The sequence below is a fragment of the Streptomyces sp. NPDC026500 genome, assembly GCF_055567635.1.
Map to the genome: position 1 here is coordinate 1 of NZ_JBVHQB010000040.1, position 50,569 is coordinate 50,569.

Below are 50,569 nucleotides of genomic sequence, written 5' to 3' on the forward strand. Positions count from 1 at the left end.
ACACCGTCGTCAAGGACACCGGCCGTATGCACCACCGCCGTCAGCGGCCACTCCACGGGCACGGCGGCCAGGACGGCGGCCAGCGCATCACGGTCGGCCACGTCGCACGCGACCAGCTCGACCTCCGCACCCAACTCACCCAGCTCGGCGAGCAGTTCCGCAGCACCGGCGGCATCGGCGCCACGACGGCTGAGCAGCAACAGCCTGCGGGCACCATGCTCAACAACCAGGTGACGGGCGAAAAGCCGGCCGAGCATGCCCGTCGCACCCGTCACCAGCACCGTCCCGGAGGTCTCACCCAACAGCGCCGGCACCTCGTCCCCACGCCCACCCGCCAGGACACGGGCCAGCCTCGGAACACTCACCACCCCCTGCCGCACAGCGAGTTCGGGCTCACCGACAGCCAGGGCGGCAGGAAACACCGACAGCGACTCGGCCCGACCATCCAGGTCGACCATCACCAACTGACCCGGATTCTCGGACTGCGCCGAACGCAACAAACCACGCACCGCACCACCGACGGGGTCGGACGTCACGGCGTCGCTGGTGAGCCACACCAGCCTTACCCCGGTGAGGAGTTCGTCGGCAAACCACGCCTGGAGAGTGCCCAGCGCGACAGTCGCCGCCGCATGCACAGCAGCCGGCACGTCGGAGTCGTCCGACACCACCGGGGAGACGAACACGGCATCCGGCAGCGGCTCGCCCGCCCCCACCGCGGCGGAGAGCGCGGCGACATCCGGGTACTCGGTCACCCGAGCCCTGCAGGCCGCCAGCCCGTACACATCCCGACCCAGAACGGCCCAAAGCTGCCCCTCAGCACCCGCCGCACTCGCCGCACCCGCGGCAACCTCGGCAACCGGCACCCACTCCACCCGGAACAACGAATCCAGATGACCACCGTCAGCCGCCCGGACCTGCTCGGCCGAGGCCGCGCGCAGAGTGAGTGCGTCGACCGTGGCGACCGGGTGACCGGTCTCGTCCGCCACCAGCAGTGCGAAGGTGTGCGGGTCTCCGAGGGCGTGCGGAGTGAGCCGCATCCGCAGCCCGGTGGCACCCGCCGCGTGCAGCGTGACGCCCGACCAGGCGAACGGAAGCAGAGCACCGGCGGAGGTGTCCTCGGACTCGCCGTACCCGATGGCGTGCAGACCGGCGTCCAGCAGTGCGGGATGCACCCCGAACCGAGATGCCTCACGCCGCCCGGCCTCAGGCAGCAGCACCTCGGTGAACAGCTCGCCGCCACGCCGCCACGCGGCCGTCAAGCCCTGGAACAACGGACCGTACGCAAGCCCCTCGGCGACCAGGTCGGCGTACAGATCGCGCACGTCCACCGGTACGGCACCGGCCGGGGGCCACTCCGTCAGTTCCGGGACCTCGGTACGGGCCCCACCGGCGAGCAGCGCACCGGAGGCGTGCCGGGTCCACGGCTCCTCCGCGAGCGCGTCCTGCCGACGCGAGTGCACACTGAACGGACGCCGACCCGCGCCGTCCGGAGCCTCCACGACAAGCTGGAGCTGCACGCCACCACGCTCGGGCAGCACCAGCGGAGCCTCCAGCATCAACTCCTCGACCGTGTCGCACCCCACCTGGTCACCCGCCCGCACCGCCAGGTCCACGAACGCCGTTCCCGGCAACAAAACGCTGCCGTGGATTACGTGGTCGCCGATCCAGTGGTGCGAGTCCAGGGCCAGCCGGCCGGTCAGGAGCACACCCTCGGAGTCGGCGAGCGCGACGGCCGCTCCGAGCAGCGGGTGTCCGGCCGCGCCGAGCCCGATCGCCGCCGGGTCCCCGGCCGCGAGCCCGGCCCCGCTGGGCCAGTAACGCGTGCGCTGGAAGGCGTACGTCGGGAGGTCGACCCGGCGCGCGCCCGTACCGGCGAAGTACGCGGCCCAGTCGACGAGCACGCCGTGGGCGTGGGCCCGAGCGAGGGCGGTGGTGAGGGCGTCCGCCTCCTCGCGCCCGGCGCGGAGGACGGGAACGAAGACGGCGTCGGCGTTCTCGACGCAGTCCTGGGCCATGGCGGAGAGAACCCCGTCCGGACCCAACTCGACGAACATGGTGACGCCCGCGGCTTCCAGAGCGCGGACACCGTCGGCGAAGCGGACCGCCTCACGAACATGACGCACCCAGAACTCCGGCCGCGTCAACTGCTCCGAAGCGAGAGCACCGCTCACATTCGAGATCACCGATATCTTCGGCAGCTCGTACGTCAGGGACTCCGCCACGGCGCGGAATTCGTCGAGCATGCCGTCCATGTGCGGCGAATGGAACGCGTGACTGACGGTCAGCCGCTTCGACTTGCGGTCGCCGAACGATCCGGCGATCCGCTCGGCCTCGTCCGCATCACCCGCGATGACCACCGACCGCGGCCCGTTGATCGCCGCAATACTCACCCGCTCCGACAGCAGCGGAGCGACCTCGTCCTCGGTGGCCTGCAGCGCGATCATCACGCCGCCTTCGGGCAGCGCCTGCATCAGCCGACCCCGGGCCGACACCAGCTTGCAGGCGTCCTCCAGCGAGAACACCCCCGCCACATGCGCGGCAGCGATCTCACCGATCGAATGCCCGGACACGAAGTCCGGCCGCACACCCCACGACTCGAACAGCCGGAAGACGGCGACCTCCACCGCGAACAGGGCAGGCTGCGCGAACTCCGTACGGTTCAACAGCTCCGCATCGTCCCCGAACAGCACGTCCTTCAGCGGGAGTTCCAGCTCGGTGTCCAGGTGGGCGCACACCGCGTCGAAGGCATCGGCGAACACCGGGTACCCGGCGTACAACTCACGCCCCATCCCCAGCCGCTGACTGCCCTGCCCCGTGAACAGGAAGGCGAGACCACCCTCACCGACCGTGTCCTGGACCAGGCCGGGAGCCTGCTCCCCGGCGGCAAGCGCGCGCAGCCCCGCCACGAGCCCGTCGAGGTCCGAGGAGCCGGCCACCAGTACGGCCCGCGCCTCCAGCTCCGCGCGCCCGGCCGTCAGGGAGTAAGCGACATCGCCTGGGCGCGCGGCCGGGTCCTGCGCCAACCGGTCCGCCAGGCGACCGGCCTGGGCGCGCAGCCCTGCCGGGGTACGGGCGGCCAGCACGAACGGCAGCACCGGCGGGAGCCCGTTCACGGCAGAGTTGCCCGCCTCGGTCTCAGTCTCGGTAGCGATCTCTGTCCCGACCCCGGCATCGATCTCCGTCCCGGTCCCGATCCCGGCATCGATCTCCGTCCCGGTCCCGGCCTGCTCACCGGACTTGACGAAGAGCGCCCCCGCATCCGCGGTCGGCGCCTGCTCCAGGATCGTGTGCGCGTTCGTGCCGCTCAGGCCGAAGGAGGAGACGCCGGCGCGGCGCGGACGCCCAGTCTCCGGCCAGGCCACAGCCTCGGTCAGCAGGGAGATGTCCCCGGCCGACCAGTCGACGTGCGGGGTGGGCTCGTCCACGTGCAGGGTGCGCGGCAGCATGCCGTGGCGCATGGCCAGCACCATCTTGATGACGCCCGCGACGCCGGCGGCGGCCTGGGTGTGGCCGATGTTCGACTTGACGGAGCCCAGGTGCAGCGGGTGGCCCTCGGACCGGTCCTGGCCGTATGTCGCCAGCAGGGCCTGGGCCTCGATCGGGTCGCCCAGTCGCGTCCCCGTGCCGTGCGCCTCGACGGCGTCGACGTCCGTCGCCGAGAGACCGGCGCTCGCCAGCGCCTGGCGGATGACGCGCTGTTGGGAGGGGCCGTTGGGGGCGGTCAGTCCGTTGGAGGCGCCGTCCTGGTTGATGGCGGAGCCGCGCACGAGGGCGAGAACCTGGTGGCCCTTGGCCCGGGCGTCGGAGAGGCGCTCGACGAGCAGCATGCCGACGCCCTCGCCCCAGCCGGTGCCGTCGGCGGCCGCCGCGAAGGCCTTGATGCGGCCGTCCTCGGCGAGGCCGCGCTGGCGGCTGAAGTCCACGAAGGCGTCCGGCGTGGACATCACGGTGACGCCGCCGGCGAGCGCCATGTCGCACTCGCCGTTGCGCAGCGCCTGCACGGCGAGGTGCAGCGCAACCAGGGCGGAGGAGCATGCGGTGTCGACGGTGACGGCCGGCCCCTCCAGACCGAAGACGTACGAGAGCCGCCCGGAGACGACGCTGGCGGCGTTGCCGGTGCCGATGTGGCCCTCCAGGCCCTCGGCCTCACGGGCGACGAGCGACAGGTAGTCCTGACCGTTGGTGCCGACGAAGACACCGGCCCGGCTGCCGCGCAACGAGGTCGGGTCGATGCCGGCACGCTCGAAGACCTCCCAGGAGGTCTCCAGCAGCAGCCGCTGCTGCGGATCCATCGCCAGGGCTTCGCGCGGGGAGATGCCGAAGAGGTCGGCGTCGAACTCGGGTGCGTCGTAGAGGAATCCGCCCCGGCGGGTGTACGAGCCGCCCGGCCGGTCGGGGCCGGCGTCGAGGAGTCCGGCCAAGTCCCAACCGCGGTCGGTCGGGAAGTCGGCGACGGCGTCGGTGCCGTCGCCGAGCAGTCCCCACAGTTCCTCTGGGGTGGTGACGCCGCCGGGGAAACGGCAGCCCATCGCGACGATGGCGACCGGGTCGTCGTCGACCGCCGTCGTGACGGTCGCCGCGGTCTCCGACTCCTGCGGGGTAGCGCCGAGTTCGTCGAGCAGGTACGCGGTCAGGGCGGCCGAGGTCGGGTAGTCGTAGACGAGGGTGGCGGGCAGGCGCACGCCGGTCGCGGCACCGAGCCGGTTGCGCAGCTCGACGGCGGTGAGGGAGTCGAAGCCGAGCTCCTTGAAGGCGCGTTCGGCCGAGACGGCCTCCGTGCCGCCGTGTCCGAGCACCGCGGCCACATGCGTACGGACCAGAGCCAGCAGTGCCTTCTCCTGCTCGGCCCGGGTCAGTCCGGCGAGCGGGCCCAGGGTGGCGGCGACGTCGGCGCCGGTGACCACCGAGCCGCGGTCGGAGGCGGCGGGGGTGTCCTGCGTGTTCGCGACGAGGTCACTGATCAGCCGGTTGGCCCGGATCCCCGCCAGGACGGCCGTGAGCCGCTCCCAGTCGATGTCCGCGACGGTGACCGCGACGTCGGCGGTGCCCACGGCGTGTGCCAGGGCGGCCAGGGCGGTGGCGGGTGCCATCGGGGGCATGCCCTCGCGCCGCATCCGGGCCTCCAGGGCGCCGTCGGCGGCCATGCCGCCGTCGGCCCACGGGCCCCAGGCCAGCGAGGTCGCAGCCAGGCCGTCCGCGCGGCGCTGCTCGGCCAACGCGTCCAAGTAGGCATTGGCGGCAGCATAGTTGGCCTGACCCGCCGCACCGAGCGAGCCGCTCACGGACGAGAACAACACGAACGCATCGAGCCCGATGCCGAGTTCGCCCGTCAGCTCGTGCAGATTGCGGGCCGAGTCCGCCTTGGCCCGCAGCACCGACGCGAAACGCTCGGCGGTCAGGGAGTCCAGCACACCGTCGTCCAGGACACCGGCCGTATGCACGACGGCCGTCAAACCCTCCACCTCGGCCGCCAGCAGCTCCCGCAGCGCGTCCCGGTCCGCGGCATCACACGCCACCACGGACACATCCACACCCAAACCGGCCAGCTCAGCGGCGAGTTCGGCAGCACCCGGAGCGTCCATGCCCCGACGACTGGTCAGCACCAGCCGCTGGGCACCCGCACCCGCCAGCCAACGAGCCACCCGGCCACCCAGCGCACCCGTACCACCGGTGACCAACACCGTCCCGGACGGAGCCCACGCCACCGCACCCTCACCCTGCGGGGCCCGGACCAGACGACGCCCGAAGACACCCGAGCCGCGCACCGCGACCTGATCCTCGTCGAGTCCGGACTCCTTGCCGGCCAGCACGCCGACGAACCGCGCAACGGCCCGCCCGTCCAGCTCCGCCGGAATGTCGATCAGACCACCCCAACGGTCCGGGTCCTCCAGGGCCACGACCCGCCCCAGCCCCCACACCTCGGCGGCAACCGGGTCGACCAGCCGCTCGGACCGGCCCACCGAAACCGCGCCCCGCGTCACCGCCCACAACGCGGCCGCCACGCCGACATCACCCACCGCCTGCACCAGGGCCGCGGTGTCCACCACACCCAACAACGAGACGACGCCGGCCAATTCACCGGCATCCGCGAGCAGTCCGGCGATCGCAGCACGGTCCACGGCACGGTCCACGCCCAACGGGACGACGACGGTACGCACCTGTGCGCCCGCCCCCGACAACGCGGCCACCACGTCCGCGTCACCCGCACCCTCTGCGGCCGACACCACCAACCACGTCCCACTCAGGCCGCCGACAGCACCGGAGGGGACGCCCGTCAGAGGTTTCCAAGTGATGCGATAGCGCCAGGAGTCGACGGCCGACTGGAGTTTGCGGCGGCGGCGCCAGGCCGAGAGGGCGGGGACGAGTTCGCCGAGGGACTGCTCGTCGGACGGGTTCAGGGCGAGGGCGGCGGTGAGACCGGCGACGTCCTCGTTCTCGACGGCGTCCCAGAAGTCGTGGTCGGCCGGGTCGGCGCCGGCGCCGGCGGCGGCGAGGGTCCGGGCCACCGGACCGGTCGCGTCCATCCAGTAGCGCTGCCGCTGGAAGGCGTACGTGGGCAGGTCGACGCGGCGGGCGCCGGTGCCGTCGAAGAGGGCGGACCAGTCCGTCTCGGCGCCCCGGACGTGGGCGCGGGCGACGGCGGTCAGCAGGCCCTCGGCCTCGGGGCGGCCTGCGCGCAGGGCGGGTGCGAAGGCGCTGCCCTCGGGGTCGACGCATTCCTGGGCGAGGGCGGTGAGGACCGGGTCGGGGCCGAGCTCGAGGAAGGTGCGGGCACCGCCCTCGTGGAGGGCGCGCACACCATCGAGGAAGCGGACGGCCTCGCGGACGTGGCGGACCCAGTGTTCGGGGTCGGTCAGCTCGGCGCCGGCGACGGCGCCGGTGAGGAGGGAGACGACGGGCAGGGTGGGGCGCGCGTAGTCGACGACCTGGGCGATCCGCCGGAACTCGGCGAGCATGCCGTCCATGTGCGGCGAGTGGAAGGCGTGACTGACTGTGAGCCGCTTGGACTTGCGATCGGGGAACGACCCCGCGAGTATCTCGGCCTCGTCCGCGTCACCCGCGACGACGACCGACTGCGGCCCGTTGACGGCCGCGATCCCGATGCCCTCGGTCAGCAGCGGAGCGACCTCGTCCTCCGTCGCCTGGAGCGCGATCATCACCCCGCCCTCGGGCAGTGCCTGCATCAGCCGGCCGCGCGCCGCGACGAGCGTGCAGGCGTCCTCCAGCGAGAACACCCCGGCCACGTGCGCCGCCGCGATCTCACCGATCGAGTGGCCGGCCACGACGTCGGGGCGCACGCCCCACGACTCCAGCAGGCGGAACAGTGCCACCTCGACGGCGAACAGCGCGGGCTGGGTGTACGCGGTGCGGTCGAGCAGGGCGGCCTCGGGGGTACCGGCCTCGGCGAACAGTACGTCCAGCAGGGGCACGTCGAGTTGCTCGTCCAGGTGCCAGCAGGCGTCGTCCAGGGCGTCGGCGAACACCGCGTAGGTGTCGTACAACTCCCTTCCCATTCCCAGACGTTGGCTGCCCTGGCCGGTGAAGAGGAAGGCGAGTCGGCCGGTGGCGGGCAGGTCCTGGACGAGGCCGGGGGCCTCGGCGCCGGCGGCGAGGGCGTGCAGTCCGGCGAGCAGTCGCTCGCGGTCCGCACCGAGGACGACGGCGCGTCGCTCGAAGCGGCCCCGGGTGGTGACGAGGGAGTGGCCGATGTCGGCGGCGTCCGCCTCCGGGTCGGCGGCGAGGCGGGCGGCGAGGGTGCGGGCCTGGCCGCGCAGCGCTTCGGGGGTCTTGGCGGACAGCACCCAGGCCTGCGGTCCTGCCTGCTTCCCGTCGATGGTTTCGGCGTCGGGACCGCTCGGCTCGTCGGCGCGGACCCCGGTACGGTCCTCGGCGGCCGGCTCCTCGATGACGGCGTGCGCGTTGGTGCCGCTCATGCCGAAGGAGGAGACGGCGGCGCGGCGCGGGCGGCCGGTCTCCGGCCAGGGCACGTCCTCGGTGAGCAGGCTGACGGCGCCGGCGCTCCAGTCGACGTGCGAGGTGGGCGCGTCGACGTGCAGGGTGCGGGGCAGTACGCCGTGGCGCATCGCCATGACCATCTTGATGATGCCCGCGACACCGGCGGCCGACTGGGCGTGGCCGATGTTCGACTTCAGGGAGCCGAGGTAGAGGGGCAGTTCGTCGGTGTGCTCGCGGCCGTACGTGGCGAGCAGGGCCTGGGCCTCGATCGGGTCGCCGAGCCTGGTGCCGGTGCCGTGGGCCTCGACGACGTCCACGTCGGCGGCCGCGAGGCCGGCGTTGGCGAGGGCCTGTCGGATGACGCGCTGCTGGGCGGCGCCGCTGGGGGCGGTCAGGCCGTTGGAGGCGCCGTCCTGGTTCAGCGCGGTGCCGCGCACGACGGCGAGGACCTGGTGGCCGTTGCGGCGGGCGTCGGAGAGGCGCTCGACGAGCAGCATGCCGACACCCTCGCCCCAGCCCGTGCCGTCGGCGGCGTCGGCGAACGGCTTGCAGCGCCCGTCGGGTGCGAGGCCGCGCTGCCGGCTGAAGGAGACGAAGGAGCCGGGGCTCGCCATGACCGCGACGCCGCCCGCGAGGGCGAGGGAGCACTCTCCGGTGCGCAGCGCCTGCGCGGCGAGGTGGAGGGCGGCCAGCGAGGAGGAGCAGGCGGTGTCGACGGTGACGGTGGGGCCCTCGAAGCCGAAGGTGTAGGCGATGCGGCCGGAGGCGACGCTGGCGGCGTTGCCGGTGACGAGGTAGCCCTCGAATCCGTCGGTGGCGTCGAGGAGTCGAGGGCCGTACTCCTGGGTCTCGGCGCCGACGAAAACGCCGACCTGGCCGCCGCGCAGTGTGGCGGGGTCGACGCCGACGCGTTCGAAGGCCTCCCAGGACGTCTCCAGCAGAAGCCGCTGCTGGGGGTCCATGGCGAGGGCCTCGCGCGGGTTGATGCCGAAGAAGTCGGCGTCGAACTCATCGGCGTCGTGCAGGAAGCCGCCCTCGCGGGCGTAGCTGGTGCCGGGGTTGTCCGGGTCGGGGTCGTAGAGCGCGTCGAGGTCCCAGCCGCGGCCGGTGGGGAAGGGGGTGATGGCGTCGGTGCCGGCGGCGACGAGGTCCCACAGCGCCTCGGGCGAGTGGACGCCGCCGGGGAAGCGGCAGCCGATGCCGACGATGGCGATGGGTTCGTCGCTGCTCGTCGCGGCGGCCACGGGCGCGATGTCCTCGGTGAGGCCCAGGAGTCGGGCGCGCAGGTGGCGGGCGAGGTGGGCGGGGGTGGGGTGGTCGAAGGCGAGGGTGACCGGCAGGCGCAGACCGGTGCCGACGACGAGCCGGGAGTGCAGGTCGACGGCGGCCAGGGAGTCGAACCCGAGGTCCATGAAGGGCCGCTCGGGGTCGAGTGCGTCGGGGGCCTGGTCCTTGAGGGCGGCGGAGGCCATGGCGGCGACCCACTCCAGCAGCAGGGCGTGCTGCTCGTCGGGGGTCAGGCCGGCCAGGCGCTGCGCCCAGGGGGTGTCCTCGGGGCTTTCCGCCGGCGTCGCGCCGGTTTCGGAGGTGCCGTTGATTTCGAGCGTGAAATCTTGGGACTCATTCCACATGACGCGCTCCATTACCCCCGAATAAAAAATGCAAGACCGGGGTCACTCTGGCATGTGGAAGAAGGTCGAGAAACCCCTAACAAGCCCCTATCGACCCCTATTGCGGGCCGCTGAGCAGCGCCTTGACTCGGAATGCGCGACTGCATCAGGATGCGCCGATAAGGCTGGTAATTGCAAGGCGGATGGTAATCCAATTCCATCGCCGAATCGCCAGACCGGCACATACTTCGTCCATGCGGGAGGAGCCCGTTTTCATGCGCGTGCTGTTCGTCACGTATCCGGCCCTTGGCCATGTGTTTCCGACTGTTCCGCTGGCCTGGGCGCTGCGCTCGGCCGGGCACGAGGTGCTGGTGGCCAGCGCGGGCGACGCGCTGAAGGCCGCCGACGCCGGTCTGCATGTCGCCGACGTCCACCCCGGGTTCGAGCTGGAGAGTTTCCTGCAGTCCACGGTCCCGGACCTGATGGCCCGGCTGCGCGGCCCGGACGGGGTGGACCCGATGGACGGGCTGCGCCTGTTCCAGCACCTCAACGAGTCGCTGGCGGACGGGATCGTCGACGTCGCCGACCGCTTCAGGCCGGACCTGGTGGTCTTCGAGCAGATCTTCGTCGCGGGTCTGATAGCCGCCGAGCGGCTGGGTGTTCCGGCGGTGCAGCACAACTTCGGGTTCGCGCGCGGCACCGAGCTGCGCGAGCTGACCCTGTCGATGCTGGGCGGGACGACGGCCCGGCACGGAGTGGCGAAGGTGGCCGAGCGGGTGCCGGTCATCGACATCGCGCCGCCGACCATGGCGGAGCCGGAGCGGGACGGCTGGTCGATGCGTCCGGTGCCGTACAACAGCGGTGCGGTGCTGCCGGACTGGCTGCTGGACGAGCCGGGGCGGCGCCGGATCGGGGTGACGCTGGGCACCGCTTCGGTGCACGTCAACGGGCTGGGTCCGGTACAGCGGCTGGTGGCCGCCGCCTCCGGGGTGGACGCGGAGTTCGTGCTGGCCCTCGGCGACGTGGACACCACCGCCCTGGGCGAACTCCCGGACAACGTGAGGGTGGTGGGCTGGGTTCCGCTGACGCAGCTGCTTCGGACCTGTGACGCGGCCGTCCACCACGGCGGCGCCGGCACCACACTGGCGGCGCTGAACGCGGGCGTCCCGCAACTGGTGCTGCCCGACGGCGCGGACCGGCAGATCAACGCCGAGGCGGTACGCGACCGGGGCGCGGGTCTGCTGGGCACGGCCGCCGACCTGGAGGTGGAGGTGCTGCGCCGCCTGCTGTCGGACGAGAAGATGGCGACGGTGGCGCGCGAGGTGCGCGAGGAGATCGCCACCATGCCGTCGCCGGTGTCGCTGGTGCCGCGTCTGGAGGAGCTGGCCGGCTGAACGACCGTACGCCGCAGGGGCCGTACCCGATGTTCACGGGTACGGCCCCTGCCTTGTGCGGGGGGAACCGGGGCGAGGTGGAGGGGCGGCCCGGGGGAGGTCGCCGCCCCTCCACCTCTCGGGGGTTCGCCAGTTGGTCCGGTGGGGTCAGCCGCGCGGCCCGTGTTCGATGAACGGGGCGAGCAGCCCGGGCACGGTCTCCTCGGCGAGGGTGAGACCGTCCCGTACGCGGACGTCGCGGACCTTGTAGGAGCCGTGGCCCGCGGCGGCGGTGGCGCCGATGGTGAGCAGTCCGTTGCGCCGCTGGAAGTAGGAGCGGGTGACGTTCCAGCCGATGATGCCGTCGCGCTCCAGGGCGGCGGTGCGGCGGGTGAAGGTGCCGGCGCGGACGACCAGGTAGTGGTCGTGCAGCGCGTGGCCGAGGGACTGATGGGCGTCCCTGGCCAGCAGGTACACCACGGGCAGCCCGACCAGGGCGGTGATCCAGGCGGTGTGCACCAGGACCTGGGTGAGCCACAGGCCCAGGCCCAGCGGGACGGCGACGATCAGTGCGAGCACGATCAGGCCGCGGTTGACACGGCGTCGCAGCGCCACCCGGGGGTGCAGCACGAGCCGGGCCGCCTCGTTGGGCGAGCGCTCCTCGGCGAGGACGTCCGCGGCGACGCGCAGCGCCTCGGCGCGCGGCACCGGCGGGGTGAGGATGCTCCGGCTGCGGTTCTCGTCGCTGTCGCCGAGGCCGCTGGCGATGGCGTTGAGGCGGGCGCCGCCGGCCCAGCGCAGCAGCATCGGCTCGGCGAGCTCCACGCCGCGCAGCCGGCGCTCCTCCATGGTGACGGAGCGGGAGACGAGCAGACCGCGGCGGACCCGCAGGACGCCGTCCTGCTCGCGCTCCAGGCGGAAGTTGGCCCAGGACTCGACGAAGGTGGCGAAGGAGACGGCGATGCCTGCCAGCAGGACGACCACGACGGTGACGAGGATGCCGAACCACAGCGGCACGGTGCCGAAGCGGTGCTCGATGTCCTTCACGACGCCGAGCTCCAGTGGGTCGATCTTCATCTCGTGCAGGATGCGGTAGGCGGTGCCGACGCCGATGAAGACGGTGCCGACGCCCCATACGGTCAGCGGCGCGTAGCGCAGCCAGGCCCAGTCCATCTCGATGAGGGTGCGGTTCTCGTCGGTACCGGTGGCGCCGCCGGTGCCGCGGCGGTCCAGCAGCAGCCGGCGCAGCTCCTCGGCCTGCTGGACGGTGATGCCGTCGAGGGAGAGCCGGCGTGCGGAGGACGAGGTCTGCTCGCCGGTGCCGATGCGCAGCGTGGTGAGGCCGAAGAGCCGGTGCACCGGCTTGGCGTCGCGGTCGACGCTGCGGATGCGGTCGTTGGGGATCGAGCGGCGGCTGCGGAACAACAGTCCGGAGCGCAGCTCCACGCGGTCGGCGGTGATCCGGTAGCGGGTGGTGATCAGGCGCATCGTGCTGATCCCGGTGATCACCAGGAAGGTGGTCAGCAGGGAGCCGAGCGAGATCAGCGCCTGGAGGTTGGCACCGGTCAGGACGAGGGTGGCGACGAAGAGGGCGAGCGGTCCGGCCAGCATGCTGAGGTTGACCAGCAGCAGCCGGGGGCTGAGCCGTCCCCACTCGGCCTCGTCGTCGGCGGCCCGGGACGCGGCCGTGCCGGCCCGCTGCTCGGTGTGGTGGCTCATGTGGCGTCTCCCGGCGTGGCCTGGGTGGTCCGCGTCAGGTGCTCGACGACCTCCTGGGCGGTGCGGTGGTCGATGCCCTTGATCTTCACGGCGCCGGAGGAGGAGGCGGTCGTGACGGTGATGCCGGACAGGCCGAACATCTGCTGGATCGGGCCGCGCAGGGTGTCCACGGTCTGCACCCGGGAGAGGGGGACGACCCGCCAGCGCTGCCACAGCCAGCCGGAGGCGGCGTACACGGCCTCGTCGGTGGTCTCCCAGCGGTGCACCCGGTAGCGCCACAGCGGCATGACCAGCATGTAGGCGAGTCCGGGCACCAGCGAGATCAGGGTCGCCCAGCCGAAGAACTGCCTGGTGGGCGGGATGCTGAGACAGAGGATGCCGAAGGTGAGCGGCAGAGGGAGCGCGAACACCGCCGCCTGGAGCATCCACCAGCCGATCGCGCGGCTTTCCACCCGGTTGCGCGGGGGCCGGAGCCTGACATCTTCCAAGCGTTCCACTGCTGTTCACCCTACTACTGGGACGGGGAGTCGTGATCAGTCGGCATGTGACGTGGCCTCAGCGAGCGGCGGAACTCTCCTGCCGATCGGCGGCGTCGGCCACCGGCGCCGCGCTGTCGCGCAGTCGGCGGCGCTTGCCGACCAGGACCGCGGTGCGGGTGAGGACCATGGCCAGGGCCATGAAGACGAAGGCGTTCGAGTAGACGTCCTGGCCACTCAGCTTGTAGTCGATGCTGAACTTGATGATGCCCTGGGCGAACCAGTGTTCGGAGCCGTAGGCGAACAGCACGCGGGAGGCGGACAGCATCGTCCAGACGATCGCGTAGGCGATGCCGCCCTTGGTGTAGATCTCGCCGTCGGCGCCCGAGTGGGCGGGGAGCAGCGCCGCGGCGACCAGGCCGCAGATGACGCCCGCACCGATGCCGGCGAGCTGGAGCGAGGGGTCGTTGCCGTCCAGGGGCAGGGAGTGGACGAAGAGCGCGATCACGATCGCGACCGCGAGGATCGAGCGCAGCAGCCGCATGTTGGTGATCTTGCGGGTGCCGAGGTCGGTCGCGAGAATGATGGTCAGGATGGTCCCGCTGGCGATCAGGGCGGTCATGAACGGGCTCATGGGGCGGAGCCTCCTCCTTCTGTGCGTGGGTGCTCGTGAGCCTGCGTCGTGCCGCTCGGCGGCAGTCCGTGGCTCTCACCTGCAACGCTAGGGTTCGGGAGGGGGGTGTACGGACAACCGGCCGGTTGAACCGGCTGTCCACCGACCGGTGGACACCGCAGGACGGCGGAGGATGACCTGCGCCGTCGGCCGCACTCGTGCCGTCCCCCACCAGGCTGATAGGACTGATCCGGTGAGCACTGAAAACGTGGCGGCGGCAGAGACCCCGGACCATGCGCCCGAGGCGGGAACCCGGTGGTTCGGCCTGTGGGACGCCTTCTTCGCGGTGTCGTACGCCGTCACCACCGTACTGCTGTTCACCTCCGCCGGTGAGCAGGTCCATCGGGCCGTGGCGATGGCCGCGTTGACCCTCGCGGTCCCCTGGTACGCGGCCATGGGGCGGGACGCGATGCTGCGGCAGGTCGGGGACGACCACGGACGGCGCAGCGTCGTCTTCTCGGTGGGCCTGTTCTTGTTGTTCTCGGTGGCCGTCGTCTTCGACCTGGCGTCGTCCTTCGCGCTGTTCGCCGTGGTGCCGATGCTGATGATGAGCCTGGCGACCTCCCCGGCGATCGCCGTGGTGACGCTGGCGAACCTGATGCCGGTGATCGTGGTGTGGCTGCGCGGGGGCACCCTGAGCCGGGACATCGCGGCCGTGCTGCCGACCTCGCTGCTGGGCATCGCGTTGTCGGTGATGCTGGGGTTGTGGATCACCCGGGTGACCCGGCAGAGCCGGGAGCGCGGGACCCTGATCGACGAACTGCGGCGCAACCGCGAGCGGGTGGCGCGGCTGTCGCGGGAGGCAGGCGTCGCGGCCGAGCGCGAGCGGCTGGCCCGCGAGATCCACGACACTCTCGCCCAGGGTCTGACCAGCATCATCAGCCTCGTCCAAGCGGCCGAGGCGGGCTTCGCCACCGACCCGGAGGTGGCCCGCTCGCACCTGGGTCTGGCCGGGGAGGTGGCCCGCGAATCCCTGGCGGAGGCACGGGAGTTCGTCACCGCGTTGACCCCGCCGGTACTCAAGGAGTCCTCGCTGGTGCAGGCCGCGCGCCGACAGGCCGAGGGGCTCGTCGCACAGACAGGGATGCGCGCCGAGGTGGTCGTGAAGGGCAACGAGCGCGAACTGCCCATGGCGGTCAGCGTGGTGCTGCTGCGCTCGCTGCAGGAGGCGGTGGCCAACATCCGCAAGCACGCCCCCAAGGCCTGTTCCGCAGAGGTGCGACTGCTGTACGGGACGGACACGGTACGGCTGTACGTACGCGACGACGGGCCGGGGTTCGTACCCGGCGAGCGGGCGTCGGGCGAGAAGGGCGGCTTCGGGCTGCCCGGCATGCGCACCCGCGCCCAGGAGATCGGTGGGGACTCCACAGTGGACAGCGCCCCGGGCAGGGGCACGACCGTCGAAGTGAGCGTCCCGGTGCCCATGGAGGACGCCCGGGCAGGCCGGACCGAGGACGTCGAGGAAGCAGGGGAAGCCGATGAGCTCTGACGGGACGATCGGCGTGATGCTGGTCGACGACCATCCGATGGTGCGCGAGGGCCTGAGCTCGATGCTGCGCTCCGCCGAGGGCATCGACGTGGTGGGGCAGGCCGGTTCGGGCGAGGAGGCGGTGGCCATGGTCGCCGTCTCCCCGCCGGACATCGTGCTGCTCGACCTGCAGATGGGCGGCATGGACGGGGTGGAGACCACCGGCCACATTCTGCGCGTCGCCCCCGCCACCAAGGTGGTGATCGTCACGACGTACGAGACGGACACGGATATCCTGCGCGCGGTGGAGGCGGGCGCGGCGGGCTATCTCCTCAAGGGCAGTTCGCGCGAGGACCTGGTGCAGGCGGTGAAGGCGGCGGCGCGCGGCGAGACGGTGCTGACACCGTCGCTGGCGCCCAAGCTGTTCCGCGCCCGGCTGCCGGAGCCGCCCCCGCTGCTGTCGGATCGCGAGCGCGAGGTGCTCCACCTGGTCAGCCAGGGGCTGACGAACGCCGACATCGGCAAGCGGCTGTTCATCAGCGAGGCGACGGTGAAGACGCACCTGCTGCGCTCCTTCAAGAAGCTGGGGGTCTCCGACCGGACGTCGGCGGTGATCACGGCGCTGGAGCGTGGGTTGCTGCCCTGAGGTCCCCGCCCCCACGGGAGAAGGGCCCGGCACCGACCTCCTCGGGTCGCCCCGCCGCCGCGCGGCGGGGCGAAGTGCTGCCAGGCGGACCGCCCGTACGGTCAGGCGACGCCCGGCAGGCACACGTCCGAGAGGCGGTCGGGCAGGTCCCGGCGCCGCTTCACCTTCAACTTGCGGTATATCCGCGTCAGATGCTGCTCGACCGTGGAGATGGTCACGTACAGCTTGGTGGCGATCTCGCGGTTGGTGTGGCCCCGGGCGGCCAGCAGGGCCACGCGCGCCTCGGCCTCGGAGAGGACCTCGACCTCGTTGGGCTGCTCCGCCTCGCCGCTTGCCGGCCCGGCGGGCACCGGGACCTCGCCGTCGCCGTGGCCCGGCATGTACTGCCGGCACAGCGGCTCGGCGCCGCAGGACTTGGCGACGTGCCAGGCCTTGCGCACCAGCATCCGGGCCCGGTTGAAGTCGCCGAGCGCGCGGTATCCACCGCCCAACTCGCCCAGTGCGACCGCGAGATGGAGCCTGCTGCCGCCTTCCTCCAGGGTCTCGACCGCTTCGGTGAGGCGCTTGAGCCGGGCGGAGAGGTCGGTGCCGGTGCGGGCCGCGGCGAGCAGGAGCAGCCCACGGGTGCGGCTGCCCTGGGTGCCGGTCTCGCGGCGCCGCTGCTGCTCGGTGTACTCCTTGGCGTGGGCCGGCTTGCCCAGGGCGAGCCAGGCCTCGGCGGCGTCCAGCCGCCACGGCACCAGTTCGGCCGCGTCCACCTGCCAGGACTGCATCAGCTCGCCGCAGTTGAGGAAGTCGCGCAGGGCGGCGTGGTAGCGGCCGGTGGCGAGGTGGCTGCGGCCCCGGGCACGCAGGTAGTGCAGGCCGAGCAGAGTGTCGAACATGGCCTCGGGAACGGGCTGTTCGAGCAGGCTCCGGGCGTCCTCGTGGTTGCCCATGTGGGTCTCCGCCTCGACGAGGGTCGCCAGCGGCAGGGCAACGCTGACGCCCCAACTCTGCGGGGAGATCAGCGACATGGCGTGCCGAGCCTGGGCGGCGGCGCCCGGCAGGTCGCCCTGGCGCAGCGAGATCTCGGCGCGCACCGCGCTGAGCGCGGCCTGCCAGGTGGGGGCGTTGCGGGCGGAGCACTCCCCCAGCAGCCGCTCGCACCAGGCAAGGGCGAGGTCGGGGCGACCTGCGTAGACCAGGGCGAGCAGCGCGAAGACGAGGGGCTGGAGGGTGCGGTCGCCGAGCGGGTAGCGCTGGAGCACCCGGGTGGCCTCGGCGGCGGTCGCCTCGGCGTGCTGGGTGCCGCGCAGCGCGGTGCGCATGGCGTCGGCGGCCTGGACGTAGGCGTTGTCCGGCATGTCGTACGGGGTCGCGTCGGCGGCGCGGGCGCCCAACATCGTTGTCGGAGCGTCCTGTTCGGTGTCGGTGTCGCCGAGCGGGGGGCTGATCATGGAGAGCCAGTTGCCGGCGGCGGCGAGGGTGCCCGGGTCGTACACCGGGCGACGTCCGGCGGCCACAGCCTCCCGGCCCGAGGTCTGCAGGTGTCGCACGGCCTCGCCGGCGCGTCGCGCCTCGCCCATCCACACCAGGCAGGAGACGGTCTGGACGAGGTCGCGGTCGGTGAGCAATCCGTCGGCCAACTCGCGTGCGAGCCGCCGCAGATGGCTCTCGGCCGCCGCCGGGCTGCTGCGCCAGACGATGCTCACCAGCCGGGAATTCAGGGCCGTGTGGCGAGGGCCGTCGGGGCAGGAGGAGACAGCCAATTCGCCGCACTGGAGGGCCAGTTGGTGCTCGTCGCCGACGAGGGCGTACTCGGCGGCCTCCTGCAGCACGGGGATCGCCCACTCCTCGGCGGTGCGACGGGCGGCGAGCAGGTGGCGGGCCACGTCGAGGGCGGCGGCGCCCTCCTGGTGCAGCAGCCGGGCGGCGCGCTGATGCAGGGCGGACAGGGCGGCGGGCGGCAGGGCTTCGAGCACCGCGTCCCGCGCGGCCGGGTCCCGGAAGGTGGCGCCGCGCACCAGCCCGCACCCGCTCAGGTCCCGCAGCGCCTGCTCGGTGGCCTTCACGTGCAGGTCGGCGACCTGGCTGAGCAGGCGCGCGGATCCGGAGTCGCCGAGGACGGCGACGGCGCGGGCGACGGCCAGGAGTTCGGGGTCGCCTCGGTACAGGCAGTCCATGACGGCCCGCTCGAACGTCTCGGCGGGGGCCAGCCGCTGGAAGGGCTCGCTGGTCTCCCGCGCCCGCAGTCCGTCCTCGATGAGCGCTCCGACCAGCAACGGGTTGCCGCCCGTGGTCTCCTGGCACTCGGCGGCCAGCCGCTGGGCGGCGGCGGGCGAGAAGTGGTCGGCCAGCACCCGCGCGGTGCCCTCGGCGGTGAGCAGCGGCAGTCGCAGGCTGGTGCAGTTGGGCTGACGCTGGAGCTCCGCGTGGAAGGCGAGTTGGGCGGGCCGCAGCCGGACGGCGGCGGTCAGCACGATGAGGACCCCGGCCTGGCGCACCCGGCGGGCGAGGCAGAGCAGGAAGGCGAGGGAGACGTCGTCGCCGTGGTGCACATCGTCGACGGCGATGACCACGGTGCGGTCCCGGGCGATCTGCAGCAGCGCGGTGGACAGGTGCGGCAGTACGGCCATGCCGGCGTCCATGGCGCTGTCGCCGTCGACGGTGCCGGAGAGGACCTGGTCCAGCAGGGAGAGTGCGTAGGCGTGGACGTCGGGCGCGTGAGGGGCGGCGGCGTCGAGGATCCGGCGCAGGATGCCGAACGGCAAATAGCGTTCGGCGCGGGATCCGGCAGCCTCCAGGACCAGCGCGCCGGCGGTGATGGCCTCCTGGGTGAAGCCCTCCAGCAGACTTGTCTTTCCGCCGGCGACCACGCCGCTGATGACGGCGACACGCCCGCGCCCTCTGTCGGCGCTGCCGAGCAATTCCCTCAATGTCTCCAGTTGCTTGTCCCGCTCGACGAGCCTAGCGGCCACTGGCTTTCCTTCCCCCGATACGCATGACTTTCCTGAGGCCTGCGCGACCGGCACGGCGGACGCCTGGTCAGGGCGCCACATCGAGCGGCCGGTGCGCAAAGGGGGCGTGCGGGCAGCGCGCTGCCCGGGTCAACTCGGCGACCCGCCCCGTGCGATCGTCGCCGTTCGGCCAGGGGCCGGGCGACGTGCTGGGCCCCGGCGCCAGTGCGTCTTCCGGCGGGGGCCGGGCCGGGGTGGTCCCCCCGGCCGCTACCGCTATTGTACGTGCTCGAAATTCCGTCCGATTTTCAACGGACGGCGGCGAGTTCCTCGGAGACAATCTTCAGGATCTGTTCCTGATGGTTCGCCAAGAAGAAGTGGCCGCCGGGGAAACGGTGGATATCAAACGCGCCGGACGTGTGTGCCGCCCAGGCTTCCGCTTCCTCCGAACTGGTGCGGGGATCGGCGTCCCCGGTCAGTACGGTGATGGGTGCGCGGACCGAGTCCTCGGCCGATGCGCGATAGCTCTCGATCGCGATGTAGTCGGTGCGGATCGCGGGCAGCACCATGCGGAGGATTTCCTCGTCGCCGAGGATCCTCCCATCGGTTCCACTGAGTTCGCGCATTTCCTCGACAATTCCATCATCGTCGCGCAGGTGCACGGTCTCGTGCCGGTGACTGGCGGGCGAGCGGCGGCCGGAGGCGAAGATCCGCACCGGGCCGACCCCGTGGTCACGCTCCAGCCTGCGGGTCACCTCGAAGGCCAGCACCGCGCCCATGCTGTGCCCGAAGAAGGCCAGCGGCCGGTCGGTCCAAGGACGGATCTGGCTGATCAGCGCGTCGGCATAGGCGCCGATGTCGGTGATGCCGGGCTCCTCCCGGCGGTCCTGACGACCTGGGTACTGCACGCAGAGCACGTCCACGGCGGGCGCCAGGGCCTGGGACATCGGGAAATAGAAAGAGGCCGACCCGCCCGCGTGCGGCAGACAGACCAGCTGGATCGGGCTTTCGTCCGAAGCATGGTAACGGCGAACCCAACGACTGGTGTTTTGCTTTTCAATCAACGGATTGAAACCCCCTGTTCTGGCCCCAGATGCAGCGCGCTCGTTTGCCTCGAACCCTTGTTCCGCCTTCGTACGCGCTGCGGGCAAGGTCATGTCTAGCAGAGCCGACAAAGCCGGGAGTACCCCTACTCACCCCTTTGGCTGGAACCACCTGTTCCACCATTCTGACCAGGTGTTCACCTGGCCTGACCACCCCACAGCCCGCCCGGACACGCGCGCTTCGCCCCGTACACCCCTACGACCACTGCCCGACGACAAAAATCGCGACCGGTTCACCCGGGGTCGCTTTCTTTGCCCATGCTTTAAGGGTGTTGAGGGAACCCACCGCAAAGTGCTTCCCACGGAGGCGAGTTCCTCGCCGGGTGCCCGCGTGCCCGCCGTAGGGGGCGGGGGCACCCGCACAGCCGCCGGGCCGGTGGCGAGGGGGCGGCCGGCGCGGGCCGACCCCCCGGCGTCGGCCGCCCCTCGCCACCGGCGCCGCACGGTTCGGACCGCCGCGTCTCGGCGGGCACCGCACGGCGTCGACCGCCCGCCGGTCACTCGGTGCGCAACGCCGTGGCCGTACGGACCTTGGCCGCCCAGCCCGCCGGGACCATCGCGCCCAGCAGGGCGACGAGCACCCCGGCCAGACCCAGCAGCAGCAGTTGCGAGGTGTCGTACACATCGAGGACCGACGGCGGCAGGCCGGTGCCCGCGGCCTCTCCCATGACCGGCAGCACATAGCCGTGCAGCGCGAACCCGGCCGGGACTCCGATCCCTGCCCGATCAGTGCAAGGTCGGCACCTCCTGACGCAACTGAATTGCATGGAGGGCGAGTTGGCCCCGGATGCGCCGGGTCAGGGTGTTCCACTGCCTGCTGTAGCCCGGGGTCTTCTCCAGCTGGTCCCAGACTGTGTGCAGGGCTGGGCCGAGGCGGGCGCGGGGACGACCCGGCCATAGCGCTCTACCTGTCTCTTGGCTTCGTCCGCGACCCCTCGGGCCCTCGCCCGGACCACTTCGGCCCCGGCGCCCGTCGCCTCCTCATGACACTCGACATGTGACCTCGCACCAGCCGTGTTCAAGGTGTGCCCGCCGGCGTGGGGAGGCGTACCTCCGCCCATACGGTCTTACCGGGGGCGGCGGGGCGTGGGGCGACCCCCCAGTCGTCGGCCAGGGCGTCGACGAGGAGCAGGCCGCGCCCGGACTCCTCCTCCGGGTGCGGCGGCGCCTGGACGGGCACTCTCTCGGCCCGTGTGTCGGTGACCTCGACCCGTAGGACGTCGTCGGTCGTGGCGAGCCGGAGGTGGAAGTCGCGGCCGGGGACATGGCCGTGCCGGACGGCGTTCGCGGTGAGTTCCGCCGTGATCAGGGTGACGGTCTCGTTGGCCGGTGACGTGTAAGGGTGGCCCCACTCGTTCAGCCGGTGCGAGATGAGGCGGCGGGCGAGTCGTGCGCCGCGTGGGGTCGATGTGAACCGCATCGCGAACTCCCGTGCGACCACTGTGCGTTGCGGCATATGCCTGTGTGGGGGAATTTCCGGCTTCATGGGGAGAACGGTCGTGGCCCGTGCGTAGCTTTGAACAGGCATGACGCGCGGACCGGCACCTGTTGTACGTGACGGCCGGGCGGTTGTACGCGGAGTGAGGCGTGACCGGCCTCCCCCGCGGCACGTTGGTCGCGGAAGCGGTTCCATTGGCGGTACGCACGGGAGGTGCCGGGCGTGGAGGAGCAGCGGGCGGAGGGTGAATACGAGTCCGGGGCGGGCATCCTGCACGTGTTCGGGCGGCAGTTGAAGCTGTTCCGGGAGCGGACGGGACTCGACCGGGCGGAACTGGGAGCGCGGACGGGGTACTCGGCGTCGACGATCGCCTCCTTCGAGCAGGGGAGGCGGATTCCACCGCCCAGGTTCATCGACCGCGCCGATGAAGTGCTGGACGCGGGCGGGGTGTTGGGAGCGGGGAAGGAGGAGGTGGCTCGGGCGCAGTATCCGGCGTTCTTCCGGGACGCGGCGCGTCTGGAGGCAGAAGCCGTCGAGCTGCACATCTACGCGAACCAAGCGGTACCAGGTCTCTTGCAGACGGATGAGTACGCGCGGGCTGTATTCACCATGCGGCGCCCGTTGCTGGACGATGAGATCGTCGAACAGCGGGTCGCAGCGCGCCTGGCCCGACAGGAGATCTTCTCTCGGATGCCGCTGCCCACGATCAGCTTCGTGATCGAAGAGTCAGTTCTACGACGTCCACTGGGCGGTTGGCCTGTAATGCGCGGCCAGTTGGAGCAGATGCTGCTCCACAGCCATCGGCGTAACGTCAAGGTTCAGGTGATGCCCACGGAGCGCGAGGACCATGCGGGACTTGCCGGCCCGTTCACCTTGATCGAGACCCTGGACGGGCGGAGGATCGCCTACGTAGAGGTGCACAAGGACAGCCGCCTCTACACGGAGCGGAAGTCGGTCCGAGAACTCGAAGAGCAGTACGGGATTCTCCGCGCCGAGGCACTCACTCCGCGCGAATCGCTGGCCTTCGTTGAGAAGTTGCTAGGGGAGAGATGAGCGTCGTAGACCCGGTTGGGATCGTGCCCGAGTCGGCCTGGAGCAAGAGCAGCTACAGCAGCGGCGAAGGCGGCGAATGCGTCGAAGTAGCCCCCTGGATGGGCATCACACTCGTACGCGACTCGAAGAACACGGCCGGCCCCATAGTGAGCCTCGGCCACGACGCCTGGACCGAGTTCATCGGCTTCGCGGCCGGGCACACCGGCTGAGCCGAGGCACGCCCTTCTCGCGCCCCGCGACCGTCCACGATCGGTTCCGGGGCGCGAGGGCCTTCCATTGACCTCGCTAGGCCAGGTGTCCGACCTGCGGAGTCGGTAGGACTTCGCCCGTCAATGAGATGCGACCACGCGAAGCTCCAGCTCGTGTCTCGCCTCACTCCGCAGGGTCGCCTCCAGGTGGTGCAACTCGGTGACAAGCCGGTCGTCGTGGCCGAGCACGCGGCCGGCCAGGCCGATCAACGAGTCGTCCTCGTCAGGGGAGGACCCGTCGAACAGAAGGCTGCACAGGGCGTCACTGCTCTCTTCTGGATCCGGCGCTGTACGCAGACCGACCCAGCCACGGTCCAGCCAATGACTCAGGAGGGCCGTGAATGTCTCGATGCAGTGCCGCTTCTTGTCGGAGCCCTCGTCGGAACCCAATTGCGCAACCAGCTCGGCGTACAGCTCCGGCATACCGAGTCCCAGCACGCGTGTGCCCGCATACGCCCAGTAGTCCGATCCGGTCCCGCCGCCGTATGCCTGCCAGCGCGGGTTCCACAACAGCCGGGTGAATTCGGCGCGCGCGGCATCACCATGCAGGGCGATGCCCAGGATCAGTCCGCCGTTGCAGTCCGTGGACGCGCCACCCTCGCCCCACTCGACGAGCTTTCCCAGCCAAGTCGGGTCACCCGTCTTCGTGGCGAGGATCGGCAAGAACTCAGGGAACACGTTGGAGCCGACGTGCCGCCCGAGTGCCTCCGCGATCTCGGTCCGCAGCCCCTGACACGACAGGTGCAGCAACCCCAGGCACGCGTCCATCACCTCGTGGTGATCGCGGCGAGGACCGTCAACGTGCTCCCACAGCATCCGCTCGGCCGACTCGCATCCCAGGTAACCGACAGCGTGCAGCACACCGGTCGGCACACCGTCGCGCAACCTGCCCGCCTCGACGGTCGCTTCCAGCAGGCGTTCAGCCACACCGATGTCTCCGTGCCGGGCGAATATCGGAACCAGTGCCTCGCGCGCTCCGGGATCGTCGAGGAACACCGGGAGAAGCGCCTCCACGTCGGATCGGGACCCGTACCGCAGCACCACGTCCACGACCATCGACTCCCACCGCCAGGTCACCGCCTTCGGATCACTGACGTACCTGTCGAGCAACTCCCGCGTCGCCCACGAAATCGCCACCCCGACTACCACCTCTGCCTGGACAACGCCGTTCATCATGTCCGAGGACCCGGCTCAGGGCCACGGAGTTCCGACGTACCTCCCCGGTCGCTCGCCGCCGGACGCAGGCGTTTGCGGTCACGACTGCGGCCGGCAGGCGCGCGACAGCATGCCGGGCCAGGTGCCGAAACCAGCCCGCCCACCGATTGAAACCGTTCAATCATCAAGCGAGCGAACCAGCCTGACTCCCGTGACGACACGGATCAGCAGCGCCGAATTCCGGAAATTGCCTGCACACTCATTGACCCTCACCCCTCGCACCCCTACGTTCACCGCTGGGAAGTTGATTTGAATCGATTCACAACTCCTAGGTGAGGGGCCGCAGTTGATCAGCAGGAGGAACATTTTGGCGGGCGCGGCGGGCGCCGTCGCCGCGACGGCCACCGGAGCGGGACCGGCCATGGCCGCGCCCGCGTCCTCGTCCGCGACGGCGTCCGCGACGGCCGTCTCGCGTGCGCGGCGCGGAGCTCCGCGCATCACCGCTCCGACCGTCGAATACGTCCAGCACCCGTTGGGACTCGACGCGCAACGCCCCCGGCTGAGCTGGCCGATGGTCTCGGACAAGCCGGGGACGCTCCAGAGCGCCTACCAGATCCGCGTCGCCTCCAGCGCGTCGGGCCTGTCCCGTCCGGACGTCTGGGACAGCGGGAAGGTGGCGTCCGGCCAGTCCGTCCTCGTCACCTACACCGGTCCTCGACTCGCCCCGCGGACCCGCTACTTCTGGTCCGTTCGGGTCTGGGACACCGATGGCGCGGCCTCCGGCTGGAGCGCGCCGTCCTGGTGGGAGACCGGACTCATGGACGCGCGGTGGTCGGCGGACTGGGTCTCCGCTCCTGCCGTCCTCACGGACGCGCCCTCCCTCGAAGGCTGCTCCTGGATCTGGTTCCCCGAAGGGGATCCGGCGAGCAGCGCTCCGGCGGAAACGCGGTGGTTCCGGCGGGTCGTCGATGTCCCCGACGGTGTCACGGCGGCGAAGATCGCCATCAGCGCTGACAACGTCTTCTCGCTCTCCGTGAACGACTCGGAAGTGGCCCGCACCGATCTGGCGACGGACCACGACGGCTGGCGCCGTCCGGCCGTCGTCGACGTCCTCGGGCGACTGCGCCCCGGCCGGAACGTCCTCGCGGTCTCGGCGACCAACGCGACGGTGGGGCCCGCCGGTCTGGTCGCCGTACTCACCCTGAGCACGGCGTCCGGCGAGCAGCGGATCGTCACCGACGCCTCCTGGCGGACGACGGACGCGGAGCCCCCGGCCGACTGGCGCGGGGACGGCTTCGACGACAGCGGCTGGTCGGCGGCGAAGGTGGCCGCCGCGTGGGGATCGGGCCCTTGGGGCAGGGTCGTTCCGGCGTCGTTCGCCGCCAACCAGCTGCGGCACGAGTTCACGCTCCCCCGCAAGAAGGTGGCCCGCGCCCGCCTGTACGCCACGGCCCTCGGCCTGTACGAGGCCCACCTCAACGGCCGCCGGGTGGGCCGCGACCAGCTCGCTCCCGGCTGGACCGACTACCGCGAACGCGTCCAGTACCAGACGTACGACGTCACCTCCCTTCTGCGGACCGGCGCCAACGCCATCGGCGCGTATGTGGCGCCGGGCTGGTACGCGGGCAACGTCGGCATGTTCGGGCCTCACCAGTACGGTGAACGCCCCGCACTGCTGGCGCAGTTGGAGGTCGAGTACGCCGACGGGACGAGTGAGCACGTCACTTCGGGCACGGACTGGCGGGCCGCGGCGGGGCCGATCGTCGCGGCCGACCTGCTGGGCGGCGAGACGTACGACGCGCGGATGGAGACCACCGGCTGGACCTCACCCGGTTTCGACGACCGGACCTGGCTCGCGGTCCGCGCCACGGGCGACGGCGTGCCCGGTCAGATCGTCGCGCAGGTCGACGGCCCGGTGCGGGTGGCCGGTGAACGGCCGGCCGAGAAGGTGACCGAACCCGCGCCGGGCGTCTTCGTCTTCGACCTGGGCCAGAACATGGTCGGTTCGGTCCGGCTGCGCGTCTCGGGCGACGCCGGGACGACCGTGTGGATGCGCCATGCCGAGGTCCTCAACCCGGACGGCACCCTTTACACCGCGAATCTGCGCTCGGCCGCGGCGACCGACACGTACACCCTCAAGGGGGGCGGCGAGGAGACGTACGAGCCGCGCTTCACCTTCCACGGATTCCGCTACGTCGAGGTCACCGGGTTCCCCGGCACTCCCTCCGCGCGGGCCGTGACCGGCCGCGTCATGCATACGGCGGCCCCCTTCACCCTTGAGTTCGAGACCGACGTGCCGATGCTCAACCAGTTGCACAGCAACATCACTTGGGGGCAGCGGGGCAACTTCCTCTCCGTCCCGACGGACACCCCCGCCCGCGACGAGCGGCTGGGCTGGACCGGCGACATCAATGTCTTCGCGCCCACGGCCGCGTACACGATGGAGTCGGCCCGGTTCCTCGCCAAGTGGCTCGTGGACCTGCGCGACGGCCAGACCGCGGAGGGCGCGTTCACGGACGTGGCACCCATGGTCGGGACGGTCGGCAACGGCGTCGCGGGCTGGGGCGACGCGGGTGTCACGGTCCCCTGGTCGCTGTACCAGGCCTACGGGGACCGGCAGGTCCTGGCCGATGCCTGGTCGTCCGTCCAGGCCTGGCTGACCTACCTGGAGCGCCACAGCAACGGCCTGTTGCGGCCGGCGGAAGGATACGGGGACTGGCTGAACGTCTCGGACGAGACGCCCAAGGACGTCATCGCCACCGCGTACTTCGCGCACAGCGCCGACCTCGCGGCCCGGATGGCCACGGAACTCGGCAAGGATCCCGCGCCCCACACCGCCCTGTTCGAGCGCATTCGAGAAGCGTTCCGGAACGCCTATGTCGGCGCAGACGGGAAGGTGAAGGGCGACACACAGACGGCGTACGTTCTCACCCTGTCGATGAACCTGCTGCCGGACGCCCTGCGCACGGCGGCGGCCGGCCGTCTCGTCGATCTGATCCGTGCGAAGGACTGGCACCTGTCGACGGGCTTCCTCGGCACGCCCCGGCTGCTGCCCGTCCTCACGGACACCGGGCACACCGATGTCGCCTACCGGCTGCTCCAGCAGCGCTCCTTCCCGAGCTGGGGCTACCAGATCGACAGGGGCTCCACGACGATGTGGGAACGCTGGGACTCCATCCGGCCCGACGGCAGCTTCCAGACCCCCGACATGAACTCCTTCAACCACTACGCCTACGGCTCGGTGGGCGAGTGGATGTACGCCAACATCGCCGGCATCTCGCCGGGCCGGCCCGGCTACCGGGAGATCGTCGTGCGCCCCCGGCCGGGCGGCGACGTCACCTCCGCCCGTGCCACCTTCACGTCCGTGTACGGCCCGGTCTCCACGGACTGGCACCAGCGCTCCGGCGGCTTCGACCTCACCTGCGCCGTGCCCGCCAACACCACGGCCGAGGTGTGGATCCCCGCAACCGGCCCGGACGCGGTCTCCCACAGCCGCGCGACCTTCCTGCGTACGGAGGACGGCTGCGCGGTGTACCGGGTCGGTTCCGGCAGTCACCGGTTCACCACCTGACCGAGGGCCCGAAGGGGAACCGGGACCAGGTGTCCCGAAGGGGGACATGAGTGGACGCCCGCCGGTATACGGCGGGCGTCCACGCGTGTGGCCCCGGTGTCCGCCCGGTGCCTACGGTGTCGCGTCCACCGCGACCGGGATCTCCGCCGCGTCCTCCCGCCCGGTCCTGAACTGCGTCCGGTACAGCTCCGCGTAGCGCCCGTCCACCGCCAGCAGATCCTCATGGGTGCCCCGCTCGACGATCCGGCCCGCCTCGACGACGAGGATCATGTCGGCGGCCCGCACCGTCGACAGCCGGTGCGCGATCACGACGGCGGTGCGGCCTTCCAGCGCCTCGGTGAGCGCCTCCTGGACGGCCGCCTCCGAGGTGTTGTCGAGGTGGGCGGTGGCCTCGTCGAGGATGACGACGCGCTGGCGGGCGAGCAGCAGCCGGGCGATGGTCATGCGCTGGCGCTCGCCGCCGGAGAGCCGGTATCCGCGCTCGCCGACCACGGTGTCGAGGCCGTCGGGGAGCGACCGTACGAGCTCGTCGAGGCGGGCGCGGCGCAGCACGTCCCACAGCTCGTCCTCGCTCGCGCCCGGCCGGGCGAGGAGCAGGTTCTCGCGGACCGAGTCATGGAAGAGGTGCCCGTCCTGCGTGACCATGCCGAGGGTCGCGCGCATCGACGCGGCGCTGAGCTCGCGGACGTCGACCCCGCCGATGCGCACGGCGCCCTCGTCGGTGTCGTACAGGCGCGGCAGCAGTTGCGCGATGGTCGACTTGCCGGCGCCGGAGGAGCCGACGAGCGCGACGGTCTGGCCGGGTTCGGCGCGGAAGGAGATGCCGTGCAGGACCTCGGCACCGCCCCGGGTGTCGAGGGAGGCGACCTCCTCCAGGGAGGCGAGGGAGACCTTGTCGGCGGAGGGGTAGGCGAAGCGGACGTCGTCGAACTCGACGGCGACGGGCCCGTCCGGGACCGCGCGGGCGTCCGGCTTCTCCTCGATGAGCGGCTTCAGGTCGAGCACCTCGAAGACGCGCTCGAAGCTGACCAGCGCGCTCATCACCTCGACGCGCGCCCCGGCGAGCGAGGTGAGCGGTGCATACAGGCGGGTGAGCAGCAGCGCCAGTGAGACGACGGCGCCGGGCTCCAGCGTGCCCTGCAGGGCGAACCAGCCGCCGAGCCCGTAGACGAGGGCGAGCGCCAGGGCCGACACCAGTGTCAGCGCGGTGATGAAGGCGGACTGCGCCATCGCCGTACGCACCCCGATGTCCCGCACCCGCGACGCGCGCGCCGCGAACTCGGCGGACTCCTCCCCGGGCCGCCCGAAGAGCTTGACGAGGGTGGCGCCGGGCGCGGAGAAGCGCTCGGTCATCCGCGTGCCCATGGAGGCGTTGAGGTCCGCGGCCTCCCGCTGGAGCTTGGCCATCCGGCTGCCCATCCGTCGGGCGGGGAGCACGAACACCGGCAGCAGGACCAGCGCGAGCAGGGTGATCTGCCAGGACAGGGTGAGCATCACGACCAGGGTGAGCAGCAGCGTCACGACGTTGCTGACGACTCCGGACAGGGTGTTGCTGAAGGCGCGCTGGGCGCCGATGACGTCGTTGTTGAGTCGACTGACGAGCGCGCCCGTACGTGTACGTGTGAAGAACGCGACCGGCATGCGCTGCACATGATCGAAGACGGCCGTCCGCAGATCGAGGATGAGTCCCTCGCCGAGCGTCGACGAAAGCCAGCGGCTCAGTATTCCGAATGCCGCCTCGGCGAGCGCGATGACGGCGATGAGCACGGCAAGACGGATGACGGTGCTCTCGTCCCCGTGGGTCACGATGGCGTCCACGACGCGCCCCGCGAGCACCGGCGTCGCGACGGCCAGCAGCGCGGTCACCACACTGAGGAGGACGAACTGCGCGATACGACGGCGGTGCGGGCGGGCGAAGGCGGCGATGCGGCGCAGTGTCGCGGGATCGAAGGGACGACGCTCCTGTTGGGCGTTCATGACACTGTGCAGCTGTGTCCAGGCTGTGGTCTCCATGCTCATGGAAGAGACAGTAGGACCTCAAGCTTTGTTGAGGTCAACGGCACCGGTCGGGAACATACGCGCGGACGGCCGGGCACCGGCACCGCTCGGGAGCACGCGCGCGATCGACCGGGCGCCGACACCGGTCCGGAAGATGCGCGCGATCGGCCCCGCGTCGACACCGGGGTCAGCACCGCGGTCGACATCGAGGTGAACACCGGGGTCAACACGGGGCACCCGAGGGCCACCCCTCCCGCAGCTTGCCCGGCGTGTCAGCCGCCGTCTCCGCGCCCGCAACCTCACGTTGGTGCGGTGTGGAAAACCTCTCCCGATGTGACAGCCGTACGACTTCCCCGGGCGCTGCCCCGGCTCCCCCGCCGTCTCACCCTGCGGCCTGCCGTCCGGCCGGTCCTGTGCCTCCTCCCGCTGGCCCTGGTCCTGGTGGTGGCCGTGCGCCACCGGTCCGTGCTCGTCGAGGGTTTCGGCCATCTGAAGTCGGCCGAGTGGCCCTGGCTCGTGGCCGCGGCCGCGGCGACCTGTCTGACCTGGGTCGCCGCGGCCGTGACCCGCCAGGGCGCGGTCATGGAACGGCTGCCGGCGCGCCGACTGCTCGCCACGCAGTTCGCCGCGGGCGCGGCGAACCATCTGCTGCCGACGGGGCTCGGCGCCGGGGCGGTCAATCTGCGATTCATGACGGGGTGCGGAGTGCCGCTGGCCCGCTCGTCGGCCGCGCTCGCGCTGTATCTGCTCGCCGAGTCGGTGACCCGGCTGAGCCTGCTCATCGGTCTGCTGATCGCGTTCCCCGGAGCACTGCGGCTCGGCGGTCTGCTGCCGGACGGGACGGCCGGCCCGCTGCTGCTCGGCATCGGCGCGGCCGTGTGCGCAGCGGTGGCGGCGCTCGCTCTCGTACGGCGGCTGCGCTCGGCCGTCTTCTCCTTCCTGCGCACCGCTTTCGGCGAGGCCCGCTCGGTGCACACCCGTCCGTCCCGGGCCTTCGCGCTGTGGGGCGGCTCGCTCGCCTTCCCGCTGCTCCAGGCGGCCGGACTGGCCGCGGTGGGGCGTGCGCTGGGACTCCCGGTCTCCCCCACGCACATGATGATCGCCTACTTGGCGGCGACGGTCGCGGTCGCGATGGTGCCGACGCCCGGCGGTCTCGGTTCGGTGGAGGCGGCGCTGATCCTGGCGCTGGTCGCCGCGGGCGGACCGGTGGCGGTGGCGACCGCGGTGGTGCTGGCGTACCGGATCATCACCGTGTGGGTGCCGCTCCTCCCGGGGGCGCTGACGCTGGGGGCGCTGGTCCGCTACAAGGTGATCTGAGCCCGGCCTGTCCGTCCCGGCTCGCGCGGTGTGCTCAGCCCCGTGACCGGGACGTGAGAGGCCGAGCTCATCGGCTCCGGGCGCGCGGCCGACCGGCCCGGGATCCCGGGGCAGGGACCAAGCCCGTCCGCTCCGGCTCGTGCGTTCCGTCGCGTGCTGTGATACCGAGGAGTAACCACGGCGTGCGACGAGGCACGTCGGCGCAGAAAGGGACAGCGCGATGCCGGTCCGGATCGAACGTCAGGGTCACGTCACCACCGTCATCCTCTCCCGGCCCACGGCCCGTAACGCGGTGGACGGGCCGACCGCCGCCGAACTCGCGGACGCCTTCCGGAAGTTCGAGGCCGACGAGACGGCGCGCGTCGCCGTGCTCTGGGGCGAGGGCGGCACCTTCTGCGCGGGCGCGGACCTCAAGGCCATCGGTACCGAGCGCGGCAACGAGGTCGCCGAGGAAGGTGACGGGCCGATGGGTCCCACCCGCCTGCGCCTGACCAAGCCGGTGATCGCGGCGGTCGCAGGACACGCCGTGGCCGGTGGTCTGGAACTGGCGCTCTGGTGCGATCTGCGGGTCGCCGAGGAGGACGCCGTCTTCGGGGTGTTCTGCCGCCGCTGGGGGGTGCCGCTGATCGACGGGGGCACGGTACGGCTGCCCCGGCTCATCGGCATGAGCCGCGCGATGGACATGATCCTCACCGGTCGCCCGGTCACCGCTGCGGAGGCGTACGGGATGGGGCTCGCCAACCGGCTCGTCCCGGTCGGCCGGGCCCGCGCCGAGGCCGAGCGACTGGCCGCCGAGATCGCCGACTTCCCGCAGTCCTGTCTGCGCAGCGACCGTGCCTCGGTCCTCGACCAGGAGGGCCTGATCGAGAAGGAGGCCATGCGGACCGAACTCCGGTACGGCATGGGCGTGCTGGACGAGAGCATGGAGGGTGCGGCCCGCTTCGCCTCCGGTGCGGGGCGGCACGGTTCGTTCGGCGGGCTCTGACACCGGGGCCCAGCCCGGCAAGGGCCGTGGCGGCGGCACCCGCACCCCTTGCCGGACCGGAGGCCGTGGCCGCCTCACCGGCGAACCCGGCCCGGCAGAGGCAGTTGGCCGGACCGGCCGCCAAGGGGGGCCGCACACAGGGCTGGTGACGGAGGGGCATGCGGATGCGGCAGGATGAGCGGTCCCCCCGGACGATGACGAACACCCGTCCGGGCATGATCGTGCGTTCCCGGATTCGAGCAGGTGGCAAGTGACGACACAGCACATTCGGCCCGCGGGCCCTCACCCCGGTCCCGGCTTCCGAGGAGGTCATCGATGAAGCGCTCCGTCACCGTGGACGACCTGATGATCGCCGGAATAGCCGTGGCAGCCGGGCTGCTGGCGGCGTTCCTGCTGCGGATGCTGCTGCGCTGGCTGGGCAGGCACGCCGAGCGCACCCGCTGGAGCGGCGACGACATCATGGTGGACGCGCTGCGCACCGTGGTGCCGTGGTCGGCCGTCGCCGGGGGCATCGCCGCGGCGGCCGCGGTGCTTCCGCTGACCGCGCCGGTCGGCCGCACCGTCAACCGGTCACTGACCGTTCTGCTCATCCTGGTCACGACGGTCACCGCGGCCCGGCTGATCACCGGCCTGGTCCGGTCGGTCACCCAGTCCCGCTCGGGCGTCGCCGGTTCGGCCACCATCTTCGTCAACATCACCCGGGTCGTGGTGCTGGCGATCGGCTTCCTGATCGTCCTGCAGACCCTCGGGATCTCGATCGCGCCCCTGCTGACGGCCTTGGGTGTGGGCGGTCTGGCCGTCGCCCTCGCCCTCCAGGACACGCTCGCCAACCTCTTCGCGGGCGTGCACATCCTCGCGTCGAAGACGATCCAGCCGGGCGACTACATCCAGCTGAGCAGCGGCGAGGAGGGGTACGTCGTCGACATCAACTGGCGCAACACCACGGTCCGTCAGCTCTCCAACAACCTGGTCATCATCCCCAACGCCCAGCTCTCGGGCACCAACATGACCAACTTCACCCGGCCCGAGCAGCGGATGACGCTCACCGTGCAGGTCGGCGTCGGCTACGACAGCGACCTGGACCACGTCGAGCGGGTCACCAACGAGGTCGTCGCCCAGGTGATGACCGGGATCGACGGTGCCGTCCCGGAGCACGAACCCGCGGTGCGTTTCCACACGTTCGGCGACTCCCGCATCGGTCTCACCGTGATCCTCGGCGTGGGCGAGTTCAGCGACCAGTACCGGATCAAGCACGAGTTCATCAAGCGCCTGCACAAGCGCTACCGGGACGAGGGCATCCGGATTCCGTCGCCCGCCCGCACGGTCGCGCTCCAGCCCGGCGGCACGGGGTTCCTGGAGACCGCCATCCCCCATCAGCGCGAGGCCGCGAAGCGGCCCTGAGAAGCGGCCCGCGGATCGGGTCCGAGAACGACCTGAGAACGGGCCGGGGGCCGGGCGGAACACTCCGCCCGGCCCCCGTCCGGTCGCCGTCCGGTCGCCGGCGCGATCAGAGCGTGGCGGTCGAGTCCGGGTAGTGGCCGGGCGCGCGGTTGCGCGGTGCGACCAGGCTCGACACCACCGGGGTGACCGTCCAGTCCGGGTGGTTCGGCATGCGCGGTGTCCTCGTCCCGTACAGCCAGTCGTTCAGGAAGCCGGACTGGTCCTGTCCGGAGATCTCGGAGGCGACCGCGATGTAGTCCGCGGTGGTCGCCGCGGAGTTGCGGTGGCGCGCGAGGAAGGTGCGCTCGATGCGGTTGAAGACGTCCTCGCCGACGACCTCGCGCAGCGCGTAGAGGACCAGGACACCGCCCAGGTAGCGCTGGTTGTCGAAGAGGTTGGCCTCGTTCGGCGCGGCGACGGGCCCGGAGTCCTTGCGCCACTGGTCGCCCCTGGCGTAGGTGTCCTTCATCCGGGCTTCCATGGTCGTCATGCCGAGCGAGTCGGCCCAGCCCCGCTCGTAGCGGTAGAGCAGCCCGTAGAAGTCCGCGTGGCCCTCGTTCAGCCACAGATCGGCCCAGTCGGCCGGGCTGACACTGTTGCCGAACCAGGAGTGGACCAGCTCGTGCATCATGTGCGAGCCGATCTTCTTCTCCTCCTGGAGCAGGAAGTTCGGCTTGTAGAGCGTCAGGGTCTGGGTCTCCAGGCCCGTGAAGTCGAAGGCGTTCGCGGCGTCGGAGTTGCAGGGCAGGAGCCCGTACGTCTCGAACGGGTAGGCGCCGAGGCGCTGCTCCAGCCAGTCGAGAAGGCCGGGGGTGAGCGCGAGCGCCGGTTCCAGCGCGGCGGCGCGCGCGGTCGGGACGACGTCCCGCAGCCCCAGCCCGTTCGGTCCCTGCCGCTCCTTGACGACGTAGTCGCCGACCGTGATCTGCACCAGCTCGGTGGCTATCGGGGAACCCGAGCGGTACGTGTACGCGGTCCGGTCGCCGTCGAGGCTCTCCGTGCAGACCAGCGTGCCGTTCGCGACACCGCGCAGGGTGTTCGGCACGGTGATGCGGAAGCTGAAGTCCGCCTTGTCCATCGGGTGGTCGTTGCTCGGGAAGACCGTGTGCGCCGAATTCGGCTGAGGACACACCGCGAAGCCGTCGGGGGTGGGAACCCAGGCGGTGTGCGCGAGTGCCTTGGCCGGGTCGACGCCGTACTCGACACAGACCGCGACGGCGCGGGACCTCGGCAGGGTCCGGACCGGGGTGACCCGCAGCTTCTCGTCCGCCTGCTCGAAGCCGGCCGCGACACCGCCGACCCGCACCGCGCGCACATCCAGGCCGAGCGCGTCGAGCGAGAAGCGGGAGAGGTCCTGGGTCGCCCTGATCATCAGGGTCGCCTTGGCGTCGACCAGCCGGGTCGTGGCGTCGTACGAGAAGTCGAGGTGGTAGGCCTCGACGCGGTAGCCGTCGTTGCCGAGGGCCGGGAAGACGGAATCGCCGAGGGTCTCCGCGCCCGGGGTGCCCTCATCGGGCCTTAACGCGAGGGGACGCGCCGAGGCCGTGGGTGCGGCGACGAGCACGGCGGCCGTGCCGAGCAGCGCGGCCGCGGGGGCCGTCACTCTGGTGCGATATCTCATGGGTCGCTTTCGTTCGGGCGGCGGGAGCCTGGCGGTCCGCCGCAAGATCAAGTACGTGATCACCTTCCAGTACGCCTGGGCGGGGCGCCCGGTTGCCTCGAACCGGCGATTCCCGCGTTCACTCCGGCCGCCGTTTTGGCCCGGCGCGACGGGGGCGGTGTCCGATCCGGCCCGCCCGGTCCGCTGCGGACGGCGGTTTTCCCCCACACCCGGCCCGACCCGGGACAGACCCCTGTCGAGCCGGGGCCACTCACGAGATATCTTGATGTCGAGCAATGTTGCAGACGTGGAGCGGAGCACCCGGTGACTGACTCGACCATCATTTACACGCACACTGACGAGGCCCCGGCCCTGGCGACGTATTCGTTCCTGCCGGTGGTCCAGGCGTACGCCTCGCAGGCGGGTGTCACTGTGGAGACCCGTGACATCTCGCTGGCCGGGCGCATCATCGCCCTCTTCCCGGAGTTCCTCCAGGAGGACCAGCGCATCGCGGACGCCCTGTCCGAGCTCGGTGAGCTGGCCAAGACGCCCGGCGCGAACATCATCAAGCTGCCGAACATCTCGGCCTCGATCCCCCAGCTGAAGGCGGCCGTAGCCGAGCTTCAGGCCCAGGGCTACGCGCTCCCGGACTACCCGGACGACCCGAAGTCGGACGAGGAGCGCGACATCCGCGCCCGTTACGACAAGGTCAAGGGCAGCGCCGTGAACCCGGTGCTGCGCGAGGGCAACTCCGACCGCCGCGCCCCCGCGTCGGTCAAGAACTATGCCAAGACCCACCCGCACCGCATGGGCAAGTGGACGTCCGACTCGAAGACGAACGTCGCCACCATGGGTGTCGACGACTTCCGCTCCACCGAGAAGTCCGCGGTGATCACCGAGGCCGGCGCGCTGCGGATCGAGCTGGTCGGCGACGACGGCTCCACCACCGTGCTGCGCGAGTCCGTACCCGTCCTCGCGGACGAGGTCGTGGACGCGTCCGTCCTGCACGTCGCGCCGTTGCGCGAGTTCCTCACCGAGCAGATCGCCCGCGCCAAGGCCGAGGACGTGCTGTTCTCGGTGCACCTCAAGGCCACGATGATGAAGGTCTCCGACCCGATCGTCTTCGGTCACGTGGTGCGCGCCTTCTTCCCGAAGACGTTCGCCGCGCACGGCGCGACGCTCGCCGCCGCCGGTCTGACCCCGAACGACGGTCTCGGCGGCATCTACAAGGGCCTGGAGGCGCTGCCCGAGGGTGCCGAGATCAAGGCCTCCTTCGACGCCGAGCTCGCCGAGGGCCCGGCCCTCGCGATGGTCGACTCCGACAAGGGCATCACCAACCTGCACGTGCCGTCCGACGTCATCGTCGACGCCTCGATGCCGGCCATGATCCGCACGTCCGGCCACATGTGGGGCCCGGACGGACAGGAGGCCGACACGCTCGCGGTCCTGCCGGACAGCAGCTACTCCGGTGTCTACCAGGTCGTCATCGACGACTGCCGCGCCAACGGCGCCTTCGACCCGTCGATCATGGGCACCGTCCCGAACGTCGGTCTGATGGCGCAGAAGGCCGAGGAGTACGGCAGCCACGACAAGACCTTCGAGGTCCCGACGACCGGCACGGTCCGCCTCGTCGACCAGGCCGGCAACGTCGTCCTGGAGCAGGCCGTCTCCGCCGGCGACATCTTCCGCGCCTGCCAGACGAAGGACGCCCCGATCCGCGACTGGGTGAAGCTGGCCGTCACCCGCGCCCGCGCCACCGGCGACCCGACCGTGTTCTGGCTGGACGAGGACCGCGCGCACGACGCAGTGCTGATCGAGAAGATCAAGCGGTACCTGCCGGAGCACGACACCGAGGGCCTGGACATCCGCATCCTGTCCCCGGTCGAGGCGACCAAGCTGTCGGTGGAGCGCATCCGCCGCGGCGAGAACACGATCTCGGTCACCGGCAACGTGCTGCGCGACTACCTGACCGACCTGTTCCCGATCCTGGAGCTGGGCACCAGCGCCAAGATGCTGTCGATCGTCCCGCTGATGGCGGGCGGCGGCCTCTTCGAAACGGGCGCCGGCGGCTCCGCGCCGAAGCACGTGCAGCAGCTGGTCAAGGAGAACTACCTGCGCTGGGACAGCCTCGGTGAGTTCCTCGCGCTGGCCTCCAGCTTCGAGCACCTCGCGACCACCACGGGCAACGCGCGCGCCCAGGTGCTCGCCGACACCCTCGACCGCGCGACGGCGACCTTCCTCAACGAGGACAAGTCGCCGACCCGTCGCGTCGGCGGCATCGACAACCGCGGCAGCCACTTCTTCCTGTCCCTGTACTGGGCCAACGAGCTGGCGCAGCAGACCGACGACGCGGACCTCGCCAAGGCGTTCGCCCAGCTCGCCGAGACGCTCACCGCGCAGGAGCAGACGATCGTCGACGAGCTGAACGCGGTCCAGGGCCACCCGGCCGACATCGGCGGCTACTACCAGCCCGACCCGGCCAAGGCCGCGACGGTCATGCGCCCGTCCGCCACCTGGAACGAGACGCTGGCGATCCTCGCCTGACCGACGCACCACCCAGCACCACCCCCGCGGGCACAGTTCCGCGCACGCCGCCCCGGCCGGATCCTCCGGCCGGGGCGGCGTCGTCGTGAGGTCCTCCCGGCGCGTCACGGTGACAGCTGCGGCCCACCTGGGGGATCACCGGTGGCGGGCCGGAACACCCGTTCATAACTTCGGCCTATGACCAAACAACAGATGGCCTACCTCGCGTGCACCGCGGTGGTCGTGGCCTCGGGCGTGGGCGCCGCCCTGCCGGCCGACCACCCGTCAGTGCACCTGGTACGCCAGGGTGAATCCATCCAGAAGGCCGTGAACTCGGCGCGGGCCGGCGACACCGTCGTCGTCGCGCCCGGCACCTACCACGAGAGCGTCACCATCACGGTGCCGAACCTGACCCTGCGGGGGGCGAGCGCCCGTGCCACCGTCATCGTGCCGGGTACGGCCACGACCGACGCGTGCGCCAAGGCGGGCAACGGCATTTGTGTGACAGGGACGGACAAGAGTCCCGTCCGGGGCGTCACCGTCACCTCACTGACCCTCAGGGGCTTCTCCAAACAGGGTCTGTGGGCGTCGGGGACCGATCGGCTGACGGTCCGCGGGGTGACCGCCGAGAAGAACGGCCAGTGGGGCCTCGCCGAGGAGAGGTCCGTTCGCGCGAGGTTCGTCCGCAACATCGCGAAGGACAACGGCGACGCCGGAGTGTTCCTCTCCAACACGGTCGCCACCGAGGAGGGAGCCCGCGACACCCTGGGAACGGTGGTCGCCCACAACCAGCTGAGCGGCAACCGGATCGGCATCACGGTGCGGCGGCTGCGGAACCTGACCGTCGCCCGCAACGAGGCCACCGGCAACTGCACCGCGGTGTTCATCGTGGGTGACGAGAACAAGCCCCGGGTCGGGGACCTGTCCGTGCGCCGGAACTACATCCACGCCAACAACAAGTCCTGTCCCAAGACCGCCCGGCTGCCCGCCCTCCAGGGCTCGGGGATCGTCCTCACCGGTGCCGAGGACGTGCGCGTGACGCACAACAGGGTCGAGGACAACGTGGGCACGTCCCCGCTGTCGGGCGGCATCGTCCTGTTCAAGAGCTTCGTCGGCGCGCTCAGCGAACGCAACGTGGTGCGCGACAACGTGGTCCTGCGCAACGGCCCGTCCGATCTCGCCAACCGCGACACCGGCAAGGGCAACACGTTCCGGGGCAACACCTGCAAGGTCTCCGAGCCCGCCGGAATGTGCTGACGTCCCGGCCCGACCGCAGCACCGGGGCCGCACCCCCGTACAGCCCGGTCGTCCCTCCGTTCGGACCGGTCCGCCCCCCATTCGGACCGGTCCGGTCTCCCCGTACGGCACGACACCAGAAACGAGGCATTGAATGACGACTGTCGATCAGAGTCCCCCGCCGCCCATGCGGCTGAGGGAACTCGTCTTCGGGGCGGCCTGTGCCGCCGCCGTACGCGCCGCGGCGCGGCTGGGTGTGGCGGACGCCCTGGACGACACGCCCATGAGCGCGGAGGACCTGGCCGCCGCGGTGAAGACCCAGCCGGGCACCCTGCGCCGGCTGCTGCGCGCCCTGTCCTGCCAGGGCGTCTTCGTGGAGCGCCCCGACGGCACGTTCGCGCACACGGAGATGTCCCGCCTGCTGCGCGAGGACGACCCGAACTCCCTGCGGTACATCGCCCTGTGGTGCACCGAGCCCTGGACGTGGAACGTCTGGCCGAACCTCGACGAGGCGGTCCGCTCCGGCCGCAACGTCTTCGAGGACGTGTACGACAAGGAGTTCTTCGAGTACCTCAACGAAGACGCCCCCGAGTCCGCGCACGTCTTCAACCGGGCCATGACGACGTCCAGTTCGCAGTCGGCGCGGGACGTCGCGGACCTGCTCGACCTGCGGGGCGTGAAGACGGTCGCCGACATCGGAGGCGGCCAGGGTCAGGTCGTGGCCAGTCTGCTGGAGAAGCACCCCGGCATGCACGGCACCCTGCTCGACCTGCCGGGCGTGGTGGAGAACGCCGATCCGCGGCTGCGGAGCGGCGGGGCGCTGGCCGACCGGGTGCGGATCGTGGCCGGGGACTGCCGTGAGGACATCCCGGTCCAGGCGGACGTGTACATCATCAAGAACATCCTGGAGTGGGACGACGAGAGCACCCGCCGGGCGCTCGCGAACGTCCGCAAGGCCGCACGGCCCGGTGCCCGGGTCGTCGTCATCGAGAACCTCGTGGACGACACCCCGTCGATGAGGTTCACGACCGCCATGGACCTGCTGCTGCTCCTCAACGTCGGCGGTGCCAAGCACACCCGGCAGAGCATGGTCGACCGGCTCACGGCCGCGGGCCTGGTCATCGGCGAGATCCGCTCGGTGAACGCCTATCTGCACGCCTTCGAGTGCACCGTCCCCGGCTGATCCGGGAGGCATTGGAGAAAACCCGAGGCCGCCGGTTCCGCTTCGTCGCGGAGCCGGCGGCCTCGGGTTGTGTCCGGTGCCCGCTCAGCGCGCGGCGTCCCGCTCCCAGCGGTAGAAGCAGTGCGCCATGGCGTCCTTGGGGCTCCGCCAGGTCTGCGGGTCGTACGCGCTGACGTACGCCGACAGTTCCTCGCTGACGCTCTTGAACTCGGGGTGTCCGGCGATCTTCGCGATGGCCGGTCCCGGGTCCCGCTCGGATTCGATGAGGTGCAGATACACGTCACCGAACTGGAAAAGGCTGCGCCGGTTGACCCCGATGAGGTGCGGGAGTTCACCCCGGTCGGAGGCGGCGAACACGTCGGAGATCGCCGGCGCCGAGTCGGGCGCCATGCGGGCGACGATCAGGGCGTGGTGCATCGGAAGTCCTTTCTGTGCCGGTGGCGGCGGTCAGCGGGGCATGGCGGCCGGGCTGCGGCGCTCACGGGCGGCCTGCTCGATCCGGTCCCGGATGAGGGCCATCTGTGTGACGGAGTTGCGGTTGATGTTGTCCGTCATCCAGGCGTCGTCGACCGGGGCGTCGGGCTTCATCGCGAAGTCCTGCACCCAGCGCATGTGGGTGCCGGCCGGGGTCTCCTCGTACTCCCAGCGGATGTTCATGTGCGCGAACGGGCCCGTCTCGACGCGGCGCGCCCGGACGGTCCGCTTCGCGCGGTCCACCGTGCGCTCCGACACCCAGCTCCACACCTTGCCGTTCTCGTCCGGGTGCATGGTGAGGCGGAAGGTCGTCGTGTCGCCGTCCCGGGAGAGGACTTCGAGGGACGCGTACTCGCTGAAGAGCCGCGGCCAGTTCTCGATGTCGTTGGTGATGTCCCAGACGAGGTCGAGCGGGGCGTCGATGACGATGCTGTTCTCGGTGTGTCCGGCCACTTCAGGCTCCAGCCTTGAGGGTGTCGTTGACGAGATCGAGGAACTCACGGGGGGTCTTGCAGCGCTCCGCGTCGGGCGGCAGGGGCCGGCTGTACCGGTTCTCCAGCTCGCCGACGATGCCGAGCAGGGCGAGCGAGTCGAGTCCGAGGGTGCCGAACGGCGCGTCCAAGGACTGCGCGAGTTCCATGGGGTCGACGGTTATACCGGCCGCCTTCTTCATGAGCGCGGCCAGTTCGTCGACGGTCACTTCGGTGGTGATCATGCGGGTGTTCTCCTCACGTGCGGCCCGGACTACCGGGCGTGGTCACCGCCGCGGCGCACGACCAGGGCCGCGTTGGACCCCATGAGTCCCCGGCTGAGGACCAGGGCCGTGCGCAGTTCGGCGGGGCGGGCGTTCGACATCACCAGGTCGAGGTCGTGGCAGATGTCGAACACGTTGGGGGTCGGGGGAATCTGGCCGTGCTCCATCGCGAGCACCGCCGCCGCGGTGTCCAGCAGGGGTGCCCCGCAGTAGGCCCGGCCGATTCCCGTCTTGGGTGCCGTGACGGGTACCCGGGTGCCGTGCGCCCCCAGGGCGTCGGCGATGGCCAGGGCTTCGGCGCGGTCCGCGGCCGGGACTCCCAGGGCGTCGGCGAACACGACGTCGATCTCCTCCGGGGCGCAGTCGGCCTCGGCGAGGGCGCCCCGGATCGCGTGCGCGAGTCCCTCCCGGGACCGCTCCCACTGCGAGGCGCCGGTGAACGTGGCCGCGTGTCCGGCGACGACGGCCCGGACCGCCGCTCCCCGGTCGCGCGCACGCCGCTCGTCCTCCACGACGAGCATGGCACCGCCCTCCGCGGGTACGAAGCCGCAGGCTCCCTTGGTGAAGGGGCGGTAGGCGCGATCGGGGTCCTCGACGGTACTGAGCTCGGGGTAGGCGAGCTGGCAGACCATCGAGTACGGGGCCAGGGGCGCCTCGGCGGCGCCGACGACCATGGCGCCGGTGCCGCGCCGTACGCCCCGGGCGGCGTGCGCGATGGCGTCCAGTCCCCCGGCCTCGTCGCTCGCGACGACTCCGCACGGCCCCTTGAAGCCGCCGCGGATGGAGATCTGGCCGGTGCTCGCGGCGTAGAACCAGGCGATGGACTGGTACGGGCCCACGAACCGGGAGCCCTGGCCCCACAGTTTCTGCAGTTCCCGCTGGCCGAACTCGCCGCCGCCGGATCCTGCGGCGGTGACCACGCCGACGTCGTACGCCTCCTCGGGGTCGACCGCTCCGAGGCCCGCGTCGTCGAGGGCGAGAACGGTCGCGGCCATCGCGAAATGGCTGAAGCGGTCGGTCTGGACGAGGAACCGCTCCTCGATGAGGTCGGCGGCGTCGAAGGCCCGGACCTCACCCGCGACGCGCAGCGGCAGATGCTCGCAGCCCTCGCGGGTGATCCGGTCCAGAACGCCGAGGCCTTCCCTGACGGACTTCCAGTAGGCGTCGGCGCGCAATCCGTTGGGCGCGATCACACCGATTCCGGTGACGGCCGCGCGCCGGGGGCGCTGAGTGCTCATCGTGTCCTCCCACCCGGCCCGGTCAGGAGCACCGCGGACTGGAATCCGCCGAACCCGCTGCCGACGGAGAGCACATTCCTGAGCTTCCGGGGGCGTGCGGTGCGCGGCACGTAGTCCAGGTCGCATTCGGGGTCGGGGGTTTCGTAGTTCGCCGTGGGCGGCACCACCTGGTGCTTCAGGGCGAGGACGCAGGCGACGACCTCGATCGCGCCGATCGCGCCCAGCGAGTGGCCCACCATGGATTTGATGGAGCTCATGGGCGTGTTGTACGCGTGCTCGCCCAGGGACTGCTTGACCGCGGCGGTCTCGTGCCGGTCGTTCTGCCGGGTGCCCGAGCCGTGCGCGTTGACGTAGTCGATCAGCGTGGGGTCGAGGCGGGCCTGGTCGAGCGTGCCGTCGATCGCCCGGGACATTTCCAGGCCCTCGCTGGTCAGACCGGTCATGTGGTAGGCGTTGCCGTAGGTGGCGTAGCCGCCGATCTCGCAGTAGATGTGCGCGCCTCGGGCTCGGGCGTGCTCGTACTCCTCCAGGACCAGCACGGCCGCGCCCTCGCCCATGACGAAGCCGTTGCGGTTGGCGTCGAAGGGCCGGGAGGCGTGCTCGGGGTCGTCGTTGTTGGGCGACGTGGCCTTGATGGCGTCGAAGCAGGCCATCGTGATCGGGGATATCGGCGAGTCGGACGCCCCGGTTATGCAGACGTCGGCCCGGCCCTCCTCGATGGTGTGGAAGGCGTATCCGACCGCGTCGAGTCCGGAGGTGCAGCCGGTGGAGACGGTCTGCACGGGGCCCTGCGCCCCGAACTGCGAGGCGACGACCGAGGCGAGCGTGCTGGGCGAGAACGCCAGGTGCAGTTGCGGTTCGGCCGGGCGGTGGTCCACGTCCCAGCGCCGGCCCCCTTCGCTGACCAGGACGTAGTCGTGTTCGAGGCGGGTGGTGCCGCCGACGGCGCTGCCCAGGCAGACTCCGACGCGCCAGGGATTCTCCCGGCCGGCGTCGAATCCTGAGTCACGGACGGCTTCCCCGGCGGCGACGACCGCGAACTGTATGTAGCGGTCGGCGTGGCGGGTCAGGTCCGGATCGAGTCCGTGCTCGAGCGGATCGAAGTCGCATTCGGCGGCTATGCGCGAGCGCAGGCCCTCCGGATCGAACAGCGTGATGCCGCGGGTCGCGGTCCGGCCGGCCGCGAGGAGGTCCCAGAACGCCTTTGCCCCGGTGCCTCCCGGAGCGACCACACCGATACCGGTGACGGCCACCCGCCGGGTCACTGTATGGCCCCACTTCGTTCGGACGCCTGTCCGTGGTCCGGCGCGGACAGGTCCGGCCCGCCGATGACGACCTCGTGGCCGGGCGCGGCGTCGGTCTCTTCGGTGTCGACGTGGCCGAGGCTCGGACGCGGGGCGAGCGGGCCCAGGTGGAAGACCATGCGGGCTTCCTCGTCGCCGACGTTGCGGAAGCGGTGCCGCATGTCGATCGGGATCAACAGGCCCTGGTCGGGCCGGAGCGCGAACGCCTCACCGTCCAGATCCACTTCGAGGGCGCCGCTGACCACGTACACGAACTCCTCGGAGTACGGGTGGTAGTGCTCGCCGATGCGCTCGCCGGGCTGGATGATGGCCAGCCCCATGAATCCGCTGGTGGACCCCGCCGTGGCGGGCGTGAGCAGGGCCCGGATGTCTCCTCCGCGCCTGCGGTTGGGTTCCGTCTCGCTCAGGTCCACGATGCGTGGATGGTGCTTGATCATGCTTGATACCTCCGGGTGTGGCGAGGACGTCGGATGGGACGTCCGGGGACGCGGGCTGCGGCGGTCCGTCAGGAGCCCGCCGAGCTTCGGTCGGTGATCGGCAGCATGTCGGCGTGCGACAGGAGGCGGTTGATGTTGCGTTCCGTCGCCAGGGAGCCTTCGACGCCGATCGCGGCACCGTCGAGGAGGCGCTCCAGCTCGGCGGCCTTCTTGGCGCCCTTGAGGCCGAGGGAGGCGACGGGGTCGACGTCGAGCTCGCCGACCATGTCGATGAGCCGCACCACGATGTCGTCGCGCTGGAACACGGTGCTGCTGTACACGGGGCTGTCCTTGTCGTCGGCCGCGGCCTCGTCCTGGTGGGCGAGCAGCCGGGCCAGTTCCATTCCGCAGCCCGGCCGGGCCGGGTAGTACAGCGCGTGCCGGCGCAGCTTCGCGGGTTCCTTGCGGCCGGAGACCACGTGGTGCACGGCCGGGAGCGCCGCTCGGGTGAAGAAGACCCGCGCCGAGTCGGCGTCGCTCAGGTCCCGGTCCTGCTCCAGGTAGGGGTTGATGGCCTCCTCGACCGCCCTCACCTCGGGCTGGCGCGATACGTGGCGCAGTGCCGCGAGGAGGTCGCCCTCCACCTCCACGGCCCGCACGACGCGGTTGCCGTGCATGAACAGCGAGGTGCGGCGCAGCCGGGTCTTGTCGTCGACCTGGGCCTGGGGCGACTGGTACCCGGCCAGGATCTCCGCGACCTTCGACTCGGATCCGGGCTTGACGGTGAAGGTGAGGGCATGGCGCGCCACACCGTCGCCGACGCGGGCCTCGACCTGCCGGGGCGTCCTGGCCGACTCCGGGGTGAGCGGCTCGGCGGGGCTGGTCTCGCGGAGGATGCTGTAGCGCATCGACCGGGTGTCCCGGACGCAGCTGTGCATCGGCCTGACGGTTTCGACGTGCTCCTCGCTGTTCACCCAGGCGAGGAAGGGCGGGGCGCTCTCCCACTCGCTGGTGATGAGCCACTGCGAGGGGTTCTCGATCGACTGGCACAGCTGGTCACTGAGGTGACCGGGGACCGAGGCGACCTGGTTGCGCATGAGTTCGTACGCGTCGAGGAACTGCTGCTGAGCGCCCTCGTACAGGTCGAGCAGCAGGATCACCCGAAGCTTCGAGCCGTCGAACGCCGACTGCGAGATACGTCCCGATTTGGGCATTGCGGCACACCTCTCCTCTTCGTCACGGAAGTCAGGAACGACCGCGGTATCCGAAACGCCGGGGCCGCCATGAACTGATCGTTGACGCGAGGCCGGGACTCCGCGAGCCCCACGGGTCGGAAGGGTGAACCGCGCGCCATCCGGGTGCCCCTGCCGTGCGAACCGGTCCACAAAGGGCATGGAATCTCCATCCCCATCCCTCACTCACGTCGCCGGCGTCGCCGGTGGCGCTGGAGGCAGTCAATGAACCGATTCGAAGACTCCGGAGACATCGGTCACCACACGCCCGTCCTCATCGTCGGCGGCTCTCTGGTGGGCCTGTCCACGTCGCTGTTCCTGGGACGCCTCGGAGTGCCGCACATCCTGGTGGAGCGCCACGCGGGTACCTCCATCCACCCGCGCGGGCGCGGCAACAATGTGCGCACCATGGAGATCTTCCGGGTGGCCGGGGTGCAGCGGCGCATCGAGGAGGCCGCGTCGGTCCTCGCGGACAACCACGGCATCCTGCAGACGCCGACCCTGGTGGGCGATGCCGGGGAGTGGCTGTTCAAGGAGATCGACCCCGGCGGCGGGCTGGCCCGCTTCAGCCCGGGTGCCTGGTGCCTGTGCAGCCAGAACGACCTCGAACCGGTGCTGCTGGAGAGCGCCCGGGAGCTGGGTGCGGACCTGCGGTTCTCCACGGAGCTGATGTCGTTCGAGCAGGACTCCGAAGGAGTGACGGCAAAGGTCAAGAGCCGGGAGACCGGCGAGCACACGACGATCCGCGCGGACTACCTCGTCGCGGCGGACGGTCCGCGCAGCCCCATCCGCGACACGCTCCGCATCGGGCAGACCGGGCCGGGCGACCTGTTCCACAACGTGAGCCTCACGTTCACCTCCCGCGGCCTCGCGGACGTCGTCGGCGACCGGCGGTTCATCGTCTGCTATCTGACGGATCCGGAGGCCGACGGGGCTCTGCTGCCCGTGGACAACAAGGAGCACTGGGTCTTCCACGCGCCCTGGCACCCCGAACACGGCGAGACCCTGGAGGAGTTCACCGACGAGCGCTGCGTGGAGCACATCCGGCGGGCCGTCGGCGTGCCGGATCTCGATGTGGAGATCACCGGCCGGGCGGCGTGGCACGCGGCCGAACGGGTCGCCGAACGGTACGCGCAGGGACGGGTGTTCCTGGCCGGCGACTCGGCCCACGAGATGTCACCCACCGGGGCGTTCGGCTCCAACACCGGTATCCAGGACGCGCACAACCTCGCCTGGAAGCTGTCCGCGGTGCTGGGCGGCTGGGCCGGCCCGGGCCTGCTGAAGTCGTACGACGCCGAGCGCCGGCCGGTGGCGGAGGCGACGAGCGCACGCGCCTCGTCGCGTTCGGTCGAGCACAGCCACCCCGGGTACACCCCGGAGCCCGGAGCCGGCGGGCAGGGCGGCCCCGGCGGCAGGAAGGGCGGGATTCTCAATGTGGCGCTCGCCTACCGCTACCCGAAGGGCGCGGTCCTGGGCGCCGATGCGGCCGCTCCGGTCGTGCCCGACGGCGTACGGCTGACGGGCGAGCCGGGAAGCCGGGCGCCGCACCTGTGGCTGACCCGCGCCGGCGCCCGGATCTCCAGCCTCGATCTGTACGAGCGTTCCATGGTGCTGCTGAGCTCGGCGGACGGTGCCGGCGCGTGGCACGCGGCGGCGAAGGACACGGCCCGCCAGCTGTCCGTCCCGCTCGACTCGTACCGGATCGGCGACGGGCCCGAGGCGGACCTGGTCCCCGCGGGCGACACGGACTGGGCGGCGGTCCACGGCGTCTCCGCGGACGGTGCGGTGCTGGTCCGCCCCGACGGCTTCGTCGCCTGGCGGTCCGAGGGCCCGTCCAAGGACCCCCGGACGACCCTGCGCAAGGCCTTGGTCGCACTCCTGGACCAGGCCTGACCTGCCTTTCCGGCACGGCAAGCCTCGCCCACCGACCGGTCGGCGAGGCGGCCGGCCGGCCGGTTCAGGCGATGTCGACGACGGTCCGCAGCGCCTCCCCGGTGCGCATCTGGCGGATCGCCTCGTTGATGTCTGTCAGTGGTACGTGGTGAGTGATCATCGACTCCAGATCGATGCGGCCCGCGCGCCACAGGTCGATGATCGTGGCATACGTACGGCGGATGTCGCCGCCACCGTAGAAGGACGGCAGGATCGCCTTCTCGTTGAGGACGAGCTCGGCCACGCTGATGTCCGTCAGGTCGGTGCGCGAGCCGGCGCCCACCAGGCAGACCGTGCCGCCGAGGCGGGTGGCGTCGTACGCGGCGCGCAACGTGGCGGCCTTGCCCACGGCCTCGAAGGCGTAGTCGAAGCCGAAGCCGCCGGTGAGGCGCCCGGGACCCTGTCTGGACCCGGACTTCGGCGAGAGCCCTTGCGCCCCACACCAGCACCACTTCCCAGGCCCTCCCTGTTGCTACTGGCTCTGCTGTTCCCCCGATGTGCGGGAGGTGCTGGTCAGCTGGTCAGCTGGTCAGGGCGGCTTAACGGGGTTTCAGGTTCGTTCGTTCGGCCGTTGCCTGGTCGGCGTAGTGTTTCTCCTCGGACTCGACGGGGCTGAGGTAGCCGAGCCGTTTCTGGATGCGTCGGGAGTTATAGAAACCGTCGATGTATTCGAAGAGCGCGAGGTTCGCCTCGGCCCGGGTGGCGAAGACGCGGCCGCGGATGCACTCAGTCTTGATCAGCATCCACAAATTCTCCGCGAGAGCTCTATCGTACGAGTCCCCGACCGAGCCTATGGACGCCTGAACTCCAGCCCGCACAAAACGAGTTGTGTGTCTCAAAGACGTGTACTGACAGCCGTGGTCGGCCTGGTGCACGAGAGTGCCGGGCTCGACCTCGCGGGACGCGCGGGCGTACTCGAGGGTGGTAAGGACTAGGTCGACGTCCGCTCGCGCAGAGGTCTCCCAGGCCACCACCCCGCGCGAGAACGCGTCCCGGATCGCCGACAGCCACAGCGGCCCTTCACCGGTGGCGATCATCGTGAGGTCGGTGACCCACAGCCGGTTCGGCGCGGGTGCCGTGAAGTCACGCTCGATCAGGTCCGGGGCGAGCGTGACCTTGAGACCGCGGCGCGTGAAGCCGCTCCGGCAAGGGCTGACGCCTGCGATGTCAGCCTCGCGCATCTGGCGCTCGACCCGTTTGCGGCCCACGTGCACACCTTCGCGCTTCAAGGCCCGGCCGTGGCGTGAGGCGACAGCTACGGCCTCATCAACATCTATCTGTGCAGGAGCTGGAATCGTCACCCTTGCGGCGTCGGCCGGGTCACTGACAACCAGGCTGACCGCTAAACAAGGAGCAGCCTGTCCCTGCGCGGGACTCGGCTGTGGCATGTGCGGTGCACGCAGGAACTGACGCCGATACCGAACGGCTTCGACCACCGCCGGCCCCTGGCCATCGTGCCGCCGCTTGGCTAGGCGGCCGGGGCCCACGGCTCCGCCCGGCGCGCAACACCCGTGAGCACGCCCGGTCCCCGGCCGCGTCCGCGCCGCCCTCCCGCCCATCCTTCTCCTTCATTCAGCCAAAGGCAAAAGCGGTCGCAACGGGGATGTCAGAGTACCGACCACGCCCGCACAGGGAGGTGACCTGCACGGATTCCGTGATGTGGGTGATCCTCGCGCAAGAGAAGTCGCAAGAGATCTCGCAGGAGATGCGGCAAGAGTCGGTGCAAGAGATGTGGTTCGAACGGTAGTTCCGTCGGGCCGTGGCATCTTCGTACGGCTCTGATCGACGTTCAGGACGAACTCGGTCAGGTCCGCGCAGATCTGCGGACGCTCTTCCAGCGGGTGTCGTGGTCGACCGAACCGCTGGATGCGTGGGAGGCGCACGAGAACGCCTGGCGAACGTCGCCCCGTCCCTCCTCCCCCGGGCTGGGTCCCCAGGACGTGGCGGATAGCGCCCCGGCTCCGAGTGAGGGGGCGCGAACGCGCGGCGCTGATCGTCGCCCGCACGTACTGGAGCGGCCGCGCTCCGGACGCCGCCGGATTCCCGTGGCCGCTGTGCGCGCCATCAGGTGCAGGACCCGATCACCAGCGAGTACGCCGTCGGCGAGAGGAGCCGGCAGGTGCGCCAGTTCCATCCGTCGCGGAACAGCGCACCGCCCCCTCCGGATTGCGCAGGCGGTAGGCCACCGATCCCTTGCTGCGCAGTCCCACTACAGCACCGATCTCCGACACGGTCAGCCCCTCGATGGACAAGCCGATGATGTGCAGGATCTGTTCCTCCCGCACGGTCAGCTGCGCAGGCCGCGCCGTTTCACCGCTGCGCATCCACGCCAGCGCGGGCCCGACTGCGCAACTCCGCCCGCACAGCCAACCCCCGATCAGAACGGATGCCACCACAACCACGTCAACAACTTCACCAAACGACGACGCAGCTTTCCCTCCCTGCTGCGCGCTGCGCAGGGAAATTGCGCAAACGCACTGCACAACAGAAAGGGGGCTGCGCAATGATCTGCGCATTGCGGCGTCCGGTCCCGTTCACGGCACTACGTCACCTGCGCACCGCAGAGAGCGACTCCCCCACGCAGACGCTCCCCCGACCGCACGACGCCAGGTTCGAGGCCGGCGGGTACCCGCCGGCAGGGGCGCCAGATCCCGCGCGGCCACGGGATGCTCGGACACCCTCCCGATGTGGCGGACGAGAGCGCCCCGATCTGCTTTCCACCGTAGACACGGCCGCCCCGACCACGAAACCCCCACCAGGTACATCGCTTTCCGGCGCCTCCCCCAACCACGGCTTCCGACACCCGACCACAGCCCCTACCACAGCAGGTCAACGCGCTACCCAACCTCTCGATGTCCACAGCCAGAAGGGGGTTCCGGGAGCCGTCGGCTGGTGGGGGCGCGGTCGGCGCACTTCGTAGCCTTCGGCTTCCCGCCGACTGAACGGCACCGACACCACCACCATGGGGTGGCCCCACCAGCGTCGCAGGGCCACGCTGGAATGCATGGTCCGTCCGCCAGCGATGGCGCCGCGGGCGCTGTGCCCGTCGACCACCGATCAGAGCATCGTGAACGAGCGCCCAGGAGAAGAAGGCAGCTCGGCAACGTCCCTTCGAGAGCGTCCGCCAGCGACGGGAATCCCCGCGCCACGACATACGCGGACTTCGTGTCCGGTGGACAAGTAACTGTCGACCTGCCACTCCGAGGGCATCAGGACCTCTACGGCGTGCTGATTACACGACGCAACGCCCCCATCGAAGCGGCCGCGCCACTCTGGAGGACAACGGCAGCGGGCCACCTGGGTCAGGATGAGAGCGGCAGGTCCGCGAGCATGACGGCGTAGAGCGGAGAGTCCGGGAAGGGCTGACGCTCGCCGACCTTCCGGAAGCCCCAGTCCTCGTACAGCGCCTGCACGCGGGGGTGTTTGACGTCCACGAGGAGGACGGCGAGGTCCTCGGGCCTCTCCTGCAGGAGTGCCCGGGAGAGCGCGTCCGCCACGCCCTGCTTGCG

Annotated in this window: 34 protein-coding genes and 1 pseudogene; 13 read left to right on the plus strand and 22 right to left on the minus strand. The window is 71.0% G+C overall.

Features of this window, described 5'->3' with window-relative positions; all coding sequences use genetic code 11:
- The coding region (locus ACZ4N5_RS40440) for a type I polyketide synthase (RefSeq protein ID WP_467761967.1) at positions 1-9,599 on the minus strand (9,599 nt) is incomplete at its 3' end.
- 242 nt (positions 9,600-9,841) lie between these two features.
- Between ACZ4N5_RS40440 and ACZ4N5_RS40445 the strand changes: the two genes are divergently transcribed.
- Complete coding sequence (locus ACZ4N5_RS40445; protein WP_467761968.1) at positions 9,842-10,960, plus strand: nucleotide disphospho-sugar-binding domain-containing protein; 1,119 nt, start codon at positions 9,842-9,844, stop codon at positions 10,958-10,960.
- Between the two features lie 147 nt (positions 10,961-11,107).
- On the opposite strand, the gene ACZ4N5_RS40450 is transcribed toward ACZ4N5_RS40445, so the two are convergent.
- Genes ACZ4N5_RS40450 through ACZ4N5_RS40460 form a run of 3 tightly spaced genes read right to left on the minus strand, consistent with a single transcriptional unit; the run spans position 11,108 to position 13,768 of the window.
- The gene (locus ACZ4N5_RS40450) at positions 11,108-12,658 is read right to left on the minus strand and encodes a PH domain-containing protein (protein ID WP_467761969.1); all 1,551 of its coding nucleotides are present in this window, start codon (positions 12,656-12,658) and stop codon (positions 11,108-11,110) included.
- Positions 12,655-13,155, minus strand: a complete 501-nt coding sequence (locus ACZ4N5_RS40455) for a PH domain-containing protein (RefSeq protein WP_467761970.1) — start codon at positions 13,153-13,155, stop codon at positions 12,655-12,657. Before ACZ4N5_RS40455 ends, ACZ4N5_RS40450 begins: the two co-directional genes overlap by 4 nt.
- 58 nt (positions 13,156-13,213) lie before the next feature.
- Complete coding sequence (locus tag ACZ4N5_RS40460; protein ID WP_467761971.1) at positions 13,214-13,768, minus strand: hypothetical protein; 555 nt, start codon at positions 13,766-13,768, stop codon at positions 13,214-13,216.
- Positions 13,769-14,000: 232 nt separating this feature from the next.
- Here ACZ4N5_RS40460 and ACZ4N5_RS40465 point away from each other — a divergent pair, with 232 nt between their 5' ends.
- Together ACZ4N5_RS40465 and ACZ4N5_RS40470 are read left to right on the plus strand one after the other, a co-directional pair.
- Positions 14,001-15,296, plus strand: a complete 1,296-nt coding sequence (locus ACZ4N5_RS40465) for a sensor histidine kinase (protein ID WP_467761972.1) — start codon at positions 14,001-14,003, stop codon at positions 15,294-15,296.
- A complete protein-coding gene (locus tag ACZ4N5_RS40470) occupies positions 15,286-15,921 on the plus strand; it encodes a response regulator (protein ID WP_467761973.1) in 636 nt (211 codons plus the stop codon). Before ACZ4N5_RS40465 ends, ACZ4N5_RS40470 begins: the two co-directional genes overlap by 11 nt.
- 101 nt (positions 15,922-16,022) lie before the next feature.
- Here the strand turns inward: ACZ4N5_RS40470 and ACZ4N5_RS40475 are convergent, their stop codons facing one another.
- From ACZ4N5_RS40475 to ACZ4N5_RS40490, 4 genes and pseudogenes are all read right to left on the minus strand, one after another.
- Positions 16,023-18,881: a helix-turn-helix transcriptional regulator gene (locus ACZ4N5_RS40475; protein ID WP_467761974.1), complete on the minus strand. Its 2,859-nt coding sequence runs from the start codon at positions 18,879-18,881 to the stop codon at positions 16,023-16,025.
- 287 nt (positions 18,882-19,168) lie between these two features.
- Positions 19,169-19,924: a thioesterase II family protein gene (locus tag ACZ4N5_RS40480; RefSeq protein ID WP_467761998.1), complete on the minus strand. Its 756-nt coding sequence runs from the start codon at positions 19,922-19,924 to the stop codon at positions 19,169-19,171.
- A gap of 536 nt (positions 19,925-20,460) precedes the next feature.
- A pseudogene (locus ACZ4N5_RS40485) lies at positions 20,461-20,679 on the minus strand (ABC transporter permease); the annotation flags it as partial.
- Between the two features lie 302 nt (positions 20,680-20,981).
- A complete protein-coding gene (locus tag ACZ4N5_RS40490; protein ID WP_467761975.1) occupies positions 20,982-21,383 on the minus strand; it encodes an ATP-binding protein in 402 nt (133 codons plus the stop codon).
- Positions 21,384-21,623: 240 nt separating this feature from the next.
- On the opposite strand from ACZ4N5_RS40490, the gene ACZ4N5_RS40495 reads away from it, so the two are divergent.
- Together ACZ4N5_RS40495 and ACZ4N5_RS40500 are read left to right on the plus strand one after the other, a co-directional pair.
- Entirely contained in the window at positions 21,624-22,454 is an 831-nt protein-coding gene (locus ACZ4N5_RS40495) for a helix-turn-helix domain-containing protein (protein WP_467761976.1), read from the plus strand.
- Positions 22,451-22,663: a DUF397 domain-containing protein gene (locus ACZ4N5_RS40500; protein ID WP_467761977.1), complete on the plus strand. Its 213-nt coding sequence runs from the start codon at positions 22,451-22,453 to the stop codon at positions 22,661-22,663. Before ACZ4N5_RS40495 ends, ACZ4N5_RS40500 begins: the two co-directional genes overlap by 4 nt.
- A 120-nt stretch (positions 22,664-22,783) precedes the next feature.
- On the opposite strand, the gene ACZ4N5_RS40505 is transcribed toward ACZ4N5_RS40500, so the two are convergent.
- Positions 22,784-23,752, minus strand: coding sequence for a hypothetical protein (locus tag ACZ4N5_RS40505; RefSeq protein ID WP_467761978.1), 969 nt, complete (start codon positions 23,750-23,752; stop codon positions 22,784-22,786).
- A 451-nt stretch (positions 23,753-24,203) separates the two neighbouring features.
- Here ACZ4N5_RS40505 and ACZ4N5_RS40510 point away from each other — a divergent pair, with 451 nt between their 5' ends.
- Positions 24,204-27,428: an alpha-L-rhamnosidase gene (locus tag ACZ4N5_RS40510; protein ID WP_467761979.1), complete on the plus strand. Its 3,225-nt coding sequence runs from the start codon at positions 24,204-24,206 to the stop codon at positions 27,426-27,428.
- A gap of 111 nt (positions 27,429-27,539) precedes the next feature.
- Here ACZ4N5_RS40510 and ACZ4N5_RS40515 read toward each other — a convergent pair whose 3' ends face one another.
- Entirely contained in the window at positions 27,540-29,441 is a 1,902-nt protein-coding gene (locus ACZ4N5_RS40515) for an ABC transporter ATP-binding protein (protein WP_467761999.1), read from the minus strand.
- A gap of 318 nt (positions 29,442-29,759) precedes the next feature.
- Between ACZ4N5_RS40515 and ACZ4N5_RS40520 the strand changes: the two genes are divergently transcribed.
- From ACZ4N5_RS40520 to ACZ4N5_RS40530, 3 genes are all read left to right on the plus strand, one after another.
- On the plus strand, positions 29,760-30,743 hold the full coding sequence (locus tag ACZ4N5_RS40520; protein ID WP_467762000.1) for a lysylphosphatidylglycerol synthase transmembrane domain-containing protein: 984 nt from the start codon (positions 29,760-29,762) through the stop codon (positions 30,741-30,743).
- A 220-nt stretch (positions 30,744-30,963) separates the two neighbouring features.
- Positions 30,964-31,728 carry a crotonase/enoyl-CoA hydratase family protein gene (locus ACZ4N5_RS40525; RefSeq protein ID WP_467761980.1) on the plus strand — a complete coding sequence of 255 codons (765 nt, stop codon included), beginning with the start codon at positions 30,964-30,966 and terminating at the stop codon, positions 31,726-31,728.
- 315 nt (positions 31,729-32,043) lie between these two features.
- Positions 32,044-33,129 (plus strand): mechanosensitive ion channel family protein, encoded by a 1,086-nt coding sequence (locus ACZ4N5_RS40530; RefSeq protein WP_467761981.1) that lies wholly within the window; start codon positions 32,044-32,046, stop codon positions 33,127-33,129.
- Positions 33,130-33,235: 106 nt separating this feature from the next.
- Here ACZ4N5_RS40530 and ACZ4N5_RS40535 read toward each other — a convergent pair whose 3' ends face one another.
- Entirely contained in the window at positions 33,236-34,789 is a 1,554-nt protein-coding gene (locus ACZ4N5_RS40535) for a M1 family metallopeptidase (protein WP_467761982.1), read from the minus strand.
- 303 nt (positions 34,790-35,092) lie between these two features.
- On the opposite strand from ACZ4N5_RS40535, the gene ACZ4N5_RS40540 reads away from it, so the two are divergent.
- The 3 genes from ACZ4N5_RS40540 to ACZ4N5_RS40550 all read left to right on the plus strand — a co-directional run bounded on the left by ACZ4N5_RS40540 (position 35,093) and on the right by ACZ4N5_RS40550 (position 39,710).
- Positions 35,093-37,312 carry an NADP-dependent isocitrate dehydrogenase gene (locus tag ACZ4N5_RS40540; protein WP_467761983.1) on the plus strand — a complete coding sequence of 740 codons (2,220 nt, stop codon included), beginning with the start codon at positions 35,093-35,095 and terminating at the stop codon, positions 37,310-37,312.
- 177 nt (positions 37,313-37,489) lie between these two features.
- A complete protein-coding gene (locus ACZ4N5_RS40545) occupies positions 37,490-38,548 on the plus strand; it encodes a right-handed parallel beta-helix repeat-containing protein (protein ID WP_467761984.1) in 1,059 nt (352 codons plus the stop codon).
- A gap of 133 nt (positions 38,549-38,681) precedes the next feature.
- Entirely contained in the window at positions 38,682-39,710 is a 1,029-nt protein-coding gene (locus ACZ4N5_RS40550) for a methyltransferase (protein WP_467761985.1), read from the plus strand.
- 84 nt (positions 39,711-39,794) lie between these two features.
- Here ACZ4N5_RS40550 and ACZ4N5_RS40555 read toward each other — a convergent pair whose 3' ends face one another.
- From ACZ4N5_RS40555 to ACZ4N5_RS40585, 7 genes are all read right to left on the minus strand, one after another.
- Positions 39,795-40,127: a TcmI family type II polyketide cyclase gene (locus ACZ4N5_RS40555; protein ID WP_467761986.1), complete on the minus strand. Its 333-nt coding sequence runs from the start codon at positions 40,125-40,127 to the stop codon at positions 39,795-39,797.
- Between the two features lie 30 nt (positions 40,128-40,157).
- Entirely contained in the window at positions 40,158-40,637 is a 480-nt protein-coding gene (locus ACZ4N5_RS40560) for an SRPBCC family protein (protein ID WP_467761987.1), read from the minus strand.
- Between the two features lies 1 nt (position 40,638).
- Positions 40,639-40,899 carry an acyl carrier protein gene (locus ACZ4N5_RS40565; RefSeq protein ID WP_467761988.1) on the minus strand — a complete coding sequence of 87 codons (261 nt, stop codon included), beginning with the start codon at positions 40,897-40,899 and terminating at the stop codon, positions 40,639-40,641.
- Positions 40,900-40,928: 29 nt separating this feature from the next.
- Complete coding sequence (locus ACZ4N5_RS40570; protein ID WP_467761989.1) at positions 40,929-42,176, minus strand: ketosynthase chain-length factor; 1,248 nt, start codon at positions 42,174-42,176, stop codon at positions 40,929-40,931.
- Positions 42,173-43,441 (minus strand): beta-ketoacyl-[acyl-carrier-protein] synthase family protein, encoded by a 1,269-nt coding sequence (locus ACZ4N5_RS40575; RefSeq protein WP_467761990.1) that lies wholly within the window; start codon positions 43,439-43,441, stop codon positions 42,173-42,175. The genes ACZ4N5_RS40570 and ACZ4N5_RS40575 overlap by 4 nt, the downstream gene beginning before the upstream one ends.
- Positions 43,438-43,917, minus strand: coding sequence for a cupin domain-containing protein (locus tag ACZ4N5_RS40580; RefSeq protein ID WP_467761991.1), 480 nt, complete (start codon positions 43,915-43,917; stop codon positions 43,438-43,440). The genes ACZ4N5_RS40575 and ACZ4N5_RS40580 overlap by 4 nt, the downstream gene beginning before the upstream one ends.
- Before the next feature lie 68 nt (positions 43,918-43,985).
- A complete protein-coding gene (locus tag ACZ4N5_RS40585) occupies positions 43,986-45,110 on the minus strand; it encodes a SchA/CurD-like domain-containing protein (protein ID WP_467761992.1) in 1,125 nt (374 codons plus the stop codon).
- A 243-nt stretch (positions 45,111-45,353) separates the two neighbouring features.
- On the opposite strand from ACZ4N5_RS40585, the gene ACZ4N5_RS40590 reads away from it, so the two are divergent.
- Positions 45,354-47,021, plus strand: a complete 1,668-nt coding sequence (locus tag ACZ4N5_RS40590) for an FAD-dependent oxidoreductase (RefSeq protein WP_467761993.1) — start codon at positions 45,354-45,356, stop codon at positions 47,019-47,021.
- 64 nt (positions 47,022-47,085) lie between these two features.
- Here the strand turns inward: ACZ4N5_RS40590 and ACZ4N5_RS40595 are convergent, their stop codons facing one another.
- The 4 genes from ACZ4N5_RS40595 to ACZ4N5_RS40610 form a co-directional block, all read right to left on the minus strand.
- The gene (locus ACZ4N5_RS40595; RefSeq protein WP_467761994.1) at positions 47,086-47,409 is read right to left on the minus strand and encodes a hypothetical protein; all 324 of its coding nucleotides are present in this window, start codon (positions 47,407-47,409) and stop codon (positions 47,086-47,088) included.
- 190 nt (positions 47,410-47,599) lie between these two features.
- Positions 47,600-48,619 (minus strand): IS3 family transposase, encoded by a 1,020-nt coding sequence (locus ACZ4N5_RS40600; protein WP_467761995.1) that lies wholly within the window; start codon positions 48,617-48,619, stop codon positions 47,600-47,602.
- A gap of 522 nt (positions 48,620-49,141) precedes the next feature.
- Positions 49,142-49,384 (minus strand): hypothetical protein, encoded by a 243-nt coding sequence (locus tag ACZ4N5_RS40605; RefSeq protein ID WP_467761996.1) that lies wholly within the window; start codon positions 49,382-49,384, stop codon positions 49,142-49,144.
- Between the two features lie 978 nt (positions 49,385-50,362).
- Positions 50,363-50,569: N-acetyltransferase (locus ACZ4N5_RS40610; protein WP_467761997.1), on the minus strand; the 207-nt coding region annotated here is incomplete at its 5' end.

Bases quoted from the DNA above. Each gene is read 5' to 3' on its own strand.
- ACZ4N5_RS40445 (WP_467761968.1), top strand. From the start codon at position 9,842: ATGCGCGTGCTGTTCGTCACGTATCCGGCCCTTGGCCATGTGTTTCCG.
- ACZ4N5_RS40450 (WP_467761969.1), bottom strand. From the start codon at position 12,658: ATGAGCCACCACACCGAGCAGCGGGCCGGCACGGCCGCGTCCCGGGCC.
- ACZ4N5_RS40460 (WP_467761971.1), bottom strand. From the start codon at position 13,768: ATGAGCCCGTTCATGACCGCCCTGATCGCCAGCGGGACCATCCTGACC.
- ACZ4N5_RS40470 (WP_467761973.1), top strand. From the start codon at position 15,286: ATGAGCTCTGACGGGACGATCGGCGTGATGCTGGTCGACGACCATCCG.
- ACZ4N5_RS40490 (WP_467761975.1), bottom strand. From the start codon at position 21,383: ATGCGGTTCACATCGACCCCACGCGGCGCACGACTCGCCCGCCGCCTC.
- ACZ4N5_RS40500 (WP_467761977.1), top strand. From the start codon at position 22,451: ATGAGCGTCGTAGACCCGGTTGGGATCGTGCCCGAGTCGGCCTGGAGC.
- ACZ4N5_RS40515 (WP_467761999.1), bottom strand. From the start codon at position 29,441: ATGGAGACCACAGCCTGGACACAGCTGCACAGTGTCATGAACGCCCAA.
- ACZ4N5_RS40525 (WP_467761980.1), top strand. From the start codon at position 30,964: ATGCCGGTCCGGATCGAACGTCAGGGTCACGTCACCACCGTCATCCTC.
- ACZ4N5_RS40530 (WP_467761981.1), top strand. From the start codon at position 32,044: ATGAAGCGCTCCGTCACCGTGGACGACCTGATGATCGCCGGAATAGCC.
- ACZ4N5_RS40535 (WP_467761982.1), bottom strand. From the start codon at position 34,789: ATGAGATATCGCACCAGAGTGACGGCCCCCGCGGCCGCGCTGCTCGGC.
- ACZ4N5_RS40545 (WP_467761984.1), top strand. From the start codon at position 37,490: ATGACCAAACAACAGATGGCCTACCTCGCGTGCACCGCGGTGGTCGTG.
- ACZ4N5_RS40550 (WP_467761985.1), top strand. From the start codon at position 38,682: ATGACGACTGTCGATCAGAGTCCCCCGCCGCCCATGCGGCTGAGGGAA.
- ACZ4N5_RS40555 (WP_467761986.1), bottom strand. From the start codon at position 40,127: ATGCACCACGCCCTGATCGTCGCCCGCATGGCGCCCGACTCGGCGCCG.
- ACZ4N5_RS40565 (WP_467761988.1), bottom strand. From the start codon at position 40,899: ATGATCACCACCGAAGTGACCGTCGACGAACTGGCCGCGCTCATGAAG.
- ACZ4N5_RS40570 (WP_467761989.1), bottom strand. From the start codon at position 42,176: ATGAGCACTCAGCGCCCCCGGCGCGCGGCCGTCACCGGAATCGGTGTG.
- ACZ4N5_RS40580 (WP_467761991.1), bottom strand. From the start codon at position 43,917: ATGATCAAGCACCATCCACGCATCGTGGACCTGAGCGAGACGGAACCC.
- ACZ4N5_RS40585 (WP_467761992.1), bottom strand. From the start codon at position 45,110: ATGCCCAAATCGGGACGTATCTCGCAGTCGGCGTTCGACGGCTCGAAG.
- ACZ4N5_RS40590 (WP_467761993.1), top strand. From the start codon at position 45,354: ATGAACCGATTCGAAGACTCCGGAGACATCGGTCACCACACGCCCGTC.
- ACZ4N5_RS40600 (WP_467761995.1), bottom strand. From the start codon at position 48,619: ATGGGCGGGAGGGCGGCGCGGACGCGGCCGGGGACCGGGCGTGCTCAC.
- ACZ4N5_RS40605 (WP_467761996.1), bottom strand. From the start codon at position 49,384: ATGCGCAGCGGTGAAACGGCGCGGCCTGCGCAGCTGACCGTGCGGGAG.